Below are 56,213 nucleotides of genomic sequence, written 5' to 3'. Positions count from 1 at the left end.
GTGCGCGAGCTGCTGGGCGGCCGTCCAGTACATCGAGGCGAACGGCGGCTCGGCGACGACCTGGCCGTTGATCTCGACGGTGATCCGGATGTCGAAGCCGCCCGGGTCCTCGTCCTCGGCGTCGTCGAGGTAGGGCAGGAGCGGGACGTCCCGGGCCGGCGGGGCGGTGCGGGCCGCGTCCAGGGCCTCCAGCGGGGTGACCCAGGCGGAGACGGAGGTGGCGAAGGACTTCCCGAGGAACGGGCCGAGCGGCACGTACTCCCAGGCCTGGAGGTCGCGTGCGGACCAGTCGTTGAGGAGGCTGAGCCCGAAGACGTGCTCGCGGAAGTCGGCCAGCGGGACCGGGGTGCCGTGCGCGGAGGGGACGCCGACGACGAAGCCGACCTCGGCCTCGATGTCGAGCTTCACCGAGGGCCCGAAGACGGGCGCCGGGTCCGTGGGGGCCTTGCGCTGGCCGCTGGGGCGTACGACGTCGGTGCCGGAGACCACGACGGTGCCGGAGCGGCCGTGGTAACCGATCGGCAGGTGCTTCCAGTTGGGGGTGAGCGCGTCGCCGTCCGGCCGGAAGATCCTGCCCACGTTGGTGGCGTGGTGCTCGCTGGCGTAGAAGTCGACGTAGTCCGCCACCTCGTACGGCAGGTGCAGGGTGACCGCGTCCACCGGGTGCAGCAGCGGCTCGATGTCCGCGCGGTGGGCGGGGACGGTCAGCCAGGCGGTGAGCGCGCGGCGCACATCGCTCCAGGCGGTGCGGCCCGCCGCGAGCAGCGGCGTCAGGCTCGGCCGGTCCAGCAGCCCCGCGTACGGGGAGCCCAGGGCGTGGGCGGCGGCTCCGGCGTCCAGGACGTGGTTGCCGATGCGGACGCCGACCCGGCGGACGTCGGGGTGGTCGGGGGTGGAGAACACACCGTACGGAAGGTTGTGCGGGCCGAAGGGGTCGCCCTCGGCCAGATCGAGCGGGCTGCTCTGCTCGGGCATGTGGTGCTGCCTCGCTTTCCAGGTCGCGTTGGGGACACGTTACGTCGGGGCTCCTACCCAGCGGCAGTGCCCTGACCATCCCCAACTGTGCGTATTGCCCGGAAAGTTCGCCGGTTGCCGTCGGTTCCCCCGGAAATCCGGGGGAACCGGGCCGGAAACACAGGAGCGGTTCAGCCCGCCGTGCGCGGGATCCGCTTCTCCCAGGTGCGGTGGAAGACGACCTCGCCGCCCTCCTTGCAGACCACCTCGTCGGAGGTGATGAAGTCGTGCTCGTCGGCGGCGATCTCGGAGCGGCTCGCGATCTCCACGTCCCAGGCCATTTCGGGCCGGTGCAGCCGGATCGTCCAGTCGGAGCGGGTCCGTGCGGAGAGCGGGTCGTCCTGCTGGATCGTGTACGTCTCCAGGGCGTCCTCGGTGAATTCGAGGCCGTCGGGGTAGAGGCGCGTCCCGCCGTAGCGGGGGTCGACCTCCAGGCGCCATTCGCCCTTGGCGACATCGCGGACGACGAGGCGTTCGGGGCGCGGCTCCTCCAGGGGGACGGGGTGGACGACGCCGAGCGGTTCGGACTGCTCCGGTTCGCCGAAGGTGATCGCCGGGTCCTCGGTGTGGCGGCGCACCGGCAGCTCGACGAAGCTTCCTTCGGCGTCCATGGTGAAGCCCGCCGAGCCGGCCTGCGGCCAGATCCACGGCCAGTACGCGGAGGAGATCGCGATCCGGATGCGGTGGCCGGGCGGGAAGGTGTGCCCGATGCCGTTGAGGTCGAAGACCACGTCCTCGCTCTCGCCGGGCGTCCAGTCGTCGGTGCGGTCGCGGCCGTTGCGGGCGGCGAGGTTGAGGACGCCCCGGGTGACGAGCGTCGAGGCGCCGTCGGGAGCGACGTCGCAGAGCCGGGCGATGGCCTGGCCGCGGGAGGCGTCCATCCGGAGGCGGAGCTTCACCCGGGGGCGTCCGAGGATCTCGATCGGCGCCTCCGTGACGGGGAACTCGAACGACACCGATCTGGCGTCCTCGTCCCGCTGGTCCGGCGGCAGGTCGGCCTCGTCGCCGAACGGGAGGAAGCGGCCCGCGTCCAGTCCGGTCTGCTGCGGCGAGGCGACGATCCGCTCGCCGCCCTGGAGGGCGTACGCCACCGGGGTCACGTTCTCCGAGGGCCAGGAGGCGTCCCCGACCCAGCGGCCCGGCAGCGTCTCGTACACCGTGGCGGGCCGGTGCGAGCCGCTGATCCAGGACCGCAGCAGCGGCTCCCGCATCACGCCCGTCTCCTTGCCCTTGAGGTGCTGGTCCCACCAGCGCAGCGTCTCCTGGAGGAAGCCGATCGCGGGCCTCGGCGGCAGCCCCCGGTCGGGGTACTGGTGCGACCACGGCCCGATGATCCCGCGCACCTGCCCGGGGTCGAGGTGCTCGACGAGCCGCAGGACGGTGTCGCGGTACGGGTCGTGCCAGCCGCCGACCGCGAGGACGTTCGCCTTGATCGCGCCGTAGTCCTCGCAGACGCTGCCGTGCTTCCAGTAGGCGTCGCGGCTCTGGTGGGCGAGCCAGGTGTGGATGAAGGGCTCGACGGCCTCCAGCCGCTTCAGCCACATCTCCTTCCAGTCCTCGCCGGTCTGCGCCGGGTCCGGCGGGCGGCAGACGAAGGCCAGCAGGGTGGCGGCCCAGGCGTGCATGTCCACGGCGAGGACCGAGCCGCCCATGTAGTGGACGTCGTCGTCGTAGCGGTCGTCGGCCGAGCAGACGGTGACGATCGCCTTCAGCGGCTCGGGGGCGAGCGCGGCGATCTGGAGCGCGTTGAAACCGCCCCAGGAGATCCCGAACATCCCGACCCGGCCCGAGCACCACTCCTGCTGGGCCAGCCAGTGGATGACGGCGACCCCGTCGGCCAGCTCCTGCCCGTCGTACGCGTCGCCCGGCAGCCCCTCGCTGTTGCCGTGGCCGCGGACGTCGACCCGTACGGAGGCGTAGCCGTGGCCCGCGTACCAGGGGTGGCGCTGCCAGTCGCGGGGCGCGGTCCAGTCGCTCAGCCGGTGGGGCAGGTACTCCAGGAGGGCGGGGACCGGTTCGTCGGTCAGCGGCCGCCAGATGCGGGCGTAGAGCCGGGTGCCGTCGGGCAGCGGGATGCGGACGTCCTCGTGGGTGGTCTCGTACGGGAACTCGGTCGTGATGTTCATGGCGATCACCTCGGTGGGGGACGGGGTGCGTGAGGCGTACGGGTTCGGGCGGTCGGGGTGCGTGAGGCGCACGGGGCGGGGGCGGAGCGCCGGAGGGGCGGACGGGTCAGTGGGCGGGGTGCATCGTGCGCTTCGGCCAGGGCGCGGCCAGGAGGCCCGTGGTGACCCGGGGGCTCTGGGACATCACCACGAAGCAGGCGACCGGGGCGATCACCGAGATCACCGTCAGCACGTCCACGAACCGGTCGATGGTCAGCCATCCCGCCCGTGCCGGCGCGGACGCGACGAGGGCCACCGCCACGGCTCCGCCGATGACCAGGCGCACCGCGCGCCGCATGGCGTCGGGGGCCGGCGCGCATTCCGTGCCCTCCGTGCGGCCGACCGGGTGACGGCGGCCCGCGACGTACTGGATCAGGCCGAGGGGCATGCCGATCGCGGCGGGGATGCCGCCGCAGAGCACGGCCCGGTACGACCCGAGGATGCGGCCGGCCGGCCGGCCGCCCGCCGCGGAGACCAGACAGACCAGTGTCCCGTAGGCGGCGGAGACGGAGAGGGAGGCGGCGGAGACGGAGGCGGCGGTGCCGGGGTCCATGCCCATGCCGCCGTCGCTCACGGTGTCGGCGAAGAACAGCACCAGGACGGCCTGCGTGCCCAGGAACGAGAATCGCTCCCGGACCTCCGGGCCGGACAGCGTCATCAGGCCCCGCGGCTGCCCGAAGAAGGCGTGGTCGTCCCCGGGCGGCGGCTGGGCCTGTTCGGTGTCGGCAGCGCTGTGGGACAAAACAGAGACTCCTGATCGTATGAGCTGATCCCGAACATACCGGCGGTCATGGGAAGCCGCCCACGGTGATCCATAGCGGACCGGATACGCTGAAGTTGATTCGAGAGACAGCGACACATCGACTTTGCGTGTGATCGTCAGCAGACAGGAGATGTCCCCGTGACCGTCGTCGGGCCGTTCGGACTGCACGTGCGGGACCAGGCTCTTGAGGCCGATGTCCAGTCGGGCCTGGCCGCTGTCGAGGCAGGGCTGCTCGAAGCCACCAAGAGCGATGTCCCCTTCATCACGGACGCCGCCCAGCACCTGGTGCGTGCGGGGGGCAAGAGGTTCCGTCCCTTGCTGGTCATGCTCGCGTCACAGTTCGGGGATCCCGACGCGCCGGGAGTCGTCCCCTCGGCCGTCGTCGTCGAGCTGACCCACCTGGCCACGCTCTACCACGACGACGTGATGGACGAGGCGGACGTGCGGCGCGGGGTGCCCAGCGCCAACACCCGCTGGGGCAACTCCGTCGCCGTCCTCACCGGCGACTTCCTCTTCGCCCGCGCCTCCCACATCCTGGCCGACCTCGGCCCCGAGGCCGTCCGTATCCAGGCGGAGGCCTTCGAGCGGCTCGTCACCGGCCAGATCCTGGAGACCGCGGGCCCGCGCGACGGCCGCGACCCGGTCGACCACTACCTGGACGTGCTCAGCGGCAAGACCGGTTCGCTGGTCGCCGTCTCCGGCCGGTTCGGGGCGATGATGTCCGGCGCCGACGAGCGGACCGTGGACGTCCTCACGCAGTACGGGGAACGGCTCGGCATCGCCTTCCAGCTCGCCGACGACGTCCTCGACATCGCCTCCGACTCCCACGAGTCCGGCAAGACCCCCGGCACCGACCTGCGCGAGGGCATCCCGACGCTCCCGGTCCTGCGGCTGCGCGCCCAGGCGGCGGCCGACGGCAAGCCCGACGACCTGGAGCTCGTCGAGCTGCTCAACGGCGACCTGAGCAGCGACAAGGCGCTGGCCAAGGTGCTGCGCCGGCTGCGCGCCCACCCGGCGCTGGAGCAGGCCCGCCAGGACACCGTGCGCTACGCGCAGGACGCGCGCGCCACGCTCGCCCCGCTGCCCGAGGGGTACGCGAAGGCCGCGCTGGAGGAGCTGTGCGACGCGGTGGTGCACCGCGCGGGCTGAGGCGCACCCCGGCCTCGCCCGCCGTCGGCTGACGCGGTGTCACCGGGGGCCGCCACCCGGTGACACGGGGCGGCCCACCCCTACGGGATGGCGTACAGGCCCCCTTCGGTTGTCATACCGGAGCAGTAGGCGGAGTTGATTCCCCGGGCTGACGCTTCGAACCGTCCGATTTGGTCAGATGGTTATCAACGGAAGCCGCCGACCACGGAGGTAGGGCACACCATGGCACCGAACGACAGCGCAGAGACCACCGAAGAGGCCACGAGCACTGTCGTGGGCCGACGGAAGGCGGCGCGCTATCTCGTCCCCGTCGCGGTCGCGGGGGTGGCGGCCGCCACCATCGGGCTCGTCCCGGCGCTCGCCAGCTCGGGCGACCCGGACCTGCCGAAGATCAGCGCACAGGAACTCGTCGAGAGGATCGCCGCTTCCGACGAGGAGCAGCTCTCCGGCACGGTCAAGGTCAGCACGGACCTGGGCCTGCCGCTCGACGGCCTGGCGGGCTCGCTCGTACCGGGCGGCGAAGGCCGGGGCGAAGGCCGGGACGGCGGCGCGGCGGCCCCGCAGGACAGGCTCATGGAGCTGACGTCCGGCACGCACACGCTGCGGGTGGCCGCCGACGGCCCGGAGCGGCAGAAGCTCTCGATCCTCGGGGACGCCTCCGAGTACAGCGTCATCCACAACCAGGGCGAGGTCTGGGCGTACGACAGCCGGTCCGACGAGGTCTACCACGCCGAGGCGCCCGAGGGCCGGGACGGCGGCGGCCACGCGGAGAAGGCCCCGAAGGCCCCCGAGGGCGCTCCGGCCACCCCGAAGGACTTCGCCGAGCAGGCGCTCGCGGCGGCCGGGGACACCACCTCGGTGACCGTGGACGGCACGGCGCAGGTCGCCGGGCGGGACGCGTACCAGCTGCTGATCAAGCCGAAGCAGTCCGGTTCGACGATCGGCTCCGTCCGGATCGCCGTGGACGCCGAGAACGGCGTACCGCTGAAGTTCACCCTGTCCGCGGCGAGCGGCGGCAAGGCCGTCGTCGACGCGGGATTCACCAAGGTCGACTTCGCCAGGCCCGCCGCGTCCACGTTCGCCTTCACCCCGCCCGAGGGCGCCGAGGTGACCGAGGCCGACGAACTGGAGACCGGCAAGGACGAGCGCGGCGCGATGCAGAAGGCGCTGCCCGGACAGCTGGCCGAGCTGGAGGGCCTCGCGGACGAGGGCGGCTTCAACGTCATCGGCAAGGGCTGGACCTCGATCGCCGAGATCAAGTCCCCCGGCGGCACGGGCCTGCCCGAGGCCGGCTCGGGCGACATCCCGGCCGAGGCGCAGGGCTTCCTCGACGCCCTCGGCGACAAGGTCACCGGGACGTTCGGCTCGGGCACGGTGTTCAAGACGCGCCTGGTCAACGCCCTGCTGACGGAGGACGGATCGGTGTACGTCGGAGCGGTGACGAAGGACGCGCTGGTGCGTGCGGCCGACGCCGTCGCGCAGTAGAACCTTGTCCGGGGCACCTGGACACCGGATGTCCGGGGCACCTGGACACCTGGGTACCCGGACGACAGGCCCCCGGACACCCCGCCGCCGCGGCCTCCGCCCACCCGCGTGGAGACCGCGGCGGCCCCGCGCTCACGGAGAGGTGCGACCGCCATGACGGACACAGGGGCCGGGGACGCGACGGCGAACGACGCGACGGCGAACGACGCGCTGCAGGGGCGTGCGGCCATCACGGGCGCGGGGGCCGGGGACCCGGCGCCCGGGAGCCGGGCGCCGGAGGTGGCCCACGCGCTGGGCGTGACTCCCGCGCCCGACACGAACCCCGAGCTGGGCGTGACCCTTGCGTCGAACGCGACCCCCGCGCCCGACGCGACCCCTGCGGCGGACGTGGCTCCTGCGCCGGACGCGACCCTCGCCCCTGACTCGCCCCCCGCGCCGGAGGTCGCCCCCGCGCCCCCCGCGCCGGTATTTCCGCCGTCCGCCGCGACCCCCGGCGCCCCCGTCATCCGCACCCGGGGCCTGACCAAGCGCTACCGGGGCGGTCAGCTCGCCGTGGACGGCCTCGACCTGACCGTGCCCGCCGGCAGCGTCTTCGGCTTCCTCGGCCCCAACGGCTCCGGCAAGACCACCACGATCCGGATGCTGATGGGCCTCATCGACCCGACGTCCGGCACCGCCGAGGTGCTCGGCCGCCCGATGCCCGAGGCCGGCCGTACGGTGCTGCCGGAGGTCGGCGCGCTGATCGAGGGGCCCGCGCTGTACGGCTTCCTGAACGGCCGGGACAACCTCCTGCGGTACGACCGGGCCGACCCCACCGCCGACCCGCGCACCCGCCGGGCCCGCGTCGGGACGGCCCTGGAGCGGGTCGGGCTCGCCGCCGCCTCCGGGAAGAAGGCCAAGGCGTACTCGCTCGGCATGAAGCAGCGCCTCGGCCTGGCCGCCGCCCTGCTCCGGCCGCGCCGGCTGCTGGTCCTGGACGAGCCGACCAACGGCCTCGACCCGCAGGGCATGCGCGAGATCCGTCTCCTGGTCCGGGAGCTGGCGGCCGAGGGCACCACGGTGTTCCTCTCCTCCCACCTCCTGGACGAGATCGAGCAGGTCTGCACTCACGCGGCGGTGATGGCCCGGGGCCGGCTGATCGTCCAGGGCCCGGTCGCCGACCTCGCCGCGAAGGCCCGGGGCCGGCTCGCCGTCACCACCCCCGACCCCGGGGACGCCGCCCGCATCCTCCAGGAGCACGGGCTCACCGGCCTGAGCACCGACGGCGACCGGCTGACCGCCGACGCCCCGCCCGCCGCCGTGGACCTCGCCGACCTCAACGCCGCGCTGGTGGGCGGCGGGGTCCGGGTGCGGTTCTTCGGTGTCGAGCGGGGGTCGCTGGAGGACGCCTTCGTCGCACTCACGGGAGAGGGATTCGATGTCGCAGGCTGAGAGGGCGCGGGGGGAACAGGCCACACCTCCGGGACGCGCGGGGCTCCGGTCCCGCACTCCGCTCCGGACGCTGGGTCTCCTCCGCTCCGAGATCACCACGCTGCTGCGCCGCCACCGCACCTACGCCCTGCTCGGCGTCCTCGCCGCCGTCCCCGTCCTGATCGCGGTCGCGGTCCGCATCGAGACGGGCGGCGGCGGTGGCGGTGAGGGCGGTCCGGACGGCGGGGCGGGCCCGGCCTTCCTCGCCCAGGTCACCCACAACGGCATCTTCCTGGTCTTCGCCGCCCTGGCCGCGACGCTGCCGGTCTTCCTGCCGATGGCCGTCGGCGTCGTCGCGGGCGACGCCATCGCGGGCGAGGCGAGCGGCGGCACCCTGCGCTATCTGCTGGTCGCCCCGGCGGGCCGGACCCGGCTGCTGCTCGTGAAGTACGCCTCCGTCCTCGTCTTCTGCCTGATCGCGACCCTGGTCGTGGCGGTGTCGGGGCTGGTGGTGGGCGCGCTGCTGTTCCCGGTGGGAGACGTCACCACGATCTCGGGGACGCGGATCGGCTTCGGCGAGGGGCTGCTGCGCGCGGCGCTGACCGCGCTGGTCGTGGCGGCGTCCCTGGCCGGGTTCGCCGCGATCGGGCTGTTCGTCTCGACGCTGACCAGCAGCGGGATCGGGGCGATGGCGGCCACGGTCGGACTGCTGATCACGGTGCAGATCCTGGACAGCATTCCGCAGCTGAGCGGCGTGCACCCGTATCTGTTCGCGCACTACTGGATGTCGTTCGCCGACGTCCTGCGCGAGCCGGTCCACTGGGACGACCTGAGCAAGAACTTCCAGGTGCAGGCGCTGTACGTCGCGGTGTTCGGCTCGGCGGCCTGGGCCCGCTTCACGGCCAAGGACATCACGGCGTGAGGGACGCCCCCGCGAAGGCGCAAGGGGCCTGGCCGGATCGGATCGGCGGGGTCCGCACGCGCCGTCGGCCGGGCGAGCCGTCCCCCGATCGGCTCGTCGCGGCACGAACGGCACGAACGGTGCGGGCAACGGGGACGACACGACACGGTACGTTCCGTTTCCGCCTGGGTATTGTTCGGTCTTTGGCGACGAGATGTCAACAAGAGATTGGCTGGAACCCCCCTATGCTCACCGAATGATCACACCGCCGAGCAGTGTGCGACGCAGCGAACGATCACGCCGCGCGATCCTGCGGTCCGCCCTCGACCTCTGTACGGAGCGGGGGTACGGGCACGTCACGATAGAGGCCATCGCCGCCGACGCGGGGGTCAGCAAGAAGACGATCTACCGCTGGTGGCCGTCGAAAGGGGCGGTTCTGCTGGAGGCGTTCACGGACGCCCTGATCGACGCCACTCCGTTCGTCGACACCGGCGACATCGGCGCCGACCTGCGTTCCCACGTCGCCGGTGCGGTGAAACTGCTCTCGGTCCCGCCCTTCGGCCCCGCCTACGCGGGCATCCTCTCCGAGCTGCACCACGACGACCGCCTGGCCCGGCAGCTGCGGGAAGAGCTGGTCGACCCGCGCGTCGAGGAGGCGATCGGCCGGCTCCGCAGCGCCCAGGACCAGGGCCAGATCCCGCCCGGCGCGGACCTCCCGCTGGCCGTGGAGATGCTGTACGGCCCCGTCTACTACCGCCATGTGCTGCGCAAGCCGGTCCAGGACGAGGAGACGATCGCCACACTGGTGGACCACGTCCTGCGGTCGCTGCGCGCGCCGGGGTACTGAGGCGCCGACCGGGGCGGGTCCGGCCGGGATCCCGTGCGGCAGGAGGTGACCGGACGGGGCCCTGGTGCGGCAGGAGGCGATCGGACGGGATCGGTGCGGCGGCGGACTGTCGGGCGGGGTGCACGACGGCGGTGGCGGGAGCGCTGTGCCGCGGGGCGTCTCGGTGGCGGCGGGAGCGCTGTGCCGCGGGTGCGTCTCGGTGGCGGAGGGAGCTGTGTCGTGCGGGGCGTCTCGGTGGGAGCGGCAGGTCCGTGGTGCGGGGCGTCTCGGTGGGGGCGCGGGCCACGGCGCGGCGGACCTCGCCGGCGTCCCGCCCACCCGTTCACGCCCCTGCCGCCCACCGGTGGCCGGGCCCGGTGCGGCGGGTGATGCTGGTCCGGCGCGGGCCGGAACCGGTACTCCGGCGTGCCGGAGCCGGAGGGCGGGTGGATCCGTGGCCGACAGCGAGACCCCGGCCGGGCGCGGGCGGGCCGGGAGGGCGGACGGCGGCTTCGACGAGGCGCTCCTCACGGCGCTGTTCACCCAGTCCGCCGTCGGCCTCGTCGTGCTGGACCCCCAGCTCAGACTCGTACGCGCCAACTCCCTGGTCGAGGGCGTGGGGACCGGGGAGTACACCGGACGCCCGATCGCCGAGGTCTTCCGGCTCGACGACCCGGACGGCTCCGAGCAGCTCATGAGGCGGGTGCTGGCCGGTGAGGGCCCGGTGCGCGACCACCTCGTGCGGGGCCGGCTGCGGAGGATCCCCGGCGACCGGCGGTTCCTGACCTCCCTGTACCGCCTGCACGGGCCGGGCGGGCCCGACGCCCCCGCCCTCGGCCTGGTGGTCGCGGTCGTCGACGTCACCGAGCGGGAACGGGACCGGGCCAGGGAAGCCACGCTCGCCGCGGTGCGGGACGCGGTCGGCGGCTCCCTCGACGTCGCCACCACCTGCCGTGCCTTCGCCGACGCGATGGTGTCCGGCTTCGCCGATCTCGCCGTCGTGGAGGTGGTGGACGACGTCCTGCGGGGCTCCGAGCCGCCGGTGGGCCCGATGCCGCCCGGAACCCCGCTCCGCCGCGCCGCCGCCGGCCGGTGCGACTCCCTGCCGGGCACGGCGGCGGACGGGCGCGGGGCCGGGGGCGGGTACCGGGCACGACCCGCCACCTCCCCGCCCGTACGCCGTACGCGCTCGCCGCCGCCGACCTGCGGGCCCGGCTCGTCCCGCTCGCGCCCCGCACCCCGTGGCCGGGCGCCGACCCGGGCGGGGCGCGGGCCGTCGCGGAGGCCGGGGCGCACTCCCTGATCGTCGTGCCCCTCACGCTGCGGGGCGCGGTCCTCGGGCTGGTCAGCCTCTACCGGTGCGGGGCGGCCGAGCCCTTCGACGGGGACGACCTCTCCGTGGCGGTCTCGGCGGCCTCCCGGGCGGTCCTCGGCATCGACAACGCCCGCCGCTACGAACGCGAGCACATCATCGCCTCGACGGTTCAGCGGCGGCTGCTCCCGCAGGCCGAACGGCGGCAGGCGGCCGTCGACACCGCGCACGTCCTGCTGCCCGGCCGGGACAGCGGCTGCTGGTTCGACACCATCGCCCTGTCCGGCGCCCGTACCGCGCTCGTCGTGGGCGGTGTCGCGGGCGAGGGCCTCCAGTCGGCCATCGCCATGGGCCAGTTGCGTACGGTCATCCAGGCGCTGGCCGGCCTCGACCTGGAGCCGGAGGAGGTCCTCGCCCGCCTCAAGGACACCGCCGACCGCCTCGCCCACGAACGCGCCTCGCTGCCCCCCGCCGACGGCCTGCACGGAGAACCGCTGAGCGCGGGCTGCGTCTACGGCGTGTACGACCCGTTCACCCGCACGTTGACCGCCGCCCGCGCCGGGCACCCCGCGCCGCTGATCGTCGGCCCCGACGGACGGGCGGTGCCCCTCGACGTACCGGAGGGGCCGGGGCTCTTCTCCGCCGACAGCGCCCTCTTCGCCCCCGCCGCGGTCACCCTGGAGGAGGGCAGCCTCCTCGCGTTCTGCACGGCCGACCTGCTCTCCGGAGACCGTGCCCCCGAACGCATCACGCAGACCCTCGCCCGGCCGGGCCGCAGCCTCCAGCAGCTCGGCGACGACATCGTCTACGCGCTGCCCGACGACACCCGCGCCGCCGGTGCGGCCCTGCTCCTGGCCCGTACCGGCACGGTCTCCGACCACCTGGTCGCCACCTGGGACCTCGCCGACGAGGCCACGACGCCCGCCACCGCCCGGGTACTCGTCCGCGACCGGCTCCAGGGCTGGGGCCTGGACGAGGACACCGTGGACGCGACCGAGCTGATCGTCAGCGAGCTGGTCACCAACGCGGTCCGCTACGGCACCCCGCCGCTGCGGCTCCGCGTCCTGCTGGACTCCACGCTCACCTGCGAGGTCCACGACGGTTCCACGGCGGCTCCGCACCTGCGGCACGCCCGGACCGTCGACGAGGGCGGCCGGGGCCTGTTCATCGTCTCCCGCCTCGCCTCCCACTGGGGAGCACGCCACGGGCCGGACGGCAAGGTGCTGTGGACCGAGCAGGAACTGCCGGGCGATCCGGCCGCCTCAGCGGAGTGAATCGCGCCACCGTGCCCGCCGCGCCCGCCGATCGCGCAGAGTGTTCCCCATGACGACCTCCACGGAACTGCTCCGCTCCTTCGCCCGCACCCGTGCCTCCCTCGACGGCGATGAGGTCACCTACTGGTGGTCCGGAGACGTCTACTCCTGGGCCCCCGACGAGCCCTACCAGCGGGTCTTCGGTTTCGAGGGCCTCAACGTCGCCCGGCTGGTCCAGGACGAGGAGGCCGGGCCGGACGCGTACCAACTGCTCACCCGTGAGGCCGCGTTCTACCTGGACCCCGTCAGCCGCGAGATCCTGGAGACCTGGCAGGACCTGCCGGTGGTCCACGTCTGGAACGACCCGGCCAACCAGAAGTGGCGCCCCTTCCCGATCCCGACGACCGACCTAGGGGACCAGGTCTGCTTCAGCCTGGAGATCCCGCTCGCCTACCCGTCGCCGCTGCCGGTGGCCCAGTACCCGGTGCACTCGGCGGGGGACACCTACAAGGCCCTGGAGCTCTTCCAGTTCTTCGCGGACCGGGCCGATCTGGCGGGCCCCGCCCCCAGTGTCCCGGCCACCATGTCGTGGAGCCGGATGTCCCCGTGGCTGCCGTGGATGGCCCGGGGGCAGCGGCCCGGCGGCCTCACCTTCCACTGCCGGGGCCGCAAGCTCGGCGCGTACACCGAGGTCCCCGAGCGCACCCGGGCCCACATCGCCGACCACCACCCGGAGTTCGCGCACGCCCCGGAGAGCTGGAGCGAGCCGAACGAGACCAGCTGGACCTACTTCCGCAAGCTCAACCCGCCGCAGGGGTGAGGGGGTTCGGGAGCGTCGTACGACGGCTCAGGGAAGCGTGATGTTCCGGCCCGGTCCGCCTTCGGTGGTGTCCCTCCCGGAACCGCCGACGATCACGTCGTCGCCCGCCTCGCCGTGCAGCATGTCGTCGCCGGAGCCGCCGAGGAGGACGTCGTCACCGGCTCCGCCCATGACGTGGTCGTCGCCCGGACCCGCGTACACGATGTCATCGCCGTCGTACGCCTCGATCATGTCGTCGCCCCGGCCGCCCCACAGCCACTGGTCGCCGTCGACCGCCATCAGGTGGTCGTCGCCGTCGCCGCCGTCGAGGACGACGCGCCCCATGACCATGTCGTCGCCCGCGTCGCCCCGCACGGTGTGCGCGGAGTGGGCGTGCAGGACGTCGTCGCCGGGGCCGCCGCTGACGGTCGCGACCCCCGGGTCGCTGGTGGCGATCTCGTCGTCGCCGTCGCCGAGGAAGACGTCGATCCGGTCCGGCCGGGCGCTGCCGGTGGGCAGTTCGCAGACGACGTACGTCTCGACGCCCGGTTCCAGGTACGAGCAGTGGCCGCCGGGCCGGATCGGAACGGAATCCCGGAAGCCGATCCGCCGGACCCCGTCGCCCCGGTCCATCGGGACCACGTGCAGGTCGTTGACCTGGCCCGGGGCGGCGGTGAAGGTGATCGACTGCTTCGCCCAGTCGGCGCCGACGCGGGCCTTGGCGCCGGCCTCGGTGGCGGTGGGGGCGGCGATGGCGGGGGACACGGCGAGGCCGGTGGCGAGCAGGGTCACGGCGGCCGTCATCCTCGTGCGCTTCACGACAACTCCTCGGTGGGTCCGTGGGGGGCCGCCCGTCCGCGCCCGCCTGCGCGGAACCGGGTGAGGGCAGGTCCATGTCAGGTGCCACGCGCGGCGGTGGGGACGCCGCGCGGGCGACCGCAACCTACCCGTCTTGGTCTAGACCAAACCGGAATCCGGTGCGGCGTCCCCTGCGCCCCCGGTGCCGAACAGCCGCTCCAGGACCACCGCGACCCCGTCCTCCGCGTGCGTCAGGGTCACCTCGTCGGCCGCCGCGCGCAGCTCCGGGTGGGCGTTCCCCATGGCCACCCGGAGGCCCGAACCGGCGAACATCGGCAGGTCGTTGGGCATGTCGCCGAACGCGACGGTCCGCTCCGCCCCGATGCCCAGCAGCTCGGCGGCCGCCGCCAGGCCCGTACCCTTGTCCACCCCGCGTGGAGCCAGCTCCACCGTGCCGGGCCCCGCCATCGTCACCGTCGCCAGATCGCCCACGGCCCCGCGCGCGGCGGCGGTCAGCGCGTCGTCGCCCAGCTCCGGGTGGCGCACCAGCACCTTGATGACGGGCCGCTCCCACAACGCCTCGCGAGAGCCGACGCGTTGGGCGGGCAGGGTCGGATTCGGCATCCGGTAGCCGGCCTCGATCAGGGTCACCCCGTTCACGCCGTCCTGGTCCACGGCGGCGAACACGGCCCCCACCTCCGCCTCGATCTTGCCGAGCGCGGTGTCGGCGGCCTCCCGGTCCAGGGCGACGGAGCGCAGCAGCCGCCCGGCGTCCGCGTCGTAGAGCTGCGTGCCCTGCCCGCAGACGACGAGCCCGGTGTACGCGAGGTCCGCGAGCAGTGCGCGTATCCCCGGGACGGGCCGCCCGGTCACGATCAGATGCCGGGCGCCCGAGGCGGCGGCGCGGCCGAGCGCGGCACGGGACCGGGCGCTGACGGTGCCGTCGGGGCGCAGCAGGGTGCCGTCCAGGTCCGTGGCGACGAGGGTGTATGCGGGGGGCGTGGGCATGGCCCCCAGCCTAGAAGCCGCCGAACGGCCACTTGCCCGCGAGGGTCGCACCGTGCTCATCGACGACGAACGAGCCCCACCGTGTCCGCACGGTGGGGCTCGGTGGCTCTGCCGGTTCGCGCTGTTCAGGCGGCGCCGAGGTCTCCCGCCCGGACACCGGCGACGAAGGCGCTGAACGCTGCGGCGGGGACGGTGAGGGCCGGGCCGGTCACGTTCTTGGAGTCGCGTACGGGGACGATGCCGTGCGGGGCGGCGAGGTTGGTGGCGACCTCGACGCACGCGCCGCCGTTTTCGCTGTAGGAGGACGTGAACCAACGGGGGGTCTCGGTTGTCACTGGAAGCCCTTTCGCAACTGCCTGAACATGTCGACGGACGCGGCCTGGGAGGGAGCGAGCGCCTGCATCTGATGGTAGGCCGTCAGATGCTGCACCACCGAGCCACTTTCCCGCTCCAGATAGCCCTGCTGGGCGGACTCGGCGTACGACATGAGCGAGCGGTCGGGCATGGTCAGGATGTAGAGCGGCAGGCTGAACGGGCGGTGCTCTCCCATGGAGAACGGCACCACCTGGATCACCGTGTTGGGCTGCTCGGCGAACTCGATGAGCCGGTCCATCTGGGCCCGCATGACCTCCGGGCCGCCGACCGGCCGGAGCAGACAGCTCTCGTCCAGCAGCGCGAAGACCAGCGGAGGCTTTTCCCGGACCAGGGCTGCCTGGCGTTCCGCGACCAGGGCGACGCGCTCCTGTGCCTGGTCCGCGCTGATCACTTGCCGCCTGACGACGCTGTCGGCCAAGACCGTCGCGTACTCCGGCGTCTGGAGCAGGCCCGGGATGACGCCGACCTCGTACAGCCGGATCTCCGCCGCCCGGCGCTCGTAGCCGAGGAACTCCGGGAATCCCTCCAGCAGGCTGCCGTGCTTGATCTGGCCCAGCTCGCGCTCGAACGACGCCTCGGTGCCGGTGAGCCCCAGGGCCCGGTCCGTACTGCGCGAAAAGCGCAAGGTCGCGAGTTTGCGACCGGTTTCCACGGAGGAGATGTGCGTGCTGGAGTAGCCGTTGCGGTCTCCCAGCCCCTCCTGCGTCCAGCCGCGCTTCTCCCGTAAGTCGCGCAGACGTGCACCGTAGGCCGCTTGCGCCGAGCTTTCCGGGTTCAGTTCCTTGACGTTCACGGACCCCGCCCCGATCTTCCGTGCCGAACAGGCAAGTTGAATGGCTCCTCACGGTAGGTCACGCTGAATCGCCCCGGTAGTCGTTCGGCTACAGAGAGGAGCGATAGGTGTACGGCGAGAACGTCTGCCCGAATGCGCAGGACCCTCCCGGCCCGCCGGCCCTCGGCGCGCTCATGGTGGACACCGGCCGCGGTGACCGCGTGGGCGAGTTCCGCGGGGTTGCCGGCCCCTACTGGTCGCTCCGGCCCGTCGGTGGCGGGGCCGAGTGGGAGGCCGAGCCGCACCGGGTCCGGCCCGCGCTCCTCATGGAGCAACTCCGGGCCAGGACCGCCCGGCTCAACGCCCGCAGTCGGGGCGAGGTTCTGTGAACGACCACCGTGCCCCCACCCTCACCGGCAAGGATGAGAGCCATGCTGCAGTGCACCGCCTTCACCGAACTCCCCGAGATGGGCGCGCGGGTCGCGCTCATGGGTCTGGAGGACGAGCCCGGCGAGGCGCCGGAAGCCCCTGAACTGGACGCGTTCCTGCTGTGCGAGCTGGGCGAGCACGAGGAGGGGGCCGAGCACGCGGCCCAGCTCCCGTCGGTGTCGGCTTCCGGTGGGCGCGACCTGTGGATGTTCTGGACCGACGGCGACGGACGCCGGACGTTCCGCTTCGCCGAGCTGCTCCCGTGCCCGGCCGTCATCCACCGGCTGTCCGTCAAGGACGGCGACGCCTGTGTGCTGTACGACCGGCACCCGGCCGCGCACTCCTGGGACGTGACGGACCCGCTCGCCGACCTGATGGCGGAGCGTGTCCGGGAGGAGGTGCGGCGCGACCGGGAGGGCGGCGGAGGCGAGGGCGGCGTCGGCGGGCTTTGCTGAGGTGGGGGCGGTGTGCCCGGCGGCCGAGGCGCGGGCGCGCGGTCAGCGGATCTCGTTGCCGGGGTGCTCGTCGTCGTACGCCCGGCGGGCGAGGGCGATGGTGTCCCGGTGCTCCAGCGACCAGTCGGCGAGCGCCTTGACGAGATGGGTGAGGCTCGCGCCCGTGTCGGTGAGGCGGTAGTCGACCTGGGCGGGCACGGTCGGGTACACGGTGCGTGCCACCAGGCCGTCCCGTTCCAGCCTGCGCACCGTGAGCGTCAGCATCCGCTGTGAGATCCCGTCGACGGCGCGCTGGAGCTGCCTGAAGCGCCTCGGTCCGCCGGCGAGTTCGACGATGACCAGGACGGACCACTTGTCCCCGACCCGGTCGAGGACGTCGCGGATTCCGCATGCGGGGTGTTCCGGCAGGCCGCAGGGGGCGAGTGGGGCGGGCTCGGCGGTTACCTCGGTGTGCCTCACTGACACGAAACTGCCTCCTGGTGCGGCGGTCGTAGCGGGTCCAGGATCTCACTGTAGTTACTGATGAGAACCACGACAGGAGACAAGACCGTCATGATCATGGTGACCGGAGCTCAGGGGCAGCTGGCGTCCCTCGTCCTCGCGGAGCTGGCCGCACGCCGTGCGCCCGCCACGGGCGGCAGCCGGACTCCCTCCGGAGGGCAGCGCCGCCTCGACTTCGACGACCCCGCGAGCCTGGACCTCTCCGGTGTCTCGACCCTGGTCCTCGTCTCCGCGGGGTACGCGGAGGACGACCGGGTCGTCGCGCGCCACCGGGCCGTCCTCGACGCCGCGCACCGCGACGGCGTGGGTCACGTGGTGTACACGAGCCTGACCGGGGCCGGGGACCACCTCGGGTTCGCGCTCGCGCACCGGGCCACCGAGCGGATGGTCCGGGAGAGCGGCCTCGCGTGGACGATCCTGCGCAACGGGCTGTACGCCGAGCTGTTCGGCGCCCTGCTGGGCTGGACACCGGACGGTCTGGAGTCGGCGTTCGGCGACGGCCGCCTCGCCGCGGTGCCACGGGCGGACCTGGCCGCCGCCGCGGCGGTCGTCGCCGAACGGCCGGGCGCGCACACCGGCCGGACGTACGAGCTGGTGGGCGAGCCGATCGCCGCCGACGACGTCGCCGGGCGACTTGCCGTCCCCCATCGCACGATCGGGCTCGACGTGTACCGCGCCCGCCTGCTGTCCGACCCCGCCCTGCTTCCCTTCCAGCCGCCGATGGTCGCCTCCATCGCCACGGGCGTACGGCACGGCTTCCTCGGGGGCACCGGCCCCGACCTCGCCCGGCTGCTCGGCCGGCCGCTCACCGATCCGCTCACCGTGGCGGCGGAAACCGCCGCGGCGCTGCGCCCGGGCGCCGGCGGGTGATAGCCGGCCCGGCCGACAGGGCGGCTGGGCGGCTGGGCGGTCGGGCGGTCGGGCGGTCGGGCGGGGGTCTGGTCGGGCGGGCGGGGGTGTCTGCCTGTCGGCCGGGGGCGGGGGTGCCGGGCCGGGGCGCCTGACCTGTCGGCCCGGGGTGCCGGGGTGCCGGGGTGCCGTGCCGGGGGCGGGTGGCCTCCCTCGGGCGGCGAGGCCTCGCCGCCCGCGACCGGTCAGCTGACGCAGAACTCGTTGTCCTCCGGGTCCGCCATGACGATCCAGCTCCCGCCCTGCTCGTCGACCGTGCGCAGCACCCGCGCGCCCAGCGCCCTCAGCCGTTCCGCCTCCGCGTCGCGCTGTCCGGGGGCGGAGTGCACGTCGATGTGGAGGCGGTTCTTCACCGTCTTCGGCTCCGGCACCCGCTGGAACAGCAGCCGCCGCCCCTGGCCCGTACCGCTGACCTCGTCGTACGGGTCGTCCGGGTGCCGGGCCGCGGCCAGGTCGAGCCAGGCGCGGCGGCCGTGGGCGTGGGTGGTGATGGCCTCGGGTACGGCTCCGGCCGCGAGCAGCCGCTCGACCAGCGGGCTGTTGTCCTCGACGACGTAACCCAGGGCCTGTGCCCAGAATCCGGCCTGTGCGTGCGGGTCGGTGCTGTCGATCACGAGCTTCCAGGACAGCGGCTGTGTCGGTGTCTCCGTCATGGAAACCGTTTATACTGGTTACATGAATGGGAAGGCAACCAACGCGCCGGGGCTGGTGTTGCGGCATCCGGACGGCAGTTCGTTCCGGTTCGATCCGGGTGCGCTGTGTCTGGAGCTGCTGCCGACCGGCGGGCCCGGCCCGTTGTCGTACTTCGAGGTGCTGCACGAGCCGGCCGACCTGGTGCGCTGGGCGGAGGAGAGCCGGCTGCCGGGCGGGCTCGCCGCCGGATCAGCCGGCGGCGAGGGGCTCGTCGTGAGCGCGGCGGAGGTGGCGGACGCGCGGGCGCTGCGCGACGCGCTCTGGCGGATTACGGAAAGCCGGGTGCGGGAAGAGCCTCCGGCCCCGGACGACCTCGCCACCCTCAACGACGCGGCGGCCCGTCCCTCGCTGACATCCCGGCTGACGGTGGGCGGCGAGCGGTCCTGGACGCCGGGCGGCACCGGGACCGGGCTGCTGTCCACCGTCGCCCGTGATGCGATCGACCTGTTCACCGGGGCGTACGCCCCTCGCATCCGCACCTGCGGCGCGCACGACTGCCGCCTGCTGTTCGTGGACACCTCCCGCCCCGGCAGGCGCCGCTGGTGCTCGATGGAGCGCTGCGGCAACCGGCACAAGGTCCGCGCCCACCGCGCCCGGCTCACCGGCTCCGACGCGGACACCGTCGACTGACCCGTATCGACTGACCCGTATCGACCGACCCGCATCGACCGACTCTTGGGGACGGGCGTACCGACGTACCGACAGACGAAGGGGTATCCGCCATGCCGACCGGACTCACACAGGGCGCAGGCTGGGAGATCGGCGTCTCCCGGACCATCCGCCGACCGCTGCCCGCCGTCTGGGACTTCGTCGCCGGCCCGGAGGGCGCCGCGCTCTGGCTCGGCCTCGACGGCCCGCTGCCCACCGAGAGGGGCGCTCCGTACCGTACGGCGCGCGGCGTCGAGGGCGAGATCCGCAGCTACCGCCCCGGCGAACGGGTCCGCCTCACGCACGGAACCTCCATCGTCCAGCTGGCCGTGGCGCCCGGCAGTTCCGAGGACCGGACCGTGCTGCGCTTCCACCAGGAGCGCCTCGCGAGCGCCGAGGAGCGCGAGGAGCGCCGTACGCACTGGAAGGGCGTGATGGACCGGATCGAGGCCGAGCTGACCTGATGCCCCTTCCGGCTGCGCGCCGAGCCGGCCCGATGACCCTTCCGGCTACGCCGGGGCCGGGGGAGGGGCGGGGCAGGCGGGGCACGTGTGCCCGTCGATCGCGGTCAGCAGACGCGTCGCCGCCGCGCCGAGGGCCTGCGCCGGGTGTGCCGGGGAGAGGCCCGTGGCGGCCTGCGCCGGGTGTGCCGGGGAGAGGCCCCCGGGCTCGGGTGTGTCGGGCGGGCCGCCCGGTCGGTCCGCCTCCCGTGCCTCCGGTACGGCGGCGGCCAGCCGGACGGCCGTGCCGCGCCCCTCCGCGACCGCCTGGTGCGCGGCGCGGGTCCACGCCGGGTGTTGGGGGTTGCCGGCGGCCAGGATCGTGGCGAGCAGGTCCAGGACGCCCGCCCGGTCCCGGACCGTGTCCGTCGCCGCCAGCTCCCAGAGGAACGGCACCGTCGCCGCTGTCGAGTCGAACACGGGCGGGGTGCCGATCCACCGCTCCAGGTCGGTCAGCGCCTCGCCCGAGGACGGCGCGTCGCCCCAGGCGATCCGCGACAGCACCCCGGGGACCTGGGACGCGGACCCGTACGCATGCTGCAGCTCGTGCCACCGCACGTTCCTCATGGCCCCCAGGACAGTCCCCATCCGCGCACTCAATCAGCCTTTACGGGCGGCGTCCACCGATGACGGAGAACCGTTCCGGTCCGTGGAGCCGGCGCAGATACGCGTGGACGGAGCGGGCGTCGTCCGCCGGGGCTGACAGGCCCAGGTGGTGGTCGGGGCGGACGACGAGGACGGTGCCCGTGCCCGTATCGCCCGAGGGCCCTGTTCCGTACGCGGCGGCCGCGTGACCCCCGTCGTCGACGACCGCCGCCCCTGGACCGGACGCCGCACCGCTCTCGTGCGACGCGTACACGCGGCAGGTCCGTACCCCGGTGCCGCCGTACGCGGCCGCCACCTCGCGCAGGACCGCCGTGCTGCCCGGTCCGAAGCCGAGAACGGTGGTGCGGGGGCCGGCGAAGACGCGGTGGAGGCGGGTGCGGGCCCCGGTGGCGGCGTCCAGGCACGGGGCGTCGGGGGCCCGGTCCCCGGGCTGCGGTGCGGGCCTTGCACCACCCTGCGCCCGGCCTCCGGGCCGAGAGGTGTCGGCCGAGTCGTGCGTGGGCTGCCGGACGTTCGCCGAGCCGTCCCCCGGCCGCTGCGAGGTGTCGGTGCGGCCCGGGGACAGGGAGCTCCAGCGGTAGCCGACGCCCAGGCCGGTCGTGTCCGGGGTGATCGCCGCGTCCAGGCCGCCGCCGGGCCGGCGGATGGCCTCCAGTGTGGCCCGCAGCCGCTCCGAGGTGAGGTCCAGGGTCCGGGCGGCCACCGGAAGCCGCTCCTCCTCGTACGTGTCCAGCAGCTCCGCGCCCGCATGGCCGGCGAGCACCAGACCCAGCTTCCAGCCGAGGTTGAACGCGTCCTGGATGCCGGTGTTCATGCCGAGGCCGCCCGCGACGGCGTGGACGTGTGCCGCGTCGCCCGCGAGGAAGACCCGCCCGGCGCGGAAACGGTCCGCCATGCGCACGTTGACCCGGTACGTCGACAGCAGCTCCGCCCGCGTCAGGGCCCGGCCGGGCAGTGCGGTGTGGCGGGCGAGCAGCCGCCGGAAACCGTCGGCGGTGGGTGCGAGCGGCCGGCCCCGCCCGTCCCGCTCCGGCCCCGCCTGGAACCACCAGCCCGTCCGCGTACCGGGGATCGGGCAGAGCATGACCGCGCCGTCCTCGTCGAACCACTGGTGCCAGCGGGTGCGGTCCAGGGTGTCCTCGGCCAGGTCGACATCGCCGCAGACCATCACCTGGTCCTCGGCGGTGGCCCCCGCGAACCCGATCCCGAGCAGCTTCCGTACGGAGCTGTGGGCGCCGTCGCACCCGACGACATACCGGGAGCGTTCCCCCCGGCCCTCCGCGAACGTCACGTCGACGAGCCCCCCGTCGGCTGCCTGCGCCAGGCCCACGACCTCGCGGCCCAGCTCGACCCGGACGCCGTACCCGGCCAGCCGGTCGCGCAGGATCTCCTCCAGCCGCCACTGGGCGATCAGCCGCCCCCGGTCGTAGGGGACGTCCGGGGACGGCGCGGAGTCCGCCCATGGATCGGTCTCCTCGACCGGCAGGCGGCCGCGGTACTTCAGCATCGGCAGCGGGGCCGAACCGGCGGCGAGCACCTCCCCGGCCACCCCGAGATCGTCCAGGATCTCCAGGGACCGGCCGTTGGGACCCTTGGCGCGCGAGGTGCGCGGCGGCGCGGGGGACCGGTCCACGATCCGTACGGCGGTCCCGCGCCGGGCCAGATCGCAGGCCAGCACCAGCCCGGTGGGTCCCGCTCCCACGATGAGTACGTCGGCGAGCTCCTCGCCCATGCCCAAACCCGTGCCCATGCCCACACCCATGCCTTCCTTCGGTCACGCTTCGGTCGCCTGTCGACCAGGGAAGCGTAACCAGGTAAGAAAAGCAACTAGGTAATATTTTGTTGTGCGGGGTCCGGGGTCGCGGTCGGCGTGCGATCCCGCGCGGCCGGTGCGGGGTCCGGGGCCGCGGTCGCCGGGGCGGCGGCCGCCGTCGCGAGCAGCTGTGCCGCCAGGGCCCGGTTGCGCCGCGCGGTGTGCAGCGCGTCCCAGGTCAGCAGCGACAGGGCGAGCCAGACGAGGGCGAACCCGGCCCACCGCTCGGGCGGCATCGCCTCGTGGAAGTAGAGGACGCCGAGACCGAACTGGAAGACCGGGGCCAGGTACTGGAGGAGCCCCAGCGTGGACAGCGGCACCCGGATCGCCGCCGCGCCGAAGCAGATCAGCGGGAGCGCGGTGACGATGCCCGTCGCGGCGAGCAGCAGCCCGTGCCCCGCGCCCCCGGCCGTGAACGTCGACGCGCCGGTGGCGGCCAGCCAGAACAGGAAGCCGAGCGCGGGTACGAAGAGCACGGCTGTCTCGGCGGCCAGGGACTCCAGGCCGCCCATGTTCACCTTCTTCTTCACCAGGCCGTACGTGGCGAAGGAGAACGCCAGCACCAGTGAGACCCAGGGCGGCTTGCCGTACCCGATCGCGAGGACGAGGACGGCGGCCACGCTGGTGGCCACCGCGACCCACTGGGCGGGCCGCAGCCGTTCGCCCAGCAGCAGGACGCCCAGGGCGATGGTGACCAGCGGATTGATGAAGTAGCCGAGCGACGCCTCGACGACGCGCCCGTTGTTCACGGCCCAGATGTACAGGCCCCAGTTGACGGAGATCGTCGCCGCCGCCACCGACACCAGGCCCAGCCTGCGCCGGTCGCGGACCAGCTCGCCGATCCAGGCCCAGCGGCGTACGGCCAGGAGCGCGACGGCGACGACGCCCAGCGACCAGACCATCCTGTGGGCGAGGATCTCGATCGCCCCGGACGGTTCGAGCAGCGGCCAGAACAGCGGGACCAGGCCCCACATCCCGTACGCCCCGATGCCGTACAGCAGACCCGCCCGCTGCTCGTTCTTGCCCTCCACGTGTGCCCTCCCGGCCCGCCCGCGCGCGCCGACCGTATCCGGCCGACGGCTTGAAGGTAGCGCCGGAAGGGCTCCGTGTCATAGCCGTTTCACGGAAACACTCATGACAGTGCTGCCGGGGCGAGGCCGTGGGTCCCTCAGGCTGTGAGGTGGTCAGGCCGTGAGGCGGTCCGGGCGCGAGGCCGCGGGTGGGCCGGGCCGCGAGGCCGTGACGCTGCGCGGCGCCGCGAGGGAGCGCGTCGTGGCTCAGGCGGCGGGCAGGGCGGCGCGCACGGTCTCGGCGAGAGGCGTCGTCGGGCGGCCGATGAGCCGCGCGAGGTCGCCGCTCGTCCCCGCGAGCCTGCCGCGCTCGATCGCCTCGTCCACGTCGACGAGGATCGCCGCGAAGCCCTCCGGCAGCCCCGCGCCGACCAGGATCTCCTGGTGGGTGGCGGTGGGGACGTTGTTGTACGTGATGGTCTCGCCGGTCAGTCCGGAGATCACCGCGGCGTACTCGGCGAGGGACCAGGCGGTGTCGCCGCTCAGCTCGTAGGCGGTGTTCAGGTGCCCGTCGCCGGTCAGCACGGCGGCCGCCGCGGCGGCGTAGTCGGCCCGGGTGGCGGAGGCGATGCGCCCCTCGCCCGCGTTGGCGACGACCGCGTGGTGCTCCAGGACCGGGGCCAGGTTGGCGGTGTAGTTCTCCGTGTACCAGCCGTTGCGCAGGAAGGTGTACGGCAGCCCGGAGTCGAGGATCAGCTGCTCGGTTACCTTGTGCTCGTCGGCCAGCGTGAAGTCCGCGTCGGGTCCGCCGAGGATGCCGGTGTACGCGAGCTGGGCGACGTCGGCGGCCTTGGCCGCGTCGATCACGGCGGCGTGCTGCGCCACCCGTCGGCCCACCTCGCTCCCGGAGATCAGCAGCACCCGGTCGCCGGGCCGGAAGGCTCCGGCGAGGGTCTCGGGGGCGCTGTAGTCCGCGATGCGCAGCTCCACGCCCCGGGCGGCCAGGTCGGCGGCCTTCTTCTTGTCGCGCACGACCGCGACGACCTCGCCGGCCGGGACCGTGGTCAGCAGGGCGTCGACGACGAGGCGGCCGAGTGCGCCAGTGGCTCCGGTGACAACGATGCTCATGGGGGGCTCCGATTTCGATCAGATGGTGCGTCTCTGTGCTTCGTTCACCACCCTAGGGGAAGCGCTAACCAAGAGAAAGTACCCACTTTGAAGTAAGGTACTGGCGTGATGGTAAGTAAGGTGCGTGCAGCACGTGAGGCGAGTCCGGCGCATGAGGTGAGTCGGGTGGATGAGGTGAGTCGGGTGGATGGGGCGGGCGAGGTGCCCGGGACGCGCGCGGTCGGCGCGGTGACGGGGCCCGGCGGCGGCAAGCAGCCCCTGTGCCCGTCCCGGCTGATCCTGGAGCATGTGACGAGCCGCTGGGGCGTGCTCGTTCTGACGGCGCTGCTGGAGCGCTCGTACCGCTTCAGCGAACTGCGCCGCGAGGTCGGTGGCGTCAGCGAGAAGATGCTGGCCCAGACCCTTCAGACGCTGGAGCGTGACGGTTTCGTCCACCGGGACGCGAAGCCGGTGATCCCGCCGCGGGTGGACTACTCGCTCACCCCGCTCGGGAGCGAGGCCGCCGAGCGGGTGTCCGCTCTCGCCCGCTGGACGGAACGCCAGGTGGACGCGGTGCAGGCGGCCCGTGGGGCATACGACGAGGCCCGGCCCTGATCCTTCGCGGATCGGGGCCGGGCTCGGGTGCTGGGCCGGTGGGCCGGTGCCGGTGTGCGTACGGTGCCGGCTCCGGCTCAGCCGATGACCGTCCAGGTGTCGTTGCCCGTGAGGAGCGAGGCGAGGTCGCCCTTGCCGTCGCGCTCGACGGCGGCGTCCAGCTGGTCCGACATCAGGGTGTCGTAGACGGGCCGTTCCACACTGCGCAGCACCCCGATCGGGGTGTGGTGCAGGGTGTCCGCGTCGGCGAGCCGGGACAGGGCGAACGCCGTCGTGGGCGATTCCGCGTGGGCGTCGTGGACGAGGATCTGCGAGCGGTTCTCCTCCGTGACGGCCACGACCCGGAGGTCGCCGGTGGCCGGATCGCGGACGACGCCCTTGGGCTCCTGGGAACCGAAGAGGATCGGCTGTCCGTGTTCGAGGCGGATGACGGCCTCGGCAGCCTGCTCCTTGTCCTTCAGGACCTCGAAGGCGCCGTCGTTGAAGATGTTGCAGTTCTGGTAGATCTCCACCAGTGCCGTGCCCGAGTGCTCGGCGGCCGCGCGCAGCACGCTGGTGAGGTGCTTGCGGTCGGAGTCGACCGTGCGCGCCACGAACGTCGCTTCCGCGCCGATGGCCAGTGACACCGGGTTGAAGGGGGCGTCGAGCGACCCCATCGGCGTCGACTTGGTGATCTTGCCCAGCTCGGAGGTGGGGCTGTACTGGCCTTTGGTGAGGCCGTAGATCCGGTTGTTGAACAGCAGGATCTTGAGGTTGACGTTGCGGCGCAGGGCGTGGATGAGGTGGTTGCCGCCGATGGAGAGCGCGTCGCCGTCACCGGTGACCACCCACACCGACAGGTCACGGCGGGAGGTGGCCAGCCCGGTGGCGATGGACGGGGCCCGGCCGTGGATGGAGTGCATCCCGTAGGTGTTCATGTAGTACGGGAAGCGGGAGGAGCAGCCGATGCCGGAGACGAAGGCGATGTTCTCCTTCGCGAGGCCCAGCTCGGGCATGAAGCCCTGGACCGCGGCGAGGACCGCGTAGTCGCCGCAGCCGGGGCACCAGCGCACTTCCTGGTCCGACTTGAAGTCCTTCATGGACTGCTTCGCCTCGGCCTTCGGCACCAGCTGCAGCAGTTCGTTGTGCCGCAGTTCGTCGGTGTCAGGCATCGATGGCCTCCTTGAGAGCCGTGGCGAGCTGCTCGGCCTTGAACGGCATTCCGTTGACCTGGTTGTAGCTGTGGGCGTCGACCAGGTACTTCGCCCGCAGCAGCATCGCGAGCTGGCCGAGGTTCATCTCCGGCACGACGACCTTGTCGTAGCGCTTCAGCACCTCGCCGAGATTCTTCGGGAAGGGGTTCAGATGGCGGAGGTGGGCCTGGGCGATGGGCGCCCCCGCGGCGCGCAGGCGCCGTACGGCGGCAGTGATCGGACCGTACGTCGACCCCCAGCCGAGCACCAGCGTCGCCGCCCCGGCCGGGTCGTCGACCTCCACGTCGGGAACCTCGATGCCGTCGACCTTGGCCTGGCGCGTGCGGACCATGAAGTCGTGGTTCGCGGGGTCGTAGGAGATGTTGCCGGTACCGTCCTGCTTCTCGATCCCGCCGATGCGGTGCTCCAGGCCGGCCGTCCCGGGAACCGCCCAGGGGCGGGCCAGGGTCCGGGGATCGCGCTTGTAGGGCCAGAAGACCTCGGTGCCGTCCGCCAGGGTGTGGTTCGGTCCGGTGGCGAACGGCGTCTTGAGGTCGGGCAGCGAGTCCGTCTCCGGGATGCGCCAGGGCTCGGAGCCGTTGGCCAGATAGCCGTCGGAGAGCAGGAAGACCGGGGTCCGGTACGTCAGGGCGATCCGGGCCGCGTCGATCGCGGCGTCGAAGCAGTCCGCCGGGGTCCGCGGGGCCACGACCGGAACCGGAGCCTCTCCGTTCCTGCCGTACATCGCCTGGAGCAGGTCGGCCTGCTCGGTCTTGGTCGGCAGCCCGGTCGACGGACCGCCGCGCTGGATGTCGATGATCAGCAGCGGCAGCTCCAGAGACACCGCGAGCCCGATCGTCTCCGACTTCAGCGCCACGCCGGGGCCGGAGGTCGTCGTGACGCCCAGCGCCCCGCCGAACGCGGCTCCGAGCGCCGCCCCGATCCCGGCGATCTCGTCCTCCGCCTGGAACGTCCGCACACCGAAGTTCTTGTGCCGGGACAGCTCGTGCAGGATGTCCGAGGCCGGGGTGATCGGATACGACCCCAGATAGAGCGGCAGATCCGCCAGCTGCCCGGCGGCGATCAGGCCGTAGGACAGAGCGAGGTTCCCGGAGATGTTGCGGTAGGTACCGGTCGGGAAGGCCTGCGACGCCGGCTCGACCTCGTAGGAGACCGCGAAGTCCTCGGTCGTCTCGCCGAAATTCCACCCGGCCCGGAAGGCCGCCACATTCGCCTCGGCGATCTGCGGTTTCTTCGCGAACTTCGCCCGCAGGAACGCCTCCGTCCCCTCGGTCGGCCGGTGGTACATCCACGACAGCAGCCCGAGCGCGAACATGTTCTTCGACCGCTCGGCCTCCTTGCGGGGGAGCCCGAACTCCTTCAGTGCCTCCAGGGTCAACGTCGTCAGCGGCACCGGATGGACGTTGTAGGCATCCAGCGAACCGTCCTCCAGCGGACTGCTCGCATACCCCACCTTCGCCATCGGCCGCTTCGTGAACTCGTCGGTGTTCACAATGATTTCCGCGCCACGCGGCACGTCGTCGATGTTCGCCTTCAACGCGGCGGGATTCATCGCGACCAGGACGTTCGGGGCGTCGCCCGGGGTCAGAATGTCATGATCGGCAAAGTGGAGCTGAAAGGAAGAGACCCCCGGCAGTGTGCCGGCGGGGGCGCGGATCTCCGCGGGGAAGTTCGGCAGGGTGGAGAGATCGTTGCCGAAGGAAGCGGTCTCCGAGGTGAACCGGTCGCCCGTGAGCTGCATACCGTCACCCGAGTCGCCCGCGAAACGGATGATCACCCGGTCCAGGCGGCGGACTTCCTTCCCGCCGCCACCCGTGGTTCCCGTCGTACCTGACAGGGGGGCTCGCTGGCCCCCGACGACGGCGTCGTTGGCCTCATCGGCCTTCTCTGCCGCGCTACTGACCTGGCTCGTCACTGAACTGGACCTCCCTTGGGGCGGCGGTTCGGAACCGTCCGGCGGCCGGCGGATCCCGGAGGCCACCCTACGTCCGCGTAGGTCGCCCTCCGGGGACCGATCATATGGTGGACGCTGTTTTGAGACACCCTTTTAGTAAGGCTTGTCACGTTATGCCGACCTCCGATCGTGGGATGTCGCCGCCTGCCTCCCTGGGCCATTCGCCCTAGGTCCTCCGTGGTCAGAGGTGCCCGTCAGGCGCCCGCCGGACACCCCGGACCGGGTGGCGCCCCGGGGCTTCCCGAGGCGCCACCGCGCTTCTTCGGGTGCGTTTCCTGGGTCCGTTCTCGAGTGCTTCTCCGGGGACACTCGACATCTGACAGAGTGTCAGATAGCTAGGAATTCAGATAGGTCAGCACGGCGAGCACGCGCCGGTGGTCGCCCTCGCTGGGGGAGAGCCCCAGCTTCAGAAAGATGTTGCTGACGTGCTTCTCGACCGCCCCGTCACTCACCACGAGCTGCCGCGCGATGGCGGAGTTCGTCCGGCCCTCGGCCATCAGACCGAGGACCTCCCGCTCGCGCGGAGTCAGCCCCGCCAGCACGTCCTGCTTGCGGCTGCGGCCCAGCAGCTGCGCCACCACTTCCGGGTCGAGCGCCGTCCCGCCCTGCGCCACCCGGACGACCGCGTCCACGAACTCGCGGACCTCGGCCACCCGGTCCTTCAGCAGATACCCCACTCCCCGGCTGCTGCCCGCCAGCAGCTCGGTGGCGTACTGCTCCTCCACGTACTGCGAGAGGACCAGCACTCCGATGCCCGGATAGTCCTTCCGCAGCCGCACCGCCGCGCGTACGCCCTCGTCGGTGTGCGTCGGCGGCATCCGCACGTCGGCGACCACCACATCCGGAAGCGTTTGCTCGGCGTCGAGCTCGGCCACGGTCTTGAGCAGCGCCTCCGCGTCCCCGACCCCCGCGACCACGTCGTGCCCGAGATCGGTGAGCAGCCGGGTGAGGCCCTCCCGAAGCAGGACCGAATCCTCGGCGATGACCACGCGCACCCTGTTCTCCACGTTCTCCACGACTGCGAGTCCCCCACTTTTCGAATATGCCGCGTTCCCCGCGACCCCGCACGCCCCACGCCCGACCCACCGCGCGCCGCGCCCCGACCGCCCCAGCATCCCAGGACCCGGTCTCGGATGGGGGACCTGTGGATAACCCACGCGGACCGAGGAGGGAGAGAGGGAGGGGGAGGTCAAGCCAGGGGAGAGGGCAGGGCAAAGGGAGCGGCAGGGGCATGGGGAGCGGGGCAGGCGAGCAACGGAAGTGGGGCCGACCTCAGTGGGGGAGGCGGGGGCAGCCCCGGCAGGGAGCCGGCGAAGGCCGGGATGAGGGCAACGGCAGGGACGTGGGCGGGTGCGAGGGCGATGGGCAGGGCAGGGCGAGGCGGGCGAGGAGGGCGAGGGCGACGGCAGGGACGAGGGTGGTGGGCAGAGCGATGCCGGGGGACGAGAGCGATCCGCGTCGGCTCCGCGCGCGTCGGCCGTGCCATGCCGGCCCGCCTGGTCAGCCCCGCCAGGGCAGCTCGGCTGTGACTGTCGTCGGGCCGCCGGTCGGGGAGTCGACCACCAGGACTCCGTCCACGGCGTCCAGCCGCTCCGCCAGCCCGGCCAGTCCGCCGCCCGAGGCCGACGACGCCCCGCCCCGGCCGTTGTCCGTGACCTGGAGCATCAGCCGGTCGCCCGCCCGCCACACGTCGACCGTCGCCCGGGTCGCGCGGGCGTGCTTGCTGATGTTCTGGAGCAGCTCCGAGACGGTGAAATACGCGATCCCCTCGATCGCCTGCGCCGGACGTGAGTCCAGGTCCACCTCGACGGTCACGGGCACGGCGCAGCGGGAGGCTATCGCGGAGAGCGCGGCGTCCAGGCCTCGGTCGGTGAGGACGGCGGGGTGGATGCCGCGGGCCAGGTCGCGCAGCTCCTGGAGGGCCACCTTCACCTCTCCGTGCGCTTCGTCGACCATGCGGGCGGCGGCCTCGGGGTCGTCGGTGAGCTTCTCCTTCGCCAGGCCGAGATCCATCGCGAGGGCGACGAGGCGGGCCTGGGCGCCGTCGTGCAGGTCGCGTTCGATGCGGCGCAGGTCGGCGGCGGCGGTGTCGACGACCACGCCCCGGTCCGACTCCAGCTCCGAGACCCGGGTGGCCAGCCGGGACGGCCCCAGCAGACCGGTGACCATCAGCCGGTCCACCGTCAGCAGCCCCCGCACGACCCAGGGTGCCGCCATCACCAGCAGCAGGCCCACCGCCCCGGTCACCGCCAGCTCGACGGGTGAGTTCAGGTACTCCTCGTGGGTGCGGTCCCCGTACACCTGGATGCCGTCCTGCCCGGCGAACATCGGGAAGAGCCAGAACCACAGCGGGTACGTCAGTGCCGCCAGGCCGTACGTCCAGAACGAGATCGCGACGACGAACGTGAACGTCGCCCACGGGAAGTGCAGCAGCGCGTACAGCAGGTGCCGCCAGGACGCCCCGCTCTTGAGGACCGCCCCCATCCAGGACATCGGGCCGCCCGTCTTCCCCCGCACCCGCTCCGGATCCGCCACGTCCACCCGCAGCAGCGCCCGAGCCCGGTGCCGCTCCAGGGTCCCGAAACCCCGGCACGCGGCGAGCCCGACCGCGAGGACCGGTATCCCGATGAAGGTGACCATCAGGCCCGCGCTCAACGACGTCATGGTCACCGCGAACACGAACATCACCGTGCTGAGCGGGAAGCTCAGCAGGGCGTAGAGGAGCTCGCTCCAGGCACGGGCCTCCAGCGGCGCACGCAGCGGCGCGGGGAGCAAATGCCTCGTCCGGGTCTTCACCCCGAAGCCGGGGGCGGAACCCTCGTGCTCCCGGTCCCGCGTGTCCGGTCCGTATGCCGTGGCCATGAGTCCCGTCCGTTCCGTCTCTGTTCTCAGTCTCTCAGTGGGCTGTACGTGGGATGCGCGCCGCCGTGGCGCGGGAGGCGGCGCTGTCACCGCGGGCCGCCCTCTTTCCGTTCTCCTCCAGGGTGCTGGCCGGAGGACTGCCGCACCATGAGGCTCCTCTCCGTATCCGGCCGGGGGTTTTCCCTACCTCCGGCCGTTCGGCGGGCGATCGGTCCATGGGTGTGGCTGTTCGGGTGGCCGATCGCCCCCCCTGTCGTCCGGGAGGCCGAACCGGTGGTGCGGTGGTGCGGTGGCGTGCTTGTGCGGTCGTGCGGTCGTGCGGTCGTGCGGCCGTGCCGGTCCGGTTGCCGTGCCGGTCACGCGGCCGTAGTGGTCCGGTCGCGCCAGGGCAGCTCGGCGGTGACGGTCGTCGGCCCGCCCTCCGGCGAGTCCACGACGAACACCCCGTCGACGGCGTCGAGCCGCTCGGCGAGCCCCGCCAGCCCCGAGCCGCCGTCCAACCGGGCTCCGCCGCCGCCGTCGTCCGTGACCTGGAGCAGCAGCCGGTCCCCCGAGCGCCACACGTCGACCGAGGCCGCCCGCGCACCGCTGTGCTTGCTGATGTTCTGGAGCAGCTCCGAGACGGTGAAATACGCGATCCCCTCGATGGCCTCGGCCGGACGACCCCGCAGCCCCACCGACACCTTGACCGGGACCGTGCAGCGCGAGGCGATGGCGGAGAGCGCGGCGTCCAGGCCTCGGTCGGTGAGGACGGCGGGGTGGATGCCGCGGGCCAGGTCGCGCAGCTCCTGAAGGGCCACCTTGATCTCGCCGTGTGCTTCGTCGACCATGCGGGCTGCGGCCTCGGGGTCGTCGGTGAGCTTCTCCTTCGCCAGGCCGAGCCCCATGGCGAGGGCGACGAGGCGGGCCTGGGCGCCGTCGTGGAGGTCGCGTTCGATGCGGCGCAGGTCGGCGGCGGCGGTGTCGACGACCACGCCCCGGTCCGACTCCAGCTCGGCGATACGCCGCTCCAACTCGTCCGACGGAGACAGCAGCCCGCGCACCATCACCCGGTCCACCGTCGTCAGCCCCCGCGCGATGAACGGCAGCACCGGCCACAGCACGAACAGGCTCACCAGCGTCACCGCGAAGGTCAGCACACCCCAGGGCAGCCGTATGAATCCGTACAACAACGCCCGCCAGCCCACCGGGTCCTTCAGCCCCGCCCACAGCCGGACGAAGAAGCCCTGGTCCCGGTGGCCACGCCCCAGCGGACTCGGCTCCTCCACCCGCACGCCCAGCATCCGCCGCGCCCGCCGCCGCTCCAGCCCGCCCAGCAGCCGAGCACCCTGGAGCCCGGCGACCAGCAGGGGCAGACCGATCACCGTGACGGACAGTCCCGCGCCCACACCGATCACCACAACCGTGTAGACGAACCCGACGACCGCCAACGGCAGGTTGGCGAGCAGATACGCGACCTCCCGCCAGGTCCACCGGTCGAGGGCGAAACGGGCGGGCGGCAGCCGGTCGAGGTCCGGCAGGGAGGGGCTCATGGTCATACCCCCAGCCTGCCGGGCCCCACCCACGCACACCATGGGGCTCGTGGGTGGGGGTGAAGTAGGGATAACCCCACCTGATGTCCGACGCGGCTGCTTACGCTCCGTTTAGCAGGCCCTAGACTCCCGTGCGTACGGAACCCGTGTGTACACACGGGCACGCGTGACAGACGCGGACGACGAGGGATCGAGGGGCGGACGTGGCCGACGTTACGGAAGTGACCGGCGTGGCAGACACGGCGGGCATGACCGGCGTGCCGGACGCGGCGGGCGTGACCGGGGTGTCCGGCGTTCCGGCGGACGGAGCCACCTCTCTCGCCTCCGAGTACTTCCAGAGCTATTCGGTCATCGGTCTGCTCGCCCTGGTCGGCGTCCTGTTCGTCGCCGTGGCCTTCGGGGCCGGGCGGCTGCTGCGCCCCATCGTGCCGACCCCGGAGAAGCTGCTCACCTACGAATGCGGCGTCGACCCGGTCGGCGAGGGCTGGGCGCACACCCAGGTGCGCTACTACGTCTACGCGTTCCTGTACGTGATCTTCGCGGTCGACTCCATCTTCCTGTTCCCGTGGGCCACGGTGTTCGCGGCGCCCGGTTACGGTGCGACGACCCTCGTCGAAATGTTCATCTTCCTCGGCTTCCTGGCCGTGGGACTGCTCTACGCATGGAAGAAGGGCGTCCTCGCATGGGCCTGACGAGCCGGCCGAACCCCGCGTCGCAGCAGCCCGCGTCCCCGCCCCCCGCCGACCCGGTTCTCCTTCCCGAGCCCAAGCGCCTCGGCGTGCTCTCGCGGCTCGCACCGGAGCCGATGAAGGTCGTCCTCAACTGGGGCCGCCGCTACAGCCTCTGGGTCTTCAACTTCGGACTCGCCTGCTGCGCGATCGAGTTCATCGCCGCGTCGATGGCACGCCACGACTTCATCCGGCTCGGTGTGATCCCCTTCGCCCCCGGACCCCGCCAGGCCGACCTCATGATCGTGTCCGGCACGGTCACGGACAAGATGGCCCCGGCCGTGAAGCGGCTGTACGAGCAGATGCCCGAACCGAAGTACGTCATCTCCTTCGGCGCCTGCTCCAACTGCGGCGGCCCCTACTGGGACTCGTACTCCGTGACCAAGGGCGTCGACCAGATCATCCCCGTCGACGTGTACGTACCCGGCTGCCCGCCCAGGCCCGAGGCGTTGCTCCAGGGCATCCTCAAGCTCCAGGAGAAGATCGCGCGCGAATCCCTCGCCGAGCGGTACGCCTCCGCGGGCACGGGCGGCGGCCCGTCCACCGAGGCTCTGCGCAGCGGCCTGGTTTCCCCGCCGGCAGCGGCTTCCCGACCCGACGAGGAGGGGCGCCGATGAGCGATCGCGACCATCACGTGGAGTCCGCTGCCGCTGCCGGGGCCTTTGACCGGCTGCCGGACGCGGTCGCCGACGTGTTCGGTGACGAGGCCACGGCGGAGTCGGCGTACGACCTGCTGACCGTCGACGTCCCCGCCGCCGACTGGCTGAGCGCGCTGCGGACCGCACGCGACGAACTCGGGTGCACCTACTTCGACTGGCTCAGCGCCGTGGACGAACCGGGCGTCGGCTTCCGCGTCTGTGCCCACGTCGCGGCTCTGGGTACGGGCACGGTACGGCGGTTGATGGTCCGTACGACCGTGCCGCACGACGCGGCGGTGCTGCCCAGCGCCGTCGACGTGTACGCGGGCGCGGCATGGCACGAGCGTGAGACGCACGAGATGTTCGGCGTCGCCTTCGACGGCCACCCCCATCTCGTACCGCTCCTCCTGCCGGAAGGCTTCGAAGGCCATCCGCTGCGCAAGGACTTCGTCCTGGCCGCGCGCGTCGCGAAGGCCTGGCCCGGGGCCAAGGAGCCGGGGGAGCCGGCGGAGGGCCACAACGGTCCCAAGCGACGCGCGATGCTCCCGCCCGGGGTCCCCGACCCGAACGAGTGGGGCCCCCTGAAGGGCCAGCTCCCCCCGGCCGCCGCGCGTCCGGCCCGGGCCGCCCGCCCCGCGGCCGACCGTCCGCCCGCCGCACCCGCACGGCGGGCGAGGGCTCGGCGGCCCAACGCGCCACGACTCCCGGCCCCGACGCGGCACCCCGGCACCGACCGGCCCGCAGGCTCCCCCGGGGACCGGCCCGGAGACGCCTGCGCCCCCGAGCGCGCTGGCACCCGCCCCCCCGACTTCGGACGCCCCCGCGACGCCGGAAGGGTCCGTGTCGCCTGAGGCCCCCGGGACGCCGGAGCCACCAGCGGCCCCCGGTGCGTCGACGACTCGGGCGGCGGCCCGCCCGCGCCGTTCCCGGTCGGCGTCGCAAGGTTCGGCGAGCCAGCAGCCGCCCGCCGACGGCCCTGCCACGACCCCGCCCGCGACGGCTCGTCGTTCCCGCTCGGCGTCGGAGGGGTCGGCCGGTCAGCGCCCGGAGCCGGACGGGCCGGGGACCACCCCTGCCCGGCCCGCTCGTCGTTCCCGCTCGGCCTCGGACGGCTCGGACGGCCGGCGTCCCGGACAGGGCGAGCCGCCCGCGCCGTCGACGGCCGGCCCGCGCCGTTCCCGCTCCGCCTCGGACGGCTCGGCCGGCCAGCGCTCAGCGTCGGACGCGCCCGAGGGCCCGCCGTCGCGTCCGCCCCGGGTGCGTAGTACGGATGCCCCTTGGCACGACGCGCAGCCGGCTTTCGACGAACCCGAGGGCCCGGAAGCCGGTGCTCCGGACGCGCCTTCCCAGCCCCTCCGGCGATCGAGGAGCGGGGGCGCGGGGGAAGAGCCCCCGGGACGGGACGGGACGGGCAGGGGAGAAGCCCCCCGCAGCGGCCCCACACCCGGCGGCACCGCGGATTCCAGCGGCGCCCCGGGCCCTGGCGGCGCCCCGGACCTTGGCGACACCCCGGGTCCCGGCGGCACTCCGGACTCCAGCGGCACCCAGGGTCCCAGTGGCGCCCCGGACCCCGGCAACACCCCGGACCCCGGCGACGCCCCAGATCCCAGCGACACCCAGGGTCCCAGTGGCGCCCCGGGCCCCGGCGGCACCCTGGACCCTGACGACACCCCGGGTCTCGGCGGTACCCCGGATCCCAGCGACGCCCCAGATCCCAGCGACACCCAGGACCCCGGCGACGCCCCGAGCCCAGGCAACACCGCGGATCCCGGCGACACCCCGGACCCCAACGACAAGCCCACCCCCGACAAGCACCCTCCCGCCCCAGACAGCCCAGCCCCAGACAGCTCCGCCCCTGACAGCCCTGCTCCAGACCACCCCGCCGGAGGCGATCCCGAGTGAACGACGTGTCCGACGTCGCCCTCCGTCTGGCCGTCGTCTTCGTCGCGTTCCTGGTCGCCCCCCTCCTCGTGGGCCAGACGGAACACAAGGTCATGGCCCATATGCAGGGCCGCCTGGGTCCCATGTACGCAGGCGGCTTCCACGGCTGGGCCCAGCTCGTCGCGGACGGCGTGAAGTTCGCGCAGAAGGAGGACGTGGTCCCGGCCGCCGCCGACCGCCGCGTCTTCCAGCTCGCCCCCGCCGTCGCCCTCCTCCCGTACCTCCTCGTCCTCGCCGTCATCCCCGTCGGCCCCGGCGACGGCGCGGTCGGCCAGGTCGTCGACGCGGGGATCTTCTTCGTGCTCGCCGTCATGGGCATCGGCGTCCTCGGCTCACTCATGGCCGGCTGGGCGTCCGCCAACAAGTTCTCCCTGCTCGGCGGTCTCCGTACCGCCGCGCAACTCCTCTCCTACGAGCTGCCGATGCTCCTGGCCGCCGCCTCCGTGGCCATGGCGGCCGGTACGGTCTCGCTCACCGGCATCCTCGACGCCTTCGCGTGGTGGTGGCTGCCCTGGCAGATCGTCGGCGCCCTGGTCTTCTTCGTGGCCGGTCTCGCCGAACTCCAGCGACCCCCGTTCGACATGCCGGTGGCCGACTCCGAGATCATCTTCGGCGCGTACACCGAGTACACCGGCCTGCGCTTCGCCCTGTTCCTCCTCGCCGAGTACGCGGGCATCGTCATCCTGTGCGCCCTGACCACCGTCCTCTTCCTCGGCGGCTGGCACGGCCCGTTCGGCGCCGACGGCCTCGGCTGGCTCTGGACCCTCCTCAAGACCGCCCTCCTCGCGTTCGTCGTCATCTGGCTGCGCGTGAGCTACCCGCGGCTGCGGGAGGACCAGTTGCAGAAGCTCGCCTGGACCACCCTCGTCCCGCTCGCCCTGGCGCAGATCGCGCTCACCGGCATCGTGAAGGTGGCGATCAACTGATGTCCCCGATCCCCGGATCCGGCCTGGCCAAAGGTCTCGCCGTGACCCTGCGCACGATGACCAGGAAGACCGTCACCGCGCAGTACCCGGACACCCAGCCCGAACTCCCGCCCCGCTCCCGGGGCGTCATCGGGCTGTTCGAGGAGAACTGCACGGTCTGCATGCTCTGCGCCCGTGAGTGCCCCGACTGGTGCATCTACATCGACTCCCACAAGGAGACGTCCCCGCCGGCCGCCCCAGGCGGCCGGGAGCGCAGCCGGAACGTCCTCGACCGTTTCGCCATCGACTTCTCCCTCTGCATGTACTGCGGTATCTGCATCGAGGTGTGCCCCTTCGACGCACTGTTCTGGTCACCCGAGTTCGAGTACGCGGAGACGGACATCCACGAACTCACCCACGAGCGCGACAAGCTCCGCGCGTGGATGTGGACCGTGCCGGAGCCGCCCGCCCTCGATGCCGGAGCCGAGGAGCCGAAGGAGGTCGCCGCCGCCCGCAAGGCCGCGGACAAGCTCGCGGCCCAACGCGCACAGGAGCAGCAGGAACACCGGCAACAGCAGGGCGAGGAGGGCGGAACCCCGTGATGGTGCACACCGCCCCGCCGCCACTGATCGCTGCCGCCGCGGGCGACCACCCCGGCTTCCTCTCCCCGTCCGGCGTCGAGATCGCGTTCCTCCTCGTGGGCCTCGTCACCCTCGGCGCCGCCGTCATCACCGTGACGACGAGGCAACTGGTGCACGCCGCGCTCTGGCTCGTCGTCGCGCTCGGCGGCCTGGCCGTCGAGTACCTCCTGCTCACCGCCGAGTTCATCGCCTGGGTCCAGGTACTGATCTACGTCGGTTCCATCGTCGTCCTCCTCCTCTTCGGCCTGATGCTCACCCGGGCCCCCATCGGCCGCTCCCCGGACGCCGACTCGGGCAACCGGTGGGCGGCCCTCGGGGTGGCACTCGCCTCCGCCGCCGCCCTCGTCTGGGTCGTCGTGGACGCCTTCCGAACCACCTGGATCGACCTCGACGGGCCGGCCCAGGGCTCGACCGACGTCACCGGAGCCTTCCTCTTCCGGAACTGGGTCCTGCCCTTCGAGGCGCTCTCCGTCCTTCTCCTCGCGGCCCTCGTCGGCGCGATCGTCCTGTCCCGCAAACGCGACACGGACACGAGTGCGGACACGAGTACGGACACGGACACGAGCACGGACACAGAGAAGAGCACGGCCACGGACTCGGGCACGACTTCGAAGACGACTACGGGCACGGGCACGGGCACGACAGCGACTACGGGCACGAGCACAACGGGCCGCCCCGGCACACCCGGCCATCCCGGAAATTCCGGCAAGGAGGAGCAGCGCTGATGCACCTCGCCTATCCCGCCGTCCTCGCCGCCCTCCTCTTCTGCGTCGGCCTCTACGGCGTCCTCGCCCGCCGTAACGCGATCCTCGTCCTGATGTCCGTGGAGCTGATGCTCAACGCCGTCAACCTCAACCTCGTCGCCTTCGACGTCTGGCTCCGCGACACCCTCCACTCCGGCCAGGCCCTCACGCTCTTCACCATCGCCATCGCCGCCGCCGAGATCGGCATCGGTCTCGCGATCGTCCTGGCCGTCCACCGCAATCGGGGCACCTCCGACATCGACCGGCTCCGCGACACCGCCGAGACCGACGACGCCGCGTCGCTCCCCGACACCGCAGAGGCCGGCACCGCGCAGACCCACGCCGCAGGGACGACCGCCGGCGGCGTGGGCGGGGCCCCACGGACGACGAAGAAGGCAGAGGCCACCACGTGACCACCACGACCCTCGCCGCCCTCGTCCCCCTCCTGCCGTTCCTCGGCGCCCTCGCCGGGCTCGCCGTCGGCCGCACCACCCCCGGCTTCGTCCGCCCGCTGGCGATCCTGCCGACCCTCACCGCGGCCGTCCTCGCCGTGCTCGTCGCCGTCCGCCATGGCGGCGGCCGGGCCATCGACGCCGCGACCCAGCTGACGCCCACCGGCTCGGTCCCGATCGACCTGGCGCTGCACCTGGACGGCTTCGCCGTGCTGGTCGCCGTCCTCGTCACGGTCGTCGCCACGTGCGTCCAGCTCTACTCCACGGCCTACCTCCGCGGCGACGCCCGCTACCCCTCCTACGCCGCCCTCGTCTCCCTCTTCACCTCCGCGATGCTCCTGGTCGTCTACTCCGGTGACCTGATGGTGCTGCTGGTCGGCTGGGAGATCATGGGCATCTGCTCGTACTTCCTCGTCGGCCACTACTGGGAGACCCCCGAGGCCCGAGCCGCCTCCCTCAAGGCGTTCCTGGTCACCAAGCTCGGCGATGTCCCCTTCCTGATCGGCCTCTTCGCGCTCGCCGCCGACACCGGCAGCTTCCGGATCACCAGGATCCTCGCCGCCGTCGCCAACGGCGGGCTGGATCACCCCACCCTCATCGCCCTGCTGCTCCTCGCAGGCGTCGCGGGCAAGTCGGCGCAGTTCCCTCTGCACACCTGGCTGCCCGACGCGATGGCCGGCCCCACCCCCGTCTCCGCGCTCATCCACGCCGCGACGATGGTCGCCGCCGGCATCTACTTCGTGGCCCGTCTGCTGCCCGTCTTCGCGGCCTCCGGCGCGGCTCTCGTGGTCCTCGCCGTGATGGCCGCCGTCACGGTGATCGGGTCGGGGCTCGCCGCCCTCGCCCAGGACGACATCAAACGTGTCCTCGCCTACTCGACGATCGGTCAGCTCGGCTACATGTCGGGCGCCCTCGCCGTCGGCGACCGGGGCGCGGCCGTCTTCCACCTCATCTCGCACGGTGCGTTCAAAGCCGTCCTCTTCCTTGCCGCGGGCGTCGTCATCCACGCCGCGGGCACCAACTCCCTCGCCGCCATGTCCCGGATGAGCGGCCTCGCCCGCCGTGTCCCGGACGCCTACTGGACGATGACCGTCGCGCTCCTCGCGCTGGCCGCCATCCCGCCGTTCGCCGGCTTCTTCTCCAAGGAAGCCGTCCTCGTCGCCGCCGAGCACACCGCCCTGGGAGACCGGACCGTCGCCCCGGCCGCCGCGGGCTGGACGATCCTGGTCGCCGGGCTCCTCGCCGCCGTCCTGACCGCCTCCTACGCCGTGCGCCTCTGGCTGCTCGCCTTCCGCGGCCGCGGGGCCGAGGTCCCCGACCACGGCAAGCAGCCCCTCGCCATGACCTCCGTCCTGTGGCTCCTGGCCGTCCCGACCATCGGCTTCGGCCTCAGCGCCGGGCTGCTCGGCGACTGGTTCGACGGGCACGCCCTCACGCCGTCCCTCACCACCGCCGTCCTCTCCACCGGCGTCACGCTCGTCGGCGGCCTCGTCACCTACGGCGCCTGGCGGCACACCACCGCCCTCGCGGCCCGCACCCCCCTCGGGGCCGTGGCCGCCCACCCGGGCGCCGAACCCGCTCTCGTCGAGGCCGAGGCCATGACGTCCCACACCGCCGTCTACGGCACCATCGCGGACGCCCCCGACCCGGCCGACCCCGGCAGGCTCCTCCTGGGCCCGCTGCACCGCCACGCGGTCACCGGCTTCCACCTCGACGCCCTGTACACGGCGCTGTTCGTCCGGCCCGTTCAGGCCGCAGCCCGCCTCGTCCGCTTCCTGGACCGCGAGGTCGTCGACACCTACGTCAACGGGACGGGCGCCGTCACCCGCCTCCTCGGCACCGCCGTCCGCCGGGCCCAGACCGGCAACGTGCAGACCTACGTCAGCGCCCTGCTCGCCGGGTCCCTCGCCCTGGCGATCGCCGCCGTCGTCTTCGCCAACGTCAACGCGGGGTCGTGACCGTGATCGATATCAGCCCGTCCGTGATGCAGTTCCTTCTGGCGTTCATCGTCGTCGCCCCGCTCATCGGCGCCCTCGCGGCCCTGCTCCCCGCCCCTCCCGGGCTCAAGGGAAAGAACCCCGACCAGGCCGTGCTCCGCCACGGCGTGACCGTCACCGGCGCCGTCCTCCTCGCCGCGATCGTCCTGGCCACCGGCTTCGACCACGACCACCCCGCCACGATGCAGGCGACCACCGACATCAGCTGGATCCCGGCGCTCGACGTCCGCATCCACCTCGGCGTCGACGGCATCTCGCTCCCCCTTCTGGTCCTGACCGCGCTGCTGACCTTCCTCTGCGCGCTGTACAGCTACTTCAAGCTGCCCGCGGGCCCCTCACCGAAGGCGTTCGTCGCCCTCGTGCTCGTCCTGGAGTCCGGCACCCTCGCCACCTTCGCCGTCCTCGACCTGCTGCTCTTCTTCCTCGCCTTCGAGATGGTCCTCATCCCGATGTACTTCCTCATCGCCCGCTGGGGCGGCGACCAGCGGCAGGCGGCCGCCTGGAAGTTCATCCTCTACACGCTGCTCGGCTCCGTCGTCATGCTGCTCGGCCTCCTCCTCATCGGGCTGAAGAGCGGCACTTTCGACATGGTGGCACTCGCCACTGACAACGGCCGCGGCCTCACCACATCCGTGCAGGTCATCGCGGTACTCGCGATCGGCATCGGCCTCGCGGTGAAGACGCCGATGTGGCCCCTGCACAGCTGGTTGCCCGACGCCCACACCGCCGCCCCGACGGTCGGGTCCGTCCTCCTCGCCGGCGTGCTGCTGAAGATGGGAACGTACGGCTTCGTCCGGATCCTGCTCCCCGTCGCGCCGGACGGCATGCGCACGTTCGCGCCCTACCTCGCCGCGTTCGCCGTCGTCGGCATCGTCTACGGATCCCTCGCCTGCCTGGCCCTGGCCCGTACCGGCGCCAAGGGCGACCTCAAGCGGCTCATCGCGTACTCGTCCGTCGGCCACATGGGCTTCGTCCTGCTCGGCATCGCCACCATGACCCCCACCGGGGTCAACGGCGCGCTCTTCGCCAACATCGCCCACGGCCTCATCACGGGCCTGCTGTTCTTCCTGGTCGGCGCCGTCAAGGACCGTTACGGCACCGCCGACCTCGACACCCTCGCCGGAGCGACCGGGGCCGCCCTCTACGGCCGGGCGCCCCGCCTCGGCGCGCTGCTCGCCTTCGCCGCCGTCGCCTCGCTCGGCCTGCCCGGACTCGCCGGATTCTGGGGCGAGATGCTCACCCTGTTCGGCGCGTACAGCCCCGGCGAGGGACTCAGCCGCCCCGCGTTCCGCACCTTCATGGCCATCGGGGCGTTCGGCACCCTGCTCACCGCCGCGTACATGCTGATCATCGTCCGCCGTGTCTGCATGGGGGAGCACGCGCCCCCCTCACGGCTGCCGCTCGACGAGCGGGACCCGCGCGCGGCGGACGCCCCCCGGCCGACCGGAACCGCCGGTTCCCCGCAGGGCGCACCGGGCACCGACCCCGACCCCCAGGCCGCACCCGGCGCCACCCTCCGGGCCGCACCCGGCACCACTCCGCAACTCGCCGACATCCACCCGTACGAAGCCGCCGCCTGGACCCCGCTCGCCGTGCTCACCGTCGTCGCCGGCCTCTGGCCCGCCGTCCTCCTCGGCCTCACCGACCCCGCCGTGCAGCAGCTTCTCGCAGGAGGCAAGTCGTGACCGCGGACCTCAGCGCCACCACCGGAGGCCTCGTCGAGCAGGCCCTGGACACCACGGCACCCGGCACCGGCGACGCCGCCGGAAGCCTCCTCGCGGCCGACGCGCCCAGCGTCGTCCAGTCCGTCGACTGGCTCGCCATCGCGCCCCCCACCCTCACGGCCCTGGCCGCCCTGGCCGTCCTCGTCGCCGACCTGTTCCTCCCCGCCCGCAGCAAACGGCTCCTCGGGTACGGCGCCCTCACCGCCCTCGCCGCCGCCCTGGCGTTCCTGATCCCCCTGCGCTCGGGGGACCGGTCCACCTTCTGCCTCACCGCCGCCGCCCAGGCATGTAGCTACACCGCCGACCACTTCACCGTCGTCATCCAGGCACTCGTCCTCGGCGGCGCGTTCCTCACCGTCCTGCTGTCGCTCGACGACACCCGCGCACTGCCGGCGGGGGAGTACTGGTTCCTGCTCCTGGCCTCCGCCTCGGGAGCGGCCCTGCTGCCCGCCTCCCGTGACCTCGCCACGCTCGTCGTCGCCCTCGAAGTCGCCTCGCTGCCGGCGTTCGCGCTCGTCGGCATCAAGCGCGGCGACCGGCGCTCCTCCGAGGCCGCACTGAAGTTCTTCCTCTCCTCCGTCGTCGCCACCGCCGTCATGCTGCTCGGCGTCAGCTTCGTGTACGCGGCCACCGGCACCCTCCACCTCACCGAGATCGCCGGCCGTCTCGACGACGTCGCCCCGGTCCTCGACACCCTCGCCAAGACCGGGGTTGCCCTCACCCTCGTCGGCTTCGCCTTCAAGACGGCCGCCGCGCCCTTCCACTTCTGGGTCCCCGACACCTACGTCGGCGCGCCCCTCCCGATCGCCGCGTATCTCTCCGTGGTCGGGAAGGCCGTAGGGTTCTCGGGCCTCATCCTGGTCACCGTCATCGCGTTCCCCTCCTACGCGGACGTCTGGGGGCCCGCCCTCGCCGTCCTGGCCGCCCTGACCATGACCGTCGGCAACGTCGCGGCCCTCCGTCAGAACGCCACCCGCGCCCGCAGCGCCGTCCGCCTCCTCGCCTGGTCCTCCGTCGCCCAGGCCGGCTACCTCCTGGTCCCGGTCGCCGCCGCCGCGTACTCCAGCGACGAGCAGATCGGCTCCACCGTGGCGTACGCCCTGATGTACGCCGTGGTGAACCTGGGCGCGTTCGCGGTCGCCGCGCTCGTCGCCCGTACGCACCCCGGCAACCGGCTCTCCGACTACCGGGGCCTGTACGCCACCCGCCCCCTCGCCGCCCTGGCCCTCGGGTTCTTCCTGCTCTGCCTGGCCGGACTGCCGCCCGGCATCATCGGGCTCTTCGCCAAGGTCACCGTCTTCTCCGCGGCGGTCGACGCGGGCCTCGGCTGGCTCGCCGTCGTCATGGCCGTCAACGTGGTGATCGCCCTCTACTACTACCTTCAGTGGACTGCGATCCTCTTCCGCACGCCGGACGGGGCCCCGGAAACGGCCCGGCCGGAGACGAGGGCCCCGGCCGCCGACGCACACCGCGGATTCCGCGCCCCCACCCCGCTCACCACGGCGATCGTGCTCACGGCCGCCGCCGGAATCCTTCTTTCCGGAGTCCCGCAGGCCGTCCTGCGCTTCGCCGCCGTCAGCCTCTTCTGAAGGCTCCCGACCCCGCAGGACCGGTTTGCCCGCTGCGCTCGCCACAGGGCATGGTCTGGGCTGCATACGTCACGTACGCGGCGTGAACACGTCGGGGAAAACGAGGAGAGAGAGCAGTGCTGAACGGGTTCAAGGACTTCATCCTGCGGGGCAACATCATCTCGATGGCGATCGGTCTCGCCGTCGGTGCCGCCTTCACCGCCGTCGTCACAGGCTTCAGCAACGCCTTCATCACTCCGCTGATCGGCCTCGCCACCCGCGGCACCGGCGACTTCAGCAAGGCCTTCTACACGATCGACGGAGTGAAGTTCCCCTACGGCCTGTTCGTCAGCGCCGCGATCGCCTTCCTCATCACCGCCGCGGTCCTCTACTTCTGCGTCGTGGTCCCCATGGCCAAGGTGCAGAACCGCTTCGCCAAGGAGGAGGCCCCCAGCATCAAGGCCGCCCTGCGCGACTGCCCGCGCTGCTTCAGCGAGATCCCCGCCGTCGCCTCCCGCTGCGGCCACTGCACCAGCGAGGTCGAGCCGGACCCGGAGGCCCTCTCCCTGGCCAAGCTCCCTGTACAGCAGCACTGACCGCACGGCAGCAGCACTGACCGCACGGCAGCAGTACGGGCCGCACGGCAACGGCACGGACCGCACAGCAACGGCACCGACCGCACGGCAGCACAGCAGTACCGCCCCACCGAGTCGCCCACCCCACCGGTTCACCGCCCCACCGGGTCACCCGCACCAGCGGGACGGCCCCCCCGCCACCCGTACGGCCCAGCGCCACTCCGTACGGGGCCGGGGGCCCGACCGGCGTGAACACACGGCACAGCCCCCGCCCTCCGGCCGCACGCACAAGGGAACTAGCTCCTCTCGCCTGGCGTTGACCAGTACAGGAGGCTCCACTGGGGAGTGGAGCACCACCATGCAAAGGGTTCCCCTGCTGCACCACTTGGAGGGCGTACCGTGCACCGCCGGCACAACGGGCTCAAGACCGCCGTACTCCTCGGGGGGCTGTCCGCACTCATCATCGTCATCGGCAGCTTCTTCGGACGGACGGGGCTGATCGTCGCGCTCCTGGTCGCCGTCGGCACCAACGCGTACGCGTACTGGAACAGCGACAAACTGGCCCTGCGGGCCATGCGCGCCCGCCCGGTCAGCGAGTTCGAGGCGCCGCAGCTCTACCGCATCGTCCGGGAGCTCTCCACGGCCGCCCGCCAGCCCATGCCGCGCCTCTACATCTCCCCGACCCAGGCGCCCAACGCCTTCGCCACCGGCCGCAACCCGCGCAACGCCGCCGTCTGCTGCACCGAGGGCATCCTCCAGATCCTCGACGAACGCGAGCTGCGCGGCGTCCTCGGCCACGAGCTCAGCCATGTCTACAACCGGGACATCCTCATCTCGTCCGTCGCCGGAGCCCTCGCCTCCGTCGTGATGTTCCTGGTCAATTTCGCCTGGCTCATCCCGGTGGGCCGCTCCAACGACGACGAGGGGCCCGGCCTCCTCGGCATGCTCCTGATCATGATCCTGGGGCCGCTCGCCGCCTCCGTCATCCAACTCGCCGTCAGCCGCTCCCGCGAGTACGAGGCCGACGCCTCCGGGGCCCAGCTCACCGGAGACCCACTGGCGCTGGCCGGTGCCCTGCGCAAGCTCGACGCCGGGACGAAACAGCTCCCGCTGCCGCCCGAGCCCAAGATCGAGACCGCGAGCCACATGATGATCGCGAACCCCTTCCGCCCCGGTCAGGGGATGGCGAAAATGTTCTCGACGCACCCGCCGATGGCGGAGCGCATCGCCCGACTCGAACAGATGGCAGGTCATCGCCCGTGAAAACCATCCTGAACATCATCTGGCTGATCCTCTGCGGATTCTGGATGTTCCTCGGCTACCTGCTCGCGGGCGTCCTGCTCTGCATCACCATCATCGGCATCCCCTTCGGCGTGGCCGCCTTCCGGATCGGCGTCTACGCCCTCTGGCCGTTCGGCTACACCGTCGTCGACCGCCGGGACGCGGGCTCGCCCTCCTGCGCGGGCAACGTCCTCTGGCTGCTCCTCGCCGGCTGGTGGCTCGCCCTCGGCCACATCACCACCGGCATCGCCCTGTGCGTCACCATCATCGGAATCCCGCTGGGCATCGCCAACTTCAAGCTGATCCCCGTCTCCCTCATGCCCTTCGGCAAGGAGATCGTCCCCACCGACCAGCCCTTCGCCACCCGTTAGCCCACCGAGTCCGGGAGAAGCCCACCGAGTCCGGCCGGCCTCCGGAGCAACCGAACACCTGCCCGCCGCGTCTTGGATTTCACGACCAAGCAAGGGGTAGGTGCAGCGACATGGGCATCATCAGTTGGATCATTCTCGGCCTGCTCGCCGGGCTCATAGCCAAGATCCTCCTCCCGGGGCGTGACCCGGGCGGCATCATCGGCACCACCCTCATCGGCATCGCCGGGGCCTTCGTCGGCGGCTGGCTCTCCAGCCAGTTCCTCGACCGCCCCATCAGCAACGACTTCTACGACACCGCGACCTGGATCGCCGCCATCGCCGGCTCCCTGGTCCTGCTGATCGCCTACCGGCTGCTGTTCGGCCACTCCCGCGACCGCCGCTGACCGTGATCACCAGGACAGGTCCCAGGCCGCTCTCCTAGGCCTCCGCCGACGCCATCCCGGTCTCCCGCAGCGTCAGGTTCAGCCGGCCGGCCCGCAGCCCCGCTGCCGGGTCGGCCGTCCCCGGGTACACCTTCGGGACGCCGTGGAACGCGAACCGCGAGTGCCCGCCGAAGACGAACAGATCCCCGGACGCCAACTCCACATCCGTGTACGGCCGCCCGCGTCCCTCCGTGTTCCCGAAGCGGAACACGCACCTCGCCCCGATACTCAACGACACCACCGGAGCGCCCGACCGCTCCTCCTTGTCCTGGTGCATCCCCATCCGCGCGGCGTCGTCATAGAAGTTGATGAGCGCGGTGTCCGGTGCGAACGACCGGGCCGCGTCCCCGTCCCCGTACGCCTCGGCCACCGCCGCCCGCCCCAGGTCGCCCAGCCAGTCCGGGAACGCCGCCACCCGGGCGCCGTTCACATCGTCAGCCGTCCGCGCGTAACGGTACGGCTGCCAGTGCCACCCCAGGCACACCGTCCGCACCGACATCATCCCGCCGCCCGGCAGCGCGGTGTGACGCAGCGGTACCGGCCCCCGCGCCCACCGACGGCACGCCTCCACCAACTCCGCCCGCCGCTCCACCGAAAGCCACTCCGGCACATGAACGGCCCCCGGCGCCACGACCGTACGCGGCCGCCGGAAGAGGCCGTCGAAGGACGGACCGTCCGAGGAAGGACCGCCCGGGGAAGGACCGCCCGAGGGGCCGTCGGAGGGCGGCGTGGGTGTGGGCGTCACGGCGCGGACCGCCCCGCTCCGCCCTCGATCCCCAGCAGCAGCTTCTTCCGCTCCAGCCCGCCCGCGTACCCCCGCAGCGCGCCGTCCGCCCCGATCACGCGGTGACACGGCCGCACGACGAGCAGCGGGTTGCGCCCGATCGCCGTGCCGACCGCCCGTACTCCCGCGCCCGACGCGCCGACCTGCGCCGCGACCTCCCCGTACGACACCGTGCTCCCGTACGGGATCGACTCCAGCACCGCCCAGACCCGCCGCTGGAACTCCGTGCCCAGGCCCTCGGCCAGCGGTACGTCGAACCGCGTCGAACGCCCCGCGAAGTACTCCTCCAACTGCCGGGCGACGCCGGTGAACGCCTCGGGGGCGTGGCGCCAGCCGTCCTGGACGACCGCCCCGCCCTTCTGGCCGGGCACCGACAGGGAACGCAACCGGACGTCCCCGCCCGTGCCGGCCCCGTCGGCCACCTCCGCCGCCGGAACCTCGCCGACCAGCAGCAACTCGCCCAGCGGGCTCTCCACCCGCGCGTACACGGTCGTCGTCATCGCCTTCTCACTTTCCCGGTCCGTACGGCCAGTCTGCGTCCGTCCGCCCACCGCGACCGGCGGTATTCGGACATCGCGTCCGCACGCCCCACGCGCCCCGCACGACCGCACGGACCGGAAACACGAAGGGGCACGCCGTCGAGGTCGGCCTCGGCGGTGTGCCCCCGTGGTGGTTCGGCAGTCGACTGCCGTGACTACCGGTAGTTCACGAACTGGATCGCGAACTCGAAGTCCTTGCCCTTCAGCAGTGCCTGAACGGCCTGGAGGTCGTCCCGGCTCTTCGAGCTGACGCGCAGCTCGTCGCCCTGGACCTGCGCCTTGACGCCCTTGGGGCCCTCGTCGCGGATCGTCTTCGCCACCTTCTTGGCGTTCTCCTGGGAGATGCCTTCCTCGATGGTGGCGAAGATCTTGTACTCCTTGCCGGAGAGCTGCGGCTCACCGGCGTCCAGCGACTTCAGCGAGATGCCGCGCTTGACCAGCTTGGACTGGAAGATGTCGAGGATGGCCTTCACGCGCTCCTCGCCGTTCGCCTCCATCAGGATCTTCTCGCCCGACCACGAGATCGAGGCGCCCGTGCCCTTGAAGTCGTATCGCTGGGAGATCTCCTTGGCGGCCTGGTTGAGGGCGTTGTCGACCTCCTGCCGCTCGACCTTCGAGACGATGTCGAAACTGGAGTCGGCCATGACGTGTGGCTCCTTGCGTCGAATGTGCGTGGGATACAGGCCAAAGCCTAGCCACCGCCGCAGCCTCCGGGCGCTGATCAATGAGGTGGCGGAGCACCCCTGGCCATCGGGTATTGTTTACGTCGTCGCCAAGGAGCTCGCACGAGATCCGAGGCGCCGTTCGAGGCGGTGTGCCCGAGTGGCCAAAGGGAGCAGACTGTAAATCTGCCGGCTCAGCCTACCCAGGTTCGAACCCTGGCGCCGCCACGCGAACGAAGCCCCCGACCGGTTATCCGGTCGGGGGCTTCCTCGTTGTCCGGAGCCGGGCGGCCGGTGCGGCCGCCCGGCGGGTCTCAGTTGCCCGCGACGTCCTTCACGGCCACCGTCACCGGAACGTTCCCCGAGATCGCCTCCAGGGTGAGGCCCGCCGTCGCCGGGGTGTCCAGCAGCTCCAGCAGCGTGGCCGCCACGTCGTCGCGGGGGATCGGGCCACGTCCCGTCGAGGCGGCCAGGAGGACCTGGCCGGTGCCCGCGTCGTCGGTCAGCATCCCGGGGCGCAGGATCGTCCAGTCCAGCGCGGTGCGGGAGCGTACGGCCGCGTCCGCGGCGCCCTTGGCCCGCAGATACACGTCGAACACCTCGTCGCCGGAGTGGTCCGGGTCGGCGCCCATCGAGGAGACGACCAGGAAGCGGCGCACGCCCGCCGCCTCGGCCGCGTCGGCGAACAGCACGGCGGCGTCACGGTCGACGGTGTCCTTGCGGGCGGTGCCGCTGCTCGGTCCGGCGCCCGCCGCGAAGACGGCCGCGTCGGCGCCGCGCAGCACTTCCGCGGTCTGCTCCACGGTGGCCGATTCGAGGTCCAGCACCACGGGTTCGGCGCCGGCGTCGGTCAGGTCCTGGCTCTGTTGGGGGTTGCGGATGATTCCTGCGGCTTCATCCCCGCGTGCGGCGAGCAGCCGCTCCAGCCGCAGTGCGATCTGTCCGTGTCCACCTGCGATGACAATGCGCATACCTCCGACCGTACGCCCGGGGACGGGGTCGCGCTCAGTTCCTCGGCCCGGCGCCGGGGTCGGGCCGGCCCTGGCGCGGCAGGCCGCCGAGGCCCGCCTCGGCCTCGGCGTCGGAGTCGCAGTACTCGCGGACGGCGCTGGTACGCGCCACGATCCGGCCGCGGTGGATGACGATGCGGCTGTACGCGAGGGAGAGCGCCGCGGAGAGCCGTTCGCCGCGTACGGCCAGGAGTTCGGCGGGGAAGCCCGCCTCGACGCGCACGTCCGGCAGGCCGAGGGCCGCGCGGGCGCCCGCGGAGACCAGGGCGTACGCCTGCTCGGCGCGCAGCCCCGCCTGCGAGGCGAGGAGGTAGGCGGCTTCGAGCGGATCGCCGCGGCCGACCGGGTTGGCCGTGTCCCGCAGCGCGCCGCTGCCCGCCGTGACGTGCACACCGGCGGAGCGCAGCAGGCGGACCGGGGCGGTCGTACGACGCTCGGAACCGGAGCAGCCGCCCTGGGGCAGGCAGACCACGGTGATCCCGGCGGCGGCGAGCCGTTCCGCGGCACGGGCCGCGGTGTCCAGGGGCAGATGAGCCAGGCCGGCGCAGGGGCCGAGGGCGACCCCCGGGCGCAGCCCCGCGGCCATCGCGGCGAGCCGGGCCAGGCGGGCGGGGTCGTCGGCGTCGGTGTGCAGGTCCACGGGGCAGCCGTGCTCGGCGGCGATCTCCAGCACGGCTTCGGTGTAGCCCGTGGGGTCCGGGTCGAGGTCGGGACAGCCGCCGACGACGGCCGCGCCCATCTTCACCGCGTCCCTGAGCATCGCGAGGCTGTCCGCTCCCGCGACGCCGGTGAGCAGCCGGGGGACCGCGACGGGCAGCACGTCGGCGAGGCCGCGCAGGGCGCGCCGGGTCTGGAGGACGGCTTCGAGCGGGGCGAGACCCTGGACATCGCCGACGCGCACGTGGGTGCGCAGGGCGGTGGCGCCGTGGCCGAGCTGGAGGAGCGCCGCCTCGGTGGCGCGGCGCTGGATGTCCTCGGCGCGGAGGGACGCGGGGCCCGGACTGTCGGGGCCCAGGCTGTCCGCGGTGAGGGCGGTGTCGCTGTGGGCGTGGGGCTCGGCCGGGGCCGGGAGCAGCAGATAGCCGCGGAGGTCGATCCGGGGGCCGCGGGCGGTGAGGCTGCCCGCCGTGCCGACGGCCTCGATCCGGCCGCCGCTCAGGCGTACGTCCACGGCCCGGCCGTCGGCGAGGAGGGCGCCGCCGAGGACGAGGGCGGGGGTGTCGGCGGTGGTGGCCTCGTCGGCGCTGTCGGGCGCGTTGTCGTCGGGCCGCCGTGGCTGGCTGTCAGGCATCGCGCTCCTGGGAGGGGTGCAAGATCACACGGAGTGACCACACCCTAGGGGCGTGCGGGGGTGGCTTCCGGGAGGAGCGCAATAGTCGTACCGGTGCGCCTGCGGCGGCCGTCCACCGGGCCGGGTGCGGGTGCGGACGCGGCCTGGATCAGGACCTGATCAAGGCCTGATCAGGGGGCGTGGGAGGGCTCGGGCGGAGGGCCGGAGGATGCGGCGCAAACGGATTTGGGCAACCGGCGGGGGACCGTGTAATGTCTTCATCGCTCGCCCCAATAGCTCAGTCGGTAGAGCGTCTCCATGGTAAGGAGAAGGTCTGCGGTTCGATTCCGCATTGGGGCTCTGGTGATCGGGAAACCCCGCTTCGGCGGGGGGACTCATCATCAAAGCGGTGTAGCTCAGTCGGTAGAGCAAGCGGCTCATAATCGCTGTGTCACCGGTTCAAGTCCGGTCACCGCTACTAACGGTAGCCGATTGTTGGGTCGGTCCTTCGATCGGCTACTCTTTTATGCGTTCATCCGTCCATCGTCCGTCCAAGGAGCACTCACGTGGCTGCCACCGACGTCCGCCCGAAGATCACGCTGGCCTGCGTGGAGTGCAAGGAGCGGAACTACATCACCAAGAAGAACCGGCGTAACAACCCGGACCGTCTTGAGATGAAGAAGCACTGCCCGCGCTGCAACTCGCACACCGCGCACCGCGAAACGCGCTGAATCAGGCTCGTACACGAGGCCGTCCCCTCTGGGGGCGGCCTCGTGTCGTTGTATGAGGCCGCCCTCCCGTGCGGGGACGCGCCCCTGTTCGTCTTTCACCAGGTTTCTCAGGAGGTAGCGAGCTCATGGCGCTCGACCAGTCCTTCGTGGGGCGGACCTATCCGCCCACTCCGGCGTACGAGGTCGGCCGGGAGAAGATCCGCGAGTTCGCCGAGGCGGTGGGTGACGCCAACCCGGCGTACGTCGACCCGGAAGCCGCCCGTGCGCTCGGTCACGCCGATGTGATCGCGCCGCCCACGTTCGTCTTCTCGATCACCTACCGGGCCGCCGGAGTGGTGGTGCAGGACCCGCAGCTGGGCCTGGACTACAGCCGCGTGGTCCACGGGGACCAGAAGTTCCGTTACGTGCGTCCGGTGCGGGCGGGAGACCGGCTGACGGTCACGTCGACGATCGAGGGCATCAAGTCCCTGGCGGGCAACGACGTCCTCGACATTCGCGGGGACGTGCACGACGAGGCCGGTGAGCTGGTGGTCACGGCGGTCACGAAGCTGGTGGCGCGCGCCGCCGAGGAGGCGTGATGACGGCGAGGATCTCCTACGGGTCGGTCGAGGTCGGCACGGAGCTGCCGGCGCAGTCGTTCCCGGTGACGCGGGCCACGCTCGTGCAGTACGCGGGCGCCTCGGGCGACTTCAACCCGATCCACTGGAACGAGAAGTTCGCGCGCGAGGTCGGACTGCCGGACGTGATCGCGCACGGCATGTTCACGATGGCCGAGGCGGTGCGCGTCGTCACGGACTGGGCCGGCGACCCGGGTGCGGTCGTCGACTACGGGGTGCGGTTCACCAAGCCGGTCGTCGTGCCCAACGACGACAAGGGCGCGCTGATCGAGGTCAGCGGCAAGGTCGCGGCGAAGCTGGAGGACAACCTGGTCCGGGTGGACCTGGTGGCCCTGTGCGACGGCAAGAAGGTGCTGGGGATGTCCCGGGCCGTGGTCCGGCTCGCCTGAGACGCAACCGGCGCGGCCGGCCGGGGGCGCACCCGCCCCGGGGCGCCGGTCGTCGTGGCGCCCGTCGCCGGGACTCGCTTCCGGCCGCTGCGGCGGACGCCCGAGGCGCCGGACCCCGCAGGACGGTCCGTGGCCCCGCACGAGCGGCGGGGCCACGGACCGTACTCTTGTCCCCGTGCAGGAACTCCACGACGCCCCCCTCGCCCCCCTGACCACCTTCCGGCTCGGTGGCCCCGCCGCCCGGCTGCTGACCGCCACGACCGACGCCGAGGTGATCGCCGCCGTCCGCGAGGCCGACGCGAGCGGCACCCCGCTGCTGGTCGTCGGCGGCGGCTCCAACCTGGTCATCGGGGACAAGGGCTTCGACGGCACCGCGCTGCGCATCGCCACGCAGGGCTTCGAGCTCTCCGGTACGTCACTGGAGCTGGCGGCCGGAGAGGTGTGGACCGACGCCGTCGCCCGGACCGTCGAGGCGGGCCTCGCGGGCATCGAGTGCCTGGCGGGCATCCCCGGTTCCGCGGGCGCGACACCCATCCAGAACGTCGGCGCGTACGGACAGGAGGTGTCCTCCACCATCACGGAGGTCGTCGCCTACGACCGGCGCACCCGGGAGACCGTGACGATTCCGAACACGGAGTGCGCGTTCTCGTACCGTCACAGCCGCTTCAAGGCCGAACCCGACCGCTTCGTGGTGCTGCGGGTCCGATGCGAACTGGAAGAGGCGAACGGGCTTTCCGCGCCCCTCAAGTACCCGGAAACGGCGAGGGCGATGGGCGTCGAGCAGGGCGACCGCGTGCCGCTCCCGGCCGCCCGCGAGACCGTCCTGCGCCTGCGCGCGGGCAAGGGCATGGTGCTGGACCCGGAGGACCACGACACCTGGTCCGCGGGGTCGTTCTTCACCAACCCGATCCTCGGACCGGCCGCCTTCCAGGAGTTCATCGGCCGGGTCCACGACCGCCTCGGGCCGGACGTGACGCCCCCGGCGTTCCCCGCCGAGGACGGCCGCACCAAGACCTCGGCGGCCTGGCTGATCGACCGGGCCGGATTCACCAAGGGGTACGGCGACGGGCCCGCCCGGATCTCCACCAAGCACACCCTCGCCCTCACCAACCGGGGCACGGCCACCACCGAGGACCTGCTCGCCCTGGCCCGCGAGGTCGTCGCCGGAGTGCACGCGGCCTTCGGTGTCACCCTGGTCAACGAGCCGGTGACGGTCGGCGTCAGCCTGTAGCGCGCGGGGCGTACCCGCTCGGCACGTGGCGCCCGCGCCCTGCCGCACGGACGCAGCCCGAAGCACGCGCGGCGCACGCGCTCACCGGGCGATGCTCCTCCTGCCGCACGGCCGCCGGGCCGCCGACCAGCGCGGGCACCGCGTGCGCCACGTCCGCCCGGGAGCCGGTCCTGCCGCTGCGCGGCCACGCCGCTGGGCGGCAGCCGTCCGGGGTCAGCCGGCCAGCCAGTCGTCGATGCCCGACAACAGCTTCTCCCGTACGTCCACGGGAGCCGCCGATCCGCGCACCGACTGGCGGGCCAGCTCGGCCAGCTCCCCGTCGGTGAAGCCGTGGTGGCGGCGCACCAGCTCGTACTGGGCGGCCAGCCGCGAACCGAACAGCAGCGGGTCGTCCGCTCCCAGCGCCATCGGCACACCCGCGTCGAACAGAGTGCGCAGGGGGACATCGGCGGGCTTCTCGTAGACACCGAGCGCCACATTGGACGACGGGCACACCTCGCAGGTGATCTGCCGCTCGGCGAGCCTGCGCAGCAGCCGGGGGTCCTCGGCGGCCCGTACGCCGTGGCCGATCCGCGCGGCGTCCAGGTCGTCGAGGCAGTCGCGCACGCTGGAGGGCCCCGACAGCTCCCCGCCGTGCGGAGCCGCCAGCAGACCGCCCTCCCGGGCGATGGCGAAGGCCCGGTCGAAGTCGCGGGCCATCCCGCGCCGCTCGTCGTTGGAGAGCCCGAAGCCGACGACGCCCCGGTCGGCGTAGCGCACGGCGAGCCGGGCCAGGGTGCGGGCGTCCAGCGGGTGCTTCATCCGGTTGGCGGCGATCACCACGCGCATGTCCAGGCCGGTGTCCCGGGAGGCGCTGTCGACGGCGTCCAGGATGATCTCGATGGCCGGGATCAGCCCGCCGAGCAGCGGGGCGTACGAGGTGGGGTCGACCTGGATCTCCAGCCAGCCGGAACCGTCCGCGACGTCCTCCTCGGCGCTCTCGCGCACCAGACGCCGGATGTCCTCGGGGGCCCGCAGGCAGGACCGGGCGATGTCGTAGAGCCGCTGGAAACGGAACCAGCCGCGCTCGTCGGTCGCCCGCAGTTTCGGTGGCTCGCCGCCGGTCAGGGCGTCGGGGAGGTGGACCCCGTACTTGTCGGCGAGTTCGAGCAGGGTGGCGGGCCGCATCGACCCGGTGAAGTGCAGGTGCAGGTGGGCCTTGGGCAACAGACGTACATCACGCTCCATTGGAAGATCCTGCCGCACGGGCGGGCCACAGCGGTAGCCGCTTTCCCCTTCCGGGGGCTGCTCGAACAAAAAAAGCGCCCCCGCCCGGAGGGTGTTACGGCGGCCGGGGGCACGGTGGGACGAGGGCTCAGGCCTTGGCCTCGCCCAGCAGCTTCTGGATCCGCGAGACGCCCTCGATCAGGTCGTCGTCGCCCAGTGCGTAGGAAAGGCGCAGGTAGCCGGGGGTGCCGAAGGCCTCACCGGGGACGACGGCCACTTCGGCCTCGTCCAGGATCAGGGCGGCCAGCTCGACCGTGGTGGCCGGGCGCTTGCCGCGGATCTCCTTGCCGAGCAGGTCCTTGACCGCCGGGTAGGCGTAGAACGCGCCCTCCGGCTCCGGGCAGAACACGCCGTCGATCTCGTTGAGCATCCGCACGATGAGCTTGCGGCGGCGGTCGAAGGCGGTGCGCATCTCGGCGACGGCGTCCAGCGGGCCGGAGACGGCCGCCAGCGCGGCGATCTGGGCGACGTTGGAGACGTTGGAGGTGGCGTGCGACTGGAGGTTGGTCGCGGCCTTGACGACGTCCTTGGGGCCGACGATCCAGCCCACGCGCCAGCCGGTCATCGCGTACGTCTTGGCGACGCCGTTGACGACGATGCACTTGTCGCGCAGCTCCGGGACGATCGCCGGGAGCGAGGTGAAGGTCGCGTCGCCGTAGACGAGGTGCTCGTAGATCTCGTCGGTCAGGACCCACAGGCCGTGCTCGACGGCCCAGCGGCCGATCGCCTCGGCGTCGGCCTCGCTGTAGACCGCGCCCGTCGGGTTGGACGGCGAGACGAACAGGACGACCTTGGTCTTCTCGGTGCGCGCGGCCTCCAGCTGCTCGACGGAGACCCGGTAGCCGGTGGTCTCGTCGGCGACGACCTCGAC

The 56,213-nt window shown here is 72.6% G+C and carries 53 protein-coding genes, 3 tRNA genes and 3 pseudogenes (2 of these 59 running past the window's edge); 34 read left to right on the top strand and 25 right to left on the bottom strand.

The features are described 5' to 3' along the window. The 3 genes and pseudogenes from fahA to KME66_RS12860 form a co-directional block, all read right to left on the bottom strand. On the bottom strand, positions 1 to 975 hold the 5' portion of the coding sequence (gene fahA / locus KME66_RS12870; protein ID WP_216321974.1) for a fumarylacetoacetase. 255 nt of this gene lie to the left of the window's left edge; only the first 975 of its 1,230 coding nucleotides appear in the window; the start codon lies at positions 973 to 975; the stop codon falls past the left edge of the window. 170 nt (positions 976 to 1,145) lie between these two features. Next, positions 1,146 to 3,140, bottom strand: a complete 1,995-nt coding sequence (locus KME66_RS12865; RefSeq protein WP_216321971.1) for a CocE/NonD family hydrolase — start codon at positions 3,138 to 3,140, stop codon at positions 1,146 to 1,148. 160 nt (positions 3,141 to 3,300) lie between these two features. Further along, positions 3,301 to 3,921 (bottom strand): annotated as a pseudogene (locus tag KME66_RS12860) (MFS transporter); the annotation flags it as partial. 159 nt (positions 3,922 to 4,080) lie between these two features. Between KME66_RS12860 and KME66_RS12855 the strand changes: the two are divergent. From KME66_RS12855 to KME66_RS12825, 7 genes and pseudogenes are all read left to right on the top strand, one after another. Further along, positions 4,081 to 5,091, top strand: coding sequence for a polyprenyl synthetase family protein (locus tag KME66_RS12855; RefSeq protein ID WP_216321968.1), 1,011 nt, complete (start codon positions 4,081 to 4,083; stop codon positions 5,089 to 5,091). Positions 5,092 to 5,313: 222 nt separating this feature from the next. Next, positions 5,314 to 6,576 (top strand): DUF2092 domain-containing protein, encoded by a 1,263-nt coding sequence (locus tag KME66_RS12850; RefSeq protein ID WP_216321964.1) that lies wholly within the window; start codon positions 5,314 to 5,316, stop codon positions 6,574 to 6,576. A gap of 504 nt (positions 6,577 to 7,080) precedes the next feature. Further along, positions 7,081 to 8,007 carry an ABC transporter ATP-binding protein gene (locus KME66_RS12845; RefSeq protein ID WP_236726312.1) on the top strand — a complete coding sequence of 309 codons (927 nt, stop codon included), beginning with the start codon at positions 7,081 to 7,083 and terminating at the stop codon, positions 8,005 to 8,007. Next, positions 7,994 to 8,908 (top strand): ABC transporter permease, encoded by a 915-nt coding sequence (locus KME66_RS12840; protein WP_216321960.1) that lies wholly within the window; start codon positions 7,994 to 7,996, stop codon positions 8,906 to 8,908. Before KME66_RS12845 ends, KME66_RS12840 begins: the two co-directional genes overlap by 14 nt. Positions 8,909 to 9,143: 235 nt before the next feature. Continuing rightward, entirely contained in the window at positions 9,144 to 9,734 is a 591-nt protein-coding gene (locus tag KME66_RS12835) for a TetR/AcrR family transcriptional regulator (RefSeq protein ID WP_073220034.1), read from the top strand. A 433-nt stretch (positions 9,735 to 10,167) separates the two neighbouring features. After that, positions 10,168 to 12,299: pseudogene (locus KME66_RS12830) on the top strand (SpoIIE family protein phosphatase). Positions 12,300 to 12,348: 49 nt separating this feature from the next. Beyond that, positions 12,349 to 13,098 (top strand): DUF1838 family protein, encoded by a 750-nt coding sequence (locus KME66_RS12825; protein WP_216321958.1) that lies wholly within the window; start codon positions 12,349 to 12,351, stop codon positions 13,096 to 13,098. 27 nt (positions 13,099 to 13,125) lie between these two features. Here KME66_RS12825 and KME66_RS12820 read toward each other — a convergent pair whose 3' ends face one another. The 4 genes from KME66_RS12820 to KME66_RS12805 all read right to left on the bottom strand — a co-directional run bounded on the left by KME66_RS12820 (position 13,126) and on the right by KME66_RS12805 (position 16,051). Next, positions 13,126 to 13,896: a calcium-binding protein gene (locus tag KME66_RS12820; RefSeq protein ID WP_216321955.1), complete on the bottom strand. Its 771-nt coding sequence runs from the start codon at positions 13,894 to 13,896 to the stop codon at positions 13,126 to 13,128. A 138-nt stretch (positions 13,897 to 14,034) separates the two neighbouring features. Next, entirely contained in the window at positions 14,035 to 14,883 is an 849-nt protein-coding gene (locus KME66_RS12815; RefSeq protein ID WP_216321952.1) for an HAD family hydrolase, read from the bottom strand. 125 nt (positions 14,884 to 15,008) lie between these two features. Further along, positions 15,009 to 15,218, bottom strand: coding sequence for a DUF397 domain-containing protein (locus tag KME66_RS12810; protein WP_216321948.1), 210 nt, complete (start codon positions 15,216 to 15,218; stop codon positions 15,009 to 15,011). Continuing rightward, positions 15,215 to 16,051, bottom strand: coding sequence for a helix-turn-helix transcriptional regulator (locus KME66_RS12805; RefSeq protein WP_216321945.1), 837 nt, complete (start codon positions 16,049 to 16,051; stop codon positions 15,215 to 15,217). The genes KME66_RS12810 and KME66_RS12805 overlap by 4 nt, the downstream gene beginning before the upstream one ends. A gap of 107 nt (positions 16,052 to 16,158) precedes the next feature. On the opposite strand from KME66_RS12805, the gene KME66_RS12800 reads away from it, so the two are divergent. Further along, positions 16,159 to 16,419, top strand: coding sequence for a hypothetical protein (locus KME66_RS12800; RefSeq protein ID WP_073220055.1), 261 nt, complete (start codon positions 16,159 to 16,161; stop codon positions 16,417 to 16,419). Positions 16,420 to 16,461: 42 nt separating this feature from the next. Continuing rightward, the gene (locus tag KME66_RS12795; protein ID WP_073220058.1) at positions 16,462 to 16,914 is read left to right on the top strand and encodes a hypothetical protein; all 453 of its coding nucleotides are present in this window, start codon (positions 16,462 to 16,464) and stop codon (positions 16,912 to 16,914) included. A gap of 42 nt (positions 16,915 to 16,956) precedes the next feature. Here the strand turns inward: KME66_RS12795 and KME66_RS12790 are convergent, their stop codons facing one another. Further along, positions 16,957 to 17,379, bottom strand: a complete 423-nt coding sequence (locus KME66_RS12790; RefSeq protein WP_216321942.1) for a helix-turn-helix domain-containing protein — start codon at positions 17,377 to 17,379, stop codon at positions 16,957 to 16,959. Between the two features lie 87 nt (positions 17,380 to 17,466). Between KME66_RS12790 and KME66_RS12785 the strand changes: the two genes are divergently transcribed. Beyond that, positions 17,467 to 18,285: an NAD(P)H-binding protein gene (locus KME66_RS12785; protein WP_216329297.1), complete on the top strand. Its 819-nt coding sequence runs from the start codon at positions 17,467 to 17,469 to the stop codon at positions 18,283 to 18,285. A gap of 224 nt (positions 18,286 to 18,509) precedes the next feature. On the opposite strand, the gene KME66_RS12780 is transcribed toward KME66_RS12785, so the two are convergent. Then, positions 18,510 to 18,977 (bottom strand): VOC family protein, encoded by a 468-nt coding sequence (locus tag KME66_RS12780; RefSeq protein WP_216321939.1) that lies wholly within the window; start codon positions 18,975 to 18,977, stop codon positions 18,510 to 18,512. Positions 18,978 to 18,999: 22 nt separating this feature from the next. Here KME66_RS12780 and KME66_RS12775 point away from each other — a divergent pair, with 22 nt between their 5' ends. Next, positions 19,000 to 19,647 (top strand): ABATE domain-containing protein, encoded by a 648-nt coding sequence (locus KME66_RS12775; RefSeq protein WP_216321936.1) that lies wholly within the window; start codon positions 19,000 to 19,002, stop codon positions 19,645 to 19,647. Between the two features lie 92 nt (positions 19,648 to 19,739). Then, a complete protein-coding gene (locus tag KME66_RS12770; RefSeq protein WP_216321933.1) occupies positions 19,740 to 20,129 on the top strand; it encodes an SRPBCC domain-containing protein in 390 nt (129 codons plus the stop codon). A 45-nt stretch (positions 20,130 to 20,174) separates the two neighbouring features. Here KME66_RS12770 and KME66_RS12765 read toward each other — a convergent pair whose 3' ends face one another. The 4 genes from KME66_RS12765 to KME66_RS12750 all read right to left on the bottom strand — a co-directional run bounded on the left by KME66_RS12765 (position 20,175) and on the right by KME66_RS12750 (position 24,722). Beyond that, complete coding sequence (locus KME66_RS12765) at positions 20,175 to 20,753, bottom strand: hypothetical protein (protein ID WP_216321930.1); 579 nt, start codon at positions 20,751 to 20,753, stop codon at positions 20,175 to 20,177. Between the two features lie 19 nt (positions 20,754 to 20,772). Beyond that, a complete protein-coding gene (locus KME66_RS12760; RefSeq protein ID WP_216329295.1) occupies positions 20,773 to 22,503 on the bottom strand; it encodes an FAD-dependent monooxygenase in 1,731 nt (576 codons plus the stop codon). 95 nt (positions 22,504 to 22,598) lie between these two features. Further along, a complete protein-coding gene (gene rarD / locus KME66_RS12755; RefSeq protein ID WP_073220078.1) occupies positions 22,599 to 23,615 on the bottom strand; it encodes an EamA family transporter RarD in 1,017 nt (338 codons plus the stop codon). A 246-nt stretch (positions 23,616 to 23,861) separates the two neighbouring features. Beyond that, positions 23,862 to 24,722, bottom strand: a complete 861-nt coding sequence (locus KME66_RS12750) for an NmrA family NAD(P)-binding protein (protein WP_216321927.1) — start codon at positions 24,720 to 24,722, stop codon at positions 23,862 to 23,864. Between the two features lie 201 nt (positions 24,723 to 24,923). Here KME66_RS12750 and KME66_RS12745 point away from each other — a divergent pair, with 201 nt between their 5' ends. After that, positions 24,924 to 25,316, top strand: a complete 393-nt coding sequence (locus KME66_RS12745; protein ID WP_253208584.1) for a helix-turn-helix domain-containing protein — start codon at positions 24,924 to 24,926, stop codon at positions 25,314 to 25,316. 77 nt (positions 25,317 to 25,393) lie between these two features. Here KME66_RS12745 and KME66_RS12740 read toward each other — a convergent pair whose 3' ends face one another. From KME66_RS12740 to KME66_RS12720, 5 genes are all read right to left on the bottom strand, one after another. Beyond that, positions 25,394 to 26,467: a 2-oxoacid:ferredoxin oxidoreductase subunit beta gene (locus KME66_RS12740; RefSeq protein WP_065485058.1), complete on the bottom strand. Its 1,074-nt coding sequence runs from the start codon at positions 26,465 to 26,467 to the stop codon at positions 25,394 to 25,396. Further along, the gene (locus KME66_RS12735; RefSeq protein ID WP_216321925.1) at positions 26,460 to 28,424 is read right to left on the bottom strand and encodes a 2-oxoacid:acceptor oxidoreductase subunit alpha; all 1,965 of its coding nucleotides are present in this window, start codon (positions 28,422 to 28,424) and stop codon (positions 26,460 to 26,462) included. The genes KME66_RS12740 and KME66_RS12735 overlap by 8 nt, the downstream gene beginning before the upstream one ends. Positions 28,425 to 28,798: 374 nt before the next feature. Next, on the bottom strand, positions 28,799 to 29,458 hold the full coding sequence (locus KME66_RS12730; protein ID WP_073220465.1) for a response regulator transcription factor: 660 nt from the start codon (positions 29,456 to 29,458) through the stop codon (positions 28,799 to 28,801). 505 nt (positions 29,459 to 29,963) lie between these two features. Next, positions 29,964 to 31,325 (bottom strand): sensor histidine kinase, encoded by a 1,362-nt coding sequence (locus KME66_RS12725; protein WP_216321924.1) that lies wholly within the window; start codon positions 31,323 to 31,325, stop codon positions 29,964 to 29,966. Positions 31,326 to 31,681: 356 nt separating this feature from the next. Further along, entirely contained in the window at positions 31,682 to 32,863 is a 1,182-nt protein-coding gene (locus KME66_RS12720; RefSeq protein WP_216321923.1) for a sensor histidine kinase, read from the bottom strand. Positions 32,864 to 33,105: 242 nt separating this feature from the next. On the opposite strand from KME66_RS12720, the gene KME66_RS12715 reads away from it, so the two are divergent. From KME66_RS12715 to KME66_RS12650, 14 genes and pseudogenes are all read left to right on the top strand, one after another. Then, complete coding sequence (locus tag KME66_RS12715; protein WP_253208583.1) at positions 33,106 to 33,549, top strand: NADH-quinone oxidoreductase subunit A; 444 nt, start codon at positions 33,106 to 33,108, stop codon at positions 33,547 to 33,549. Then, positions 33,540 to 34,202, top strand: a complete 663-nt coding sequence (locus tag KME66_RS12710) for an NADH-quinone oxidoreductase subunit B (protein ID WP_073220091.1) — start codon at positions 33,540 to 33,542, stop codon at positions 34,200 to 34,202. Before KME66_RS12715 ends, KME66_RS12710 begins: the two co-directional genes overlap by 10 nt. Then, positions 34,199 to 36,125 (top strand): annotated as a pseudogene (locus tag KME66_RS12705) (NADH-quinone oxidoreductase subunit C). The gene KME66_RS12710 and the pseudogene KME66_RS12705 overlap by 4 nt, the downstream one beginning before the upstream one ends. Continuing rightward, the gene (locus KME66_RS12700) at positions 36,122 to 37,090 is read left to right on the top strand and encodes a complex I subunit 1 family protein (protein WP_216321922.1); all 969 of its coding nucleotides are present in this window, start codon (positions 36,122 to 36,124) and stop codon (positions 37,088 to 37,090) included. The pseudogene KME66_RS12705 and the gene KME66_RS12700 overlap by 4 nt, the downstream one beginning before the upstream one ends. Further along, positions 37,090 to 37,671: an NADH-quinone oxidoreductase subunit I gene (locus KME66_RS12695; protein ID WP_073220099.1), complete on the top strand. Its 582-nt coding sequence runs from the start codon at positions 37,090 to 37,092 to the stop codon at positions 37,669 to 37,671. The genes KME66_RS12700 and KME66_RS12695 overlap by 1 nt, the downstream gene beginning before the upstream one ends. After that, the gene (locus tag KME66_RS12690) at positions 37,671 to 38,435 is read left to right on the top strand and encodes an NADH-quinone oxidoreductase subunit J (RefSeq protein ID WP_216329291.1); all 765 of its coding nucleotides are present in this window, start codon (positions 37,671 to 37,673) and stop codon (positions 38,433 to 38,435) included. The genes KME66_RS12695 and KME66_RS12690 overlap by 1 nt, the downstream gene beginning before the upstream one ends. After that, entirely contained in the window at positions 38,435 to 38,866 is a 432-nt protein-coding gene (gene nuoK / locus KME66_RS12685) for an NADH-quinone oxidoreductase subunit NuoK (RefSeq protein ID WP_253208314.1), read from the top strand. Before KME66_RS12690 ends, nuoK begins: the two co-directional genes overlap by 1 nt. Next, entirely contained in the window at positions 38,863 to 40,863 is a 2,001-nt protein-coding gene (locus KME66_RS12680; RefSeq protein WP_216321921.1) for an NADH-quinone oxidoreductase subunit L, read from the top strand. The genes nuoK and KME66_RS12680 overlap by 4 nt, the downstream gene beginning before the upstream one ends. Further along, a complete protein-coding gene (locus KME66_RS12675; RefSeq protein WP_216321920.1) occupies positions 40,860 to 42,587 on the top strand; it encodes an NADH-quinone oxidoreductase subunit M in 1,728 nt (575 codons plus the stop codon). The genes KME66_RS12680 and KME66_RS12675 overlap by 4 nt, the downstream gene beginning before the upstream one ends. Positions 42,588 to 42,631: 44 nt before the next feature. Then, a complete protein-coding gene (locus tag KME66_RS12670; RefSeq protein WP_216329289.1) occupies positions 42,632 to 44,215 on the top strand; it encodes an NADH-quinone oxidoreductase subunit N in 1,584 nt (527 codons plus the stop codon). Positions 44,216 to 44,331: 116 nt separating this feature from the next. Continuing rightward, positions 44,332 to 44,790, top strand: coding sequence for a large conductance mechanosensitive channel protein MscL (mscL, locus tag KME66_RS12665; protein ID WP_216321919.1), 459 nt, complete (start codon positions 44,332 to 44,334; stop codon positions 44,788 to 44,790). A 378-nt stretch (positions 44,791 to 45,168) separates the two neighbouring features. Beyond that, positions 45,169 to 46,032, top strand: coding sequence for a zinc metalloprotease HtpX (gene htpX, locus KME66_RS12660; protein WP_073220117.1), 864 nt, complete (start codon positions 45,169 to 45,171; stop codon positions 46,030 to 46,032). Continuing rightward, positions 46,029 to 46,421: a YccF domain-containing protein gene (locus KME66_RS12655; RefSeq protein ID WP_073220120.1), complete on the top strand. Its 393-nt coding sequence runs from the start codon at positions 46,029 to 46,031 to the stop codon at positions 46,419 to 46,421. The genes htpX and KME66_RS12655 overlap by 4 nt, the downstream gene beginning before the upstream one ends. Positions 46,422 to 46,531: 110 nt before the next feature. Then, positions 46,532 to 46,804 (top strand): GlsB/YeaQ/YmgE family stress response membrane protein, encoded by a 273-nt coding sequence (locus tag KME66_RS12650; protein WP_006126852.1) that lies wholly within the window; start codon positions 46,532 to 46,534, stop codon positions 46,802 to 46,804. 34 nt (positions 46,805 to 46,838) lie between these two features. On the opposite strand, the gene KME66_RS12645 is transcribed toward KME66_RS12650, so the two are convergent. From KME66_RS12645 to KME66_RS12635, 3 genes are all read right to left on the bottom strand, one after another. After that, positions 46,839 to 47,474 (bottom strand): alpha-ketoglutarate-dependent dioxygenase AlkB, encoded by a 636-nt coding sequence (locus tag KME66_RS12645; protein WP_216329287.1) that lies wholly within the window; start codon positions 47,472 to 47,474, stop codon positions 46,839 to 46,841. A gap of 110 nt (positions 47,475 to 47,584) precedes the next feature. After that, positions 47,585 to 48,127, bottom strand: coding sequence for a methylated-DNA--[protein]-cysteine S-methyltransferase (locus KME66_RS12640; RefSeq protein WP_216321917.1), 543 nt, complete (start codon positions 48,125 to 48,127; stop codon positions 47,585 to 47,587). A 194-nt stretch (positions 48,128 to 48,321) separates the two neighbouring features. Further along, positions 48,322 to 48,810, bottom strand: coding sequence for a YajQ family cyclic di-GMP-binding protein (locus KME66_RS12635; RefSeq protein ID WP_073220127.1), 489 nt, complete (start codon positions 48,808 to 48,810; stop codon positions 48,322 to 48,324). Positions 48,811 to 48,974: 164 nt separating this feature from the next. Between KME66_RS12635 and KME66_RS12630 the strand changes: the two genes are divergently transcribed. Beyond that, positions 48,975 to 49,056, top strand: a tRNA-Tyr gene (locus KME66_RS12630). Between the two features lie 86 nt (positions 49,057 to 49,142). On the opposite strand, the gene KME66_RS12625 is transcribed toward KME66_RS12630, so the two are convergent. After that, entirely contained in the window at positions 49,143 to 49,799 is a 657-nt protein-coding gene (locus KME66_RS12625; protein ID WP_216321914.1) for an SDR family oxidoreductase, read from the bottom strand. A 34-nt stretch (positions 49,800 to 49,833) separates the two neighbouring features. After that, complete coding sequence (locus tag KME66_RS12620) at positions 49,834 to 51,129, bottom strand: amidohydrolase family protein (RefSeq protein WP_073220133.1); 1,296 nt, start codon at positions 51,127 to 51,129, stop codon at positions 49,834 to 49,836. Positions 51,130 to 51,395: 266 nt separating this feature from the next. Between KME66_RS12620 and KME66_RS12615 the strand changes: the two genes are divergently transcribed. From KME66_RS12615 to KME66_RS12590, 6 genes are all read left to right on the top strand, one after another. Further along, a tRNA-Thr gene (locus tag KME66_RS12615) sits at positions 51,396 to 51,468 on the top strand. A gap of 45 nt (positions 51,469 to 51,513) precedes the next feature. Then, positions 51,514 to 51,586, top strand: a tRNA-Met gene (locus KME66_RS12610). A gap of 88 nt (positions 51,587 to 51,674) precedes the next feature. Then, positions 51,675 to 51,839: a 50S ribosomal protein L33 gene (gene rpmG, locus KME66_RS12605; RefSeq protein ID WP_003956487.1), complete on the top strand. Its 165-nt coding sequence runs from the start codon at positions 51,675 to 51,677 to the stop codon at positions 51,837 to 51,839. A gap of 125 nt (positions 51,840 to 51,964) precedes the next feature. Next, the gene (locus KME66_RS12600) at positions 51,965 to 52,417 is read left to right on the top strand and encodes a MaoC family dehydratase N-terminal domain-containing protein (protein ID WP_216321911.1); all 453 of its coding nucleotides are present in this window, start codon (positions 51,965 to 51,967) and stop codon (positions 52,415 to 52,417) included. Continuing rightward, positions 52,417 to 52,845 (top strand): MaoC family dehydratase, encoded by a 429-nt coding sequence (locus tag KME66_RS12595; RefSeq protein WP_073220139.1) that lies wholly within the window; start codon positions 52,417 to 52,419, stop codon positions 52,843 to 52,845. Before KME66_RS12600 ends, KME66_RS12595 begins: the two co-directional genes overlap by 1 nt. A gap of 175 nt (positions 52,846 to 53,020) precedes the next feature. Further along, entirely contained in the window at positions 53,021 to 54,076 is a 1,056-nt protein-coding gene (locus KME66_RS12590; RefSeq protein ID WP_073220142.1) for a UDP-N-acetylmuramate dehydrogenase, read from the top strand. Positions 54,077 to 54,289: 213 nt separating this feature from the next. Here the strand turns inward: KME66_RS12590 and KME66_RS12585 are convergent, their stop codons facing one another. Continuing rightward, entirely contained in the window at positions 54,290 to 55,303 is a 1,014-nt protein-coding gene (locus KME66_RS12585) for an adenosine deaminase (RefSeq protein ID WP_216321908.1), read from the bottom strand. A 127-nt stretch (positions 55,304 to 55,430) separates the two neighbouring features. Next, positions 55,431 to 56,213, bottom strand: the 3' portion of a protein-coding gene (locus KME66_RS12580; protein WP_216321907.1) for a pyridoxal phosphate-dependent aminotransferase. The gene runs 444 nt beyond the window's last position; 783 of the gene's 1,227 nt are visible here — the last part of the coding sequence; the start codon falls outside the window, past its right edge — the gene reads right to left on this strand; its stop codon occupies positions 55,431 to 55,433.

This window comes from Streptomyces sp. YPW6, from assembly GCF_018866325.1.
Classification (GTDB): domain Bacteria; phylum Actinomycetota; class Actinomycetes; order Streptomycetales; family Streptomycetaceae; genus Streptomyces.
Note: the sequence above shows the minus strand (reverse complement) of the source record. Positions and strands in the feature narration are given on the sequence as shown.

Coding starts and splice junctions, on each gene's coding strand:
- KME66_RS12585 (WP_216321908.1), bottom strand. CDS start 55,303: ATGGAGCGTGATGTACGTCTGTTGCCCAAGGCCCACCTGCACCTGCAC.
- KME66_RS12640 (WP_216321917.1), bottom strand. CDS start 48,127: ATGACGACGACCGTGTACGCGCGGGTGGAGAGCCCGCTGGGCGAGTTG.
- KME66_RS12740 (WP_065485058.1), bottom strand. CDS start 26,467: ATGCCTGACACCGACGAACTGCGGCACAACGAACTGCTGCAGCTGGTG.
- KME66_RS12840 (WP_216321960.1), top strand. CDS start 7,994: ATGTCGCAGGCTGAGAGGGCGCGGGGGGAACAGGCCACACCTCCGGGA.
- KME66_RS12815 (WP_216321952.1), bottom strand. CDS start 14,883: ATGCCCACGCCCCCCGCATACACCCTCGTCGCCACGGACCTGGACGGC.
- KME66_RS12825 (WP_216321958.1), top strand. CDS start 12,349: ATGACGACCTCCACGGAACTGCTCCGCTCCTTCGCCCGCACCCGTGCC.
- KME66_RS12695 (WP_073220099.1), top strand. CDS start 37,090: ATGTCCCCGATCCCCGGATCCGGCCTGGCCAAAGGTCTCGCCGTGACC.
- nuoK (WP_253208314.1), top strand. CDS start 38,435: ATGCACCTCGCCTATCCCGCCGTCCTCGCCGCCCTCCTCTTCTGCGTC.
- KME66_RS12780 (WP_216321939.1), bottom strand. CDS start 18,977: ATGACGGAGACACCGACACAGCCGCTGTCCTGGAAGCTCGTGATCGAC.
- KME66_RS12765 (WP_216321930.1), bottom strand. CDS start 20,753: ATGGGGACTGTCCTGGGGGCCATGAGGAACGTGCGGTGGCACGAGCTG.
- KME66_RS12710 (WP_073220091.1), top strand. CDS start 33,540: ATGGGCCTGACGAGCCGGCCGAACCCCGCGTCGCAGCAGCCCGCGTCC.
- KME66_RS12795 (WP_073220058.1), top strand. CDS start 16,462: ATGCTGCAGTGCACCGCCTTCACCGAACTCCCCGAGATGGGCGCGCGG.
- KME66_RS12690 (WP_216329291.1), top strand. CDS start 37,671: ATGGTGCACACCGCCCCGCCGCCACTGATCGCTGCCGCCGCGGGCGAC.
- KME66_RS12720 (WP_216321923.1), bottom strand. CDS start 32,863: ATGACCATGAGCCCCTCCCTGCCGGACCTCGACCGGCTGCCGCCCGCC.
- KME66_RS12770 (WP_216321933.1), top strand. CDS start 19,740: ATGCCGACCGGACTCACACAGGGCGCAGGCTGGGAGATCGGCGTCTCC.
- KME66_RS12865 (WP_216321971.1), bottom strand. CDS start 3,140: ATGAACATCACGACCGAGTTCCCGTACGAGACCACCCACGAGGACGTC.
- KME66_RS12785 (WP_216329297.1), top strand. CDS start 17,467: ATGATCATGGTGACCGGAGCTCAGGGGCAGCTGGCGTCCCTCGTCCTC.
- KME66_RS12650 (WP_006126852.1), top strand. CDS start 46,532: ATGGGCATCATCAGTTGGATCATTCTCGGCCTGCTCGCCGGGCTCATA.
- KME66_RS12750 (WP_216321927.1), bottom strand. CDS start 24,722: ATGAGCATCGTTGTCACCGGAGCCACTGGCGCACTCGGCCGCCTCGTC.
- KME66_RS12760 (WP_216329295.1), bottom strand. CDS start 22,503: ATGGGCGAGGAGCTCGCCGACGTACTCATCGTGGGAGCGGGACCCACC.
- KME66_RS12725 (WP_216321924.1), bottom strand. CDS start 31,325: ATGGCCACGGCATACGGACCGGACACGCGGGACCGGGAGCACGAGGGT.
- KME66_RS12775 (WP_216321936.1), top strand. CDS start 19,000: ATGAATGGGAAGGCAACCAACGCGCCGGGGCTGGTGTTGCGGCATCCG.
- KME66_RS12715 (WP_253208583.1), top strand. CDS start 33,106: ATGACCGGCGTGCCGGACGCGGCGGGCGTGACCGGGGTGTCCGGCGTT.
- KME66_RS12850 (WP_216321964.1), top strand. CDS start 5,314: ATGGCACCGAACGACAGCGCAGAGACCACCGAAGAGGCCACGAGCACT.
- KME66_RS12620 (WP_073220133.1), bottom strand. CDS start 51,129: ATGCCTGACAGCCAGCCACGGCGGCCCGACGACAACGCGCCCGACAGC.
- KME66_RS12635 (WP_073220127.1), bottom strand. CDS start 48,810: ATGGCCGACTCCAGTTTCGACATCGTCTCGAAGGTCGAGCGGCAGGAG.
- KME66_RS12595 (WP_073220139.1), top strand. CDS start 52,417: ATGACGGCGAGGATCTCCTACGGGTCGGTCGAGGTCGGCACGGAGCTG.
- KME66_RS12835 (WP_073220034.1), top strand. CDS start 9,144: ATGATCACACCGCCGAGCAGTGTGCGACGCAGCGAACGATCACGCCGC.
- KME66_RS12600 (WP_216321911.1), top strand. CDS start 51,965: ATGGCGCTCGACCAGTCCTTCGTGGGGCGGACCTATCCGCCCACTCCG.
- KME66_RS12625 (WP_216321914.1), bottom strand. CDS start 49,799: ATGCGCATTGTCATCGCAGGTGGACACGGACAGATCGCACTGCGGCTG.